Genomic DNA, 57671 nt, shown 5'->3' on the forward strand with positions numbered 1-57671 from the left:
AAGTACAGGTGTTGGTTTGATTACAAGGGTATCGATAAGCCTTGTAAATGCACTGACTCGCCTTATGGCAGGACTGTTTATCTTAAGCCTGGGGATGATTTAAGGCTTTATCCACCTGTACCTCGTAATAGCAAGGCTTTTCGCCAGAGGTATAAAAGGCGTACAACAGCTGAAAGAAACAACAAGAGGCTTTTTATTGATTATGATATTGAAGCGTACAGAAGCAGAAGTTCTAAGATGAGGTTTGCTTTGGCCACCCATGGCTGCAATAAATATTCACTCAGATGCTTGGCTTAAGCACACTGACTTCAATATCATCGACCTGCTGGAAAAAAGATCTACGGCAGCATAAGCGGTATAACGGCATAGAGCTGTAAGACTTAATGCGCTTCCCAAAATCTGCCTATGGAAGGAAAGTTAGCTTTGTTATACCCTTTTTTATTCTCCTTTTGAACCAGTCACACAATTATGCGGTTTTCAATGTGCAATAACTCCAATTTATGTTATATTATGCTATGGTTTAACCCTTTGTTAGGCTCTATTCCGAAAGCTATACAGGTTATGCTGAAAATCTATTGAATTTCCAGTTAGTTTTCGAGAGCCTTCAAGAAGTTATCAATCAATACAACAAAATTTCTATCCAGCTCATACTCAAATAAGCCATTCTTAATTCTGTTTTCAGATTTTATATACAGTTCCTCTTCCCGATCGCCATTGCTAAGTACTATTTTATATTGATAGCCCATACTCGGGAAATCTACGCCACTCAGCTTTCCACACGATGTGTTCAATTCACTTACAAACTTATCTACATCAGTAGAATTTGTGATGGTTAATTCATTTCCTGTTGTTCCATGTGTTATAGTAACAAACGTATACTTTCCATCAGCTAAACTAAAATCCCTTACGGCAATATAACTTACAATTATCATAATCAGAATTATGCAAATAATGAAAACCATCACTACTTTACCCCTTTTTACCATTTCCACCACCATCCAATCAAGTTAAGGAAGCACACGACATATTTCAAATAAAGTTTGCCCCAGTTCTCCTATATGAGTAACATCAACATATTTAGCTGACGTTGACCAGTTGTCGTTAACTTTTAGATACATTTTTTTACTCCGTTCTTCTTATAGTAAGAATATCCATAAAAAGTAACTGTATGATTACCATATATCCCGCTAGTGAAACTTATTGCACCTGGTCTCTTCCCATTAACTTCCTTCTCCAGAATATTCATTATGGAGTTAACATCCCAAAAGAAGAAATCGTTATTTCCCTTTCCACTGTATCCATAATATTTCCATACATCAGTAGCGAGGTTATCAATATACCAAGGATAAGTTCCTTTAGTTGGAGTATAATATCCTTTTTTTGTGTTGCTATTGTTTTTACTCTATTAAATAGAGTATTTATATTGCTGGGAATATTCCTATATCCATTATTTCTATGATAATTAAAAATAGCGGTTATAGTAGTCAATGAACAATGATTACTTGCATTAAAGTTATCCATATCAAGAAGAGTAAAGTTTGGAATTGTAAATCCGGTATCATAACTCCATCCTGCACCATAAGTATCATTTACATGCTTGTATGGATTAGTTATTCCGCCATAATCCATCGTATTTATTTTATCTTTCTCACTTTTTACTTTTTCGATAAAAGGAATATTTTCTTCTGTCAAATCTATATCTGTATATTCATTACTTAAACCTGATGGTACCGATTTTTTAGAGGTTTTTTTAATTGGCAATAAATCAACAAATAAAGGTTTTCCATCATAGGCATATTCTTTTATTAACGTGTCTGATAAATCTCCGGAAACAACGATATAACCATTATTTTTACCGTCTTTTCTTCTAAGAGAAATGATATAATAGTCTTGATTATCCTTCATTTCTCTTACATCTTCAATAACTGTTTCTTCCGACCAGCCATTGTTGTTATTCTCATAAATATCATTTGCAATAAACCACTTAGCTAGTTCAACTGCTTCATCTTTGTTTATATATGTATTTGTAGGTGTGGCCGCATGAATATTAATCTCCGGAATCAAATTCATTACCAATAAAAGTGATACAATAATAAAACACATCTTTTTTCTCATGAGCAAATCTTCCTTTCTACATTGTTTTTACCACAATAGATACACTTTATACAAACATTCCCCTATGAATAGAAATACTCAAAGGAACACACATTGTATGTTGCAAACCAACATTAGATCTACGTATTTCTGTAAGTTAAGACGGACTTCTTATGTATGCCATTGTTACTTACCTATGGCGCACCTCCTATTATGTCGTATTATGCTATGCTTCTTTCTGTTAGGCTCTATTCCGAAAGCTGTATGGACTATGTTGGAAATCTATTGAATTCCCAGTTAGTTTTCGAGAGGCTTCTTTAAGATGATATCATTGTATTTTTATAAATTCAATAAAAATATAACCAATTTTTGTATAGAATTTTTACAATTTTTCACAAAAGTATATCTTAATACTAAAGCTGCTAGCATCGGTTTTCGACACTTAATAGCTAAAAATTTAAGATCTATATGATCAGGAAATGCTTTAAGCAAGCGCTTTTCCGTTTCTGATGGTCTCTTATTTTGATTTTTAGGTAATGATTTAATAGAACCCCCTCTTTTTAGCAACATAAGTCCAACCGTATATTGTTTCAGAAGATAAATTATACCTGCGGACTACCATAGCGACATTGCCAACTTCCTCACTATATCGTTTTTGTGTCATAATTATCTGCGCCTTCCAACGATTATTTGCATGTTAGCATAGTTAAGATATATTGTCTAATTTCGTTAGGACACTGTCCTTATATCAGAATATTTATACAATCGCAAAAATACTATTGACTTCTTAAATGAGTAATAGTATACTAATGGTTAGCTTATTAATTATTAGCTAGTTAAGCAGCATGCTTGCTGAAAGGAGATTTTGCCAGTTGTTTAACGGAGAATCGGATGATATACCATTTTTAAAGTTTGAAGGAATCGATCCAGTGTCGCTCGAAGTGTTTCGGTCTTTCTTTAAGACCATGCGCTTTCACCACCAGCTTGTATTTAAGATGACCTCCGAAAAGGGCATATATCCCGGACAGGCGATGTGCCTGTGGTTTATCAATCAAGAGCCCGGTATAAGTCAACGGGATTTGGCCGAGAAGCTGCATGTGGCTCCGCCTACCGTCACTCATATGCTCCAAAAACTCGAAAAGACAGGCTTTATAGTGCGCAGGGATGACGAGCGCGATCAGCGGTTGAGCCGCATATATTTGACTGATACGGGCACAGATATGTTGAGCGTATTAAGCGGCATTTTCGCCGAAATCATACGCATAAGCCTAAATGGCTTAAACAGCCAACAGCAGCAAGAACTCATGCATATGCTGGATACCATGAGCTCAAATATACTGCGTGAACTATAAAAAAGGAGATGTGTTTGATGAAAGATTTATTGCTTAAATTCTTAAAACCATACTGGAAACAGATAACCTTGGCTATAATATTGCTGGTAATACAGGCCATATCCAACCTATATTTACCCAATTTAAACGCCGATATCATAAATAACGGCGTGGCCAAAGGCGACATAGATTATATAATAAGTACCGGCGGGTTTATGCTTGCTGTTTCACTATTGCTGGCTATCTGTGCCGTGGCTTCGGCATATCTCGGCTCTAAGACAGCCATGGCCTTTGGACGCGATGTCAGAAGGGCTATATTCTACAAAGTGGAGAGTTTCTCGCAAGCCGAAGTAGATAAATTCGGCACACCGTCGCTGATCACACGAAATACAAATGATGTGCAACAGGTGCAGATGCTGGTCCTGCTGGGATTGAACCTCATGATCATGGCCCCTATTATGGCCATAGGCGGCATCATAATGTCCATTCAGCAAGATGTGGTGCTATCGTATTCCATTATCATAATAGTTCCTATTATGGGCGCCGTAGTAGGATTGATGCTGTGGAAAGCCACGCCGCTGTTTCGCTCCATACAGATCAAGATAGACCGCGTAAACCAGGTCATGCGTGAAAAGCTAATGGGGGTAAGGGTTATAAGGGCATTCGTAAAAAATGAACATGAGGCTAAGCGTTTCGATGAGGCTAACCGCGATCTTACAGCAACTACATTGAGAGTGAACAGGATAATGGCATTCGCCATGCCGTCGCTTATGGCTGTCATGAATTTGGCTACTGTTGCCATAGTATGGTTCGGTGCAGGCAGAATAGATAGCGGGGCTATGCCCATAGGTAACCTTACGGCGTTTTTGACATATGTAATGCAAATAATGATATCGGTCATGATGGCCATGGCTATGTTCATAATGGTACCGAGGGCTGAAGCCTCTGCCGAACGTTTATCGGAGGTCCTCCATACCGAACCGTCCATAAAGGATGCACCGACTCCGGCTGCACCAAGCGATGTAAAAGGATACCTCGAATTTCGCAATGTCGAATTCAGCTACCCTGGTGCCGAAGAACCGGTGTTAAAGGACATATCCTTTGAAGCAGCGCCGGGCGAAACTACAGCTATCATAGGCAGCACAGGCTGTGGCAAAACCACGCTGGTAAACCTGATCCCGCGCTTCTATGATGTGACTGGTGGAAGCATATTGATAGATGGTATAGATATACGCGATATGACTCAACAAGACTTAAGGGATAAAATAGGACTGGTGCCGCAAAAGGCCTTTCTTTTCAGCGGAACGGTGGCCGATAACCTGCGTTACGGCAATGAAAGCGCCACCGATGACGAGCTCTGGCACGCGCTGGAAGTTGCCCAAGCCAAAGATTTTGTGATGGAAATGCCCGGCCAATTGGAAGCACCCATTGAGCAAGGCGGCGCCAATGTATCCGGCGGCCAGCGCCAGAGATTGGCCATCGCAAGGGCTCTGGTAAAAAAGCCCGAGATATATGTGTTCGATGATAGTTTTTCGGCCTTGGATTTTAAGACCGATGCCAAGTTGCGTCTGGCACTCAAAAAAGAGACAGCCGGCTCAACGGTAGTAATCGTCGCTCAGCGCGTGAGCACCATCATGGATGCCGACCGCATCATCGCTTTGGATGATAACGGCGTCATAGCCGGAATAGGCACGCATGCACAGCTCATGGAAACATGCGACGTATATCGAGAAACAGTGTATTCTCAGCTCTCAAAGGAGGAGATAGCATGAGCGAAGACAACAAGCCTAAAATACAACCAACAAGGCGACGCGGCGGTTTCGGCGGCGGGCGTGCAGCTATGATGCCGGCTGAAAAAGCCAAGGATTTTAAAGGCACTCTCAAACGCCTTATAAACTACCTTAAGCCACAGGCTGTTAAGATATTGCTGGTTATCATTTTCACTATAGTCAGCGTAGCTTTTACCATATCTGCGCCCAAAATACTGGGCCAGGCTACCAACGAGCTATTCAGTGGTGTGATAAGCAAACAGCTGCCGGCCGGTATGACCAAGGACCAGGTTATTGCCGGACTGGAGGCGCAGGGCCAGGACCAGCTGGCAGAGATGATATCGGGTATGGAGCTGACGCCTGGGGAAGGCGTGGATTTCGACGCTATATTGCGCATACTTATTATCCTCGCCGGCGTATACCTTCTGGCCTCGGCTTTCCAATGGCTGCAGCAGTATATAATGGCCAGTGTGGCACAAGGTACGGTATACAGACTGCGGCGCGACGTTGACAAAAAGTTGGCTAAACTGCCGCTCAAATACTATGACGACCACTCTCACGGCGATATTTTAAGCCGCGTAACCAACGACGTGGATAATATAGCGCATACCCTCCAACAGAGCCTTACTCAGTTGGTACATGCAACGGTTACGGTTATAGGTGTGCTTATCATGATGTTCTCTATCAGCTCGCTACTGGCGTTGATTTCATTGATAGTCATACCGTTGTCATTTATAGTGACCATGCTTATTGCCAAGCAATCTCAGAAACAATTCATAGCTCAATGGGATAGCACTGGCAACCTGAACGGTCATGTAGAGGAGATGTTCACCGGCCATAATATAGTCAAAGCGTTCAACCGTCAGGATGAGGCTATGGAGCGCTTCGACGAGGAGAATGAAAGGCTTTATAAAGCCAGTTTCAAAGCCCAATTCATATCCAGCATAATACATCCGGCCATAAACTTCCTCAACAACCTGAACTATGTGGCGGTATGCGTTATAGGCGGCATACGCGTGGCCAACGGCATCATCACATTAGGCGATGTGCAGGCCTTTATACAATACTCCAGGCAGTTTACGCAGCCTATAGTACAAACGGCCAGCATAATGAACATACTGCAGTCTACTGTAGCCTCCGCTGAGCGCGTGTTCGAGCTGCTGGACGAACAAGAGGAGATACCCGACACCGACCATAGTAGGGCCTACAGGGGCAGGCAAAACGACACTGGTCAATCTGCTTATGCGTTTCTATGAGATAGACAGCGGTCGCATTACCATAGATGGTGTGGATATATATGACATGAGACGCGATGACTTGCGCAAAAATTTCGGTATGGTGTTGCAGGACACATGGCTGTTCAACGGCACCATAAAGGAAAATATAGCCTACGGCAAGGAAGACGCCACAGACGACGAGATAATAGCAGCGGCACGAGCGGCATATGTCGACCATTTTGTGCGGACGCTGCCTGAAGGATACAACACCGTATTAAACGACGACGCCTCAAATATATCGCAAGGCCAAAAGCAGCTTTTGACCATAGCACGCGCGTTTTTAGCCGATCCGCGAATATTGATACTAGATGAGGCGACCAGCTCGGTGGATACGCGCACCGAGATGCTCATACAGAAAGCCATGGCAAAGCTGATGAATAACCGTACCAGTTTCGTCATAGCCCATAGGCTGTCCACCATACGCGATGCCGATACCATACTGGTTATGAATAACGGCCGTATAATAGAACAGGGTAATCATGAAGAACTTATGGAGGCTCATGGTTTCTACTACGATCTGTATAACAGCCAGTTCCTCGGCGCATACGCTGAAATCGGTTAGGATATCCTGTATCACTCCTTATGAGAGGCTATTATAGATAAATTACGGTTGTCCGATGCGATGATATAAAGCCTACCGCACTGGCGTACTCTGGCTTTATATCATTATTGGCAAGCATAATATTTTATGTTATAATAGCCCTAGTTTAATGTAAGGAGATGGTGATAGTGGTAAAATTGATTTCCATCGGCAAACGTTTTAAAGATGTGCAGGCTGTGGATGATTTATCCTTCAGCGTTAAAGGCGGCGAGATTTTCGGCCTTTTAGGCGAAAACGGCGCCGGCAAAACCACCACGCTGCGCATGCTGGCCACCATGCTGAAGCCCACGTCGGGTACCGCCACCATATGCGGCCTCGATATAGTAAAGCAGCCTGCGGAAGTACGCAAGCATATAGGCATATTATTTGGCGGCGAGGCCGGTTTGTACGACAGGCTTACAGCCCGTGAGAATATAGCCTATTTCGGCAAACTAAACGGCATGGACGATAATGCTCTTAAAAAACGCATAGACGAATTATCTCAGACACTGGACATGGAAGAATTCATAGACCGGCGCGTAGGCAAATTCTCAAAAGGTATGAAACAAAAAGTCACAATAGCTAGAGCCATAGTGCACGATCCGGAGGTGATGCTGCTGGATGAGCCCACCGTCGGCCTGGATGTGACGGCCGCACGCACGCTGCAGGATTTTATAGCCCAATGCAGGAATCAAGGCAAAGCCGTCATATTCTCCAGCCATATAATGAGCGAAGTAGAAAGGCTTTGTGACCGCATAGGTATAATACATAAAGGTAAGTTGGTGGATATAGGCACTATAGATGGGTTAAAACAGCAGTATAACAATAGTAATCTGGAGGAAGTGTTTATACAGCTCATAGGGGGTAAAAGCGCATGAAAAGAGCATGGATAGTATTTGCAAAGGAAATGAAGGATGCATTTCGCGACAGGCGTACGCTCATATTCAGCATTCTGCTGCCGGCTTTGATATTCCCCATACTTATGACCCTTATGAATAACGTCATGAGCGATGTAACAGAAGAAGCCACTGAAAACATCGTCATAGCCTATGTAGGCGAGGATTCGCAGCTTAAAGCATATTTAGACAGCCTGCCAAACGTAACCATAATGGATTCACAGGATCCTGAGGCTGATCTTGATGGCAGCAAGGTATCGGTCATCGTTGAGGTAAAAGACGGCTTGGATGAAGCCATGGCATCCGGTGCCAAGGGCAATATAACGCTAAAATATGATGAATCGAAGGCCAAGTCCTCTATGGCTGCCTCTGTCATAAGAGAAACGATAAACGCCTTCGGCACACAAGTAGCCCGTCAGCGTTTACAGGCCAAGGGCATAGACCCTGAATTTATAGAACCATTGGACATAGCATCGATCAACGTAGCTAAGGCACAGGGTGAAGGAGCTATTGTAATGTCATTCTTATTGCCCATGTTCCTGTTGTTGTACCCGGCTACCGGGGCTATGGCCACTGCTATCGACCAGGGGGCAGGCGAAAAGGAACGCGGCACATTGGAACCGCTTTTGGCTACACAGGTCAGCCGTGCGGCATTGGCCATGGGCAAATGGCTTTCGACCTCTGCAGCCTCGATAATAGGCACGATAGCTTTCATGGCAGGTTTTGTCGTAGCGGTAATATATAACCCTACGATGTTCGGTGAGGGCTTTACGGCCTCGCCGTCGGCTATAGCAGCCATAACGGTGCTGGGCATAATGATGGCTTTTATCTATAGTGCCGCCATGCTGGCTCTGAGCGTTTTCGCGCGCAATATAAAGGAGGCGTCCACATACCTGAGCCCCTTTGTCATAGTAGCCATGATACCGGCCTATGCCACCATGTATACCGATATAAAGACTGTGCCAGCGTGGCAGTACAACGTGCCGCTGCTCAACGTAATACTCATCGTAAAAGAAGCTCTGCTTGACACCATAAACTGGGGGCATTTCGCTATAACCATGTTATGGCTGATAGCCCTGACCATCGTATTCCTCACCATGGTGGTGCATATGTTCAATAACGAGTCGGTGGTATTCAGAAGCTAATCATAATCCTGTTGAAATATAATCCGGGCGGCAGGGAATGGCTCTAAAGCGCGCGGCAATATGCCGTTTACATAAGCTATCAACACGCCATAGTTCACCATGGGTACGCCCTGCTGCCTTGCTTTCTCCATGCGGTAAAGCATTTCTCGACGATTCAGCATGCACGCGCCGCAGTGAACTATCAGCTTAAATCTGCTTAAATCCTCCGGCATGGTAAGCCCGCTCGACCACTGAAAATCCAAGTCGCCGCCTACCGTTTGCCTCAACCATCTTGGTATCTTCACAGTACCTATATCATCGGACTGCCGGTGATGCGTGCAGCCCTCGGCTATAAGCACGCGGTCTCCGGGTTTCAGATCAGATATGGCTTTAGCACCCTTGGCCAATTCTATAAGGTCACCTTTATAGCGGGCCATCAATATAGAAAATGACGTAAGAGGTATATCACGAGGCGTATCGGCAGCCACCTTTTGAAATACCTGCGAATCGGTGATAACCATGCGCGGTTTTTTAACGAGGTCAGTCAGCGTTTCCTTTAATCTATCCTCCTTGACGACCACAGCCACGCCATCATGATCCAGCACATCGCGTATAGCCTGCTGCTGCGGCAGTATAATGCGGCCTTTCGGGGCTGCTTTATCAATAGGAACAACCATCACCACAAGATCGCCCGGATCTATCAAGTCTCCTACCAATGTAAGTTTTTCATCGTCATAAGGGGCATGGCGCACTATGGCCATCTTCAGCTCGTCGACGCCCTGCCCGGTAGCCGCCGATACTTCCACAAGCTCGAGTTTGAGTTTTTTCTCCCATTCTATCAGTTGTTCCCGAGTATAAACAGCTTTATCGGCTTTATTGACCGCCCCTACCACAGGTATATTTTTCTCGCGTATACGCCGCAATATATTCTCCTCGAAATCGGTCAGCCCAACCTCACCGTCTATAACCAGCACAGCAAGGTCGGTACGGTTCAATACATCATATGTGCGCTGTATGCGCATCTCTCCCAACGGACCTATGTCGTCCAATCCCGCCGTATCTATGATCACCACCGGCCCTATAGGTAAAAGCTCCATGGCTTTTGATACTGGGTCAGTGGTAGTGCCGGCCACATCGGATACCAAGGCTGCCTTTTGATTGGTTACAGCATTTATAATGCTGGATTTGCCGGCATTGCGCCTGCCGAACATAGCTATATGCAAGCGTGACGATGTCGGCGTAGCATTCATGTCATCCATTATCCTTGTTATTTCTCCCTTCATCGGCTGCTCATTCAAGCAGTATAAAAAATAGATATAACTTTTAGTTATAATTATATCACATACAGAGCATTGAAGATATGCTTTCTGGCCGCCGTCTATATCCGCTGTACCAGCGTTTGTTCAGAAGTTATCATAAATAAGCTGCAATCGCACCATGCGAATGAGGTAAAGCCTGCACATACTCGCGAAATATTGCCGGCATATTTGCAACAAACGCGATTGCGATATTGCTTATACCCTCTCGCTATTATATAATAAGTTAAAGCGGCGAATTCACTTTGAACAAGCTATTAGAAAACATGGAGGAAAAAGGTGCAATATAAACTAATAGTGGCCGATATGGACGGCACGTTGCTAAACGATAAAAAAGAGATATCACCCAAAAACCGCGAATACATAGATAAATACAGGAAAGCCGGAGGCTTATTCACCGTAGCTACAGGGAGAGGCCTTTCTACGGTAGAAAATATAGCAAAGGAAATACTAATAGATATACCGGTGATACTTTATAACGGTGCTCAGGTCTACGATTTTAATAATAAAAAGATCATATATGAAAAATTTCTCAGTGAAGATGCTTATAAGAAAGCTTTAACGCTACTGGACAATCTGAATATCACCTTCTTGGCATATCAAGGACCGCATATGTGGGTGAAAGAGCTTTCAGTCGCGGTAGCCGAACATTTGAGAAAGGAAACTGTAAATATAGAAAATGTAACTGCAGCATCTATAAATGAATTCCCGATCAAGGGCATAAATAAGATACTTACTATAACAGATCGAAACACTTTCGAAAAGTTTCGGGAGGCTTCCTCTCAAATAGGGTTAACAGGCGTACGTTTCGTACAGTCCGAGGTAAACTATTTCGAGATACTGCCCGAAGGCGTATCCAAAGGGCACGCATTGGAAGAATTGGCCGTATATCTTGACATACCGCTGTCACAGACAGCGGCCATAGGCGATCATATGAACGATATAGAGATGGTGCGCGCAGCCGGCCTTGGCGTTGCCATGGCCAACGCGCGCGACGAAGTCAAAAGATATGCCCACTTTATAACCAAATCCAACAACGATGATGGCGTAGCATATTTTATAGAACTATTGCTCAAAAATCAAATTTCCAGTTAAAAGCTTTGCCTTCCATCTTCTTCACCTTATTTGCAAAATCTTCTATTTATATCGGCGGATAGAAAGCTTCAAAGCTCATTATAAAATATTTTCTTGACCGCCTTTTTCGACACCCATTATCTCCCTACTCGAGTATTTAGTGGAACGAAATGTATAAAAGATAACCGAATCTTCATCTTTGTTTATGATTTTGCCCAATTCATATTTCAGCTTTTTATAACCAGCTTCTGTAAGCTCGCCCTCCAAAACTGAATTTTGCACCCAGTAAAGGTATCTTCGACACAACTTCAGTACCTTTGCCACACGGCTTTGGTTTACATCGTAGACCAATATCACAAACATAATTCACCAACGCGATACAAACGGGCTATATTCTTTCTCACCCACAAAATGTTTTTCTAATTTATATAATTCCATGCGTATAATGCTTCTGTAGGATACCTGCCGATGTAAATCCCTGTGATTTATAGTAGTGGCAAAGCGTTTATCCAGTTCGGTTACAAAAGCCTTCTGAGCCTTTTCCTTCAATATAATGCCATCGGCATAAGATTGAAAATCATTGGCCGCAATCATATTCTTGCCAAGTAATGTAAATATAGTTCTATCCACCAATATGGGCTTGAAAATTTCCGCCACATCGAGATTTAATGTAAAACGCCGAAAGTTTGTGGTGTGCAAATAACCTATCCTGGGATCCAGATGGGTTTTATATATTTCGCTCAGTACCAGCGTATATATAATAGAATTACCAAAACTTATGAGCGTATTTATTCTATTCTGAGGCGGCCTGCGGGTACGCTGTTCGAAAGTAAATGCCGGCTTATCAATTATAGTATCAAAGCCTTTATAATATTGATCCCGTATATTGCCCTCTATAGCCATCAATTCTTCTACACCAGTACATTCATATGTGGTAGCATAGAGTTTATCTATTTCATCCGATATCGCCTGCAGAGAATCTTTACCTCTATTTATATAATATTTCAGAACATGCTGTATATTTTCAGCGGCGCCCTGCACAAAATGCCTGGCCAGGCATAGCCTTTTATCGGCATCCATATAATACTCGGCCTGTTTTAAGATCATATACCCCGAATTCAGGTGTTCTCTTGGATAAAAGCTGCCGGCGTAATATCCATAGTGGTTAAAGAAATGCAAAAGTACCTCTTTTTGCGATAAGAATTCGATAAAGCGTTTATTGAAATTCACCTCTCCAAATATCATTATCTCGCTTATATCTTCGATGGGTATATACTTTGAACCGGTTTCTGATTTGAAATAAACGGTGTTGTCTTTGCGCTCAAATTCGCCACTTGAAAAGATATAAAATGACTTTTTCACACTATCCACTCTCCTTATGCCCAGCACATTTCAGCATATGCGCAGTTAGTACACCAATGAATTCTAGCCGGTTGCGGCGGCAATTCAGCGCCAACAATATCGGCTATTGCCACACACGCCCTATCCAACTCGGCCTGCGCTTCCTGGTCCAGGTGTACATCTATGATTTTCTTTTCCTCAGGAAACATCAATTGGCCTTCTGCTTTGATGCCAAGTTTCGATAATTCTGATAAGTAAAATAAAAGCTGCATTCTGGCGCTTTGGAGATATTTTGAACTTTTCTTCACCTCCCCTATCACAAGTCCGCCATCATCTTTCTTCAAAAGGTCTATCTTTATATTACCCACCGCTATTTCTTTTTTATCGCGTTCATAGCTGTGTTCATGCAAAAAGCGGCCCCACTCTATATTCTCATCGTGTTCATCAGGCGTAAGGTGCCGCGCCATAAGCCACGTTTCTCTAGGACATATGTAATAATACCATATTAATGTACCGTTTATTTTAACGTCTTCCATATGCAGCCATCTCCTTATTAATGCTTGAATTCCTCATAGGTAAGCTAAAAACTATTTACTATTTCATCAAGATACCACCACCAATTAGACTTAGGCTTATCCTTTTGTTTTGCTTCCAAAAAACCTTTCAAAGCCTTATAAAACAGTGGGGCCCTTTCAATAAGAATTTTATCAAGCTTTTCAATTTCCTCTTTTTCCGCTTCATTGAAGCTGTTAATATGTTCTTGGATAATATCTCTGCATTCTAACTCATATATATGTTCAAATGGGCTAAGATCCCATTCGCCATTGACAAAAGCATCATAGCCTTTAATTAAACGTTTATTGTCCATCAACTCTCAACTCCTTTACAGTGCTCAAAAGTTGCATACCGTTTTTCTTTATATATTCTTCATAACTTATTCTATCAAATTTAAATGCCATATCGATAACCTTATTCTGCCCAATTTTTGGTTTCAATTCCTCATAGGTAGGCTAAAAACGCGGCACAGGCATTTGTATCTCAATATTGTTGAGAAGTTTCAATTCCTCATAGGTAGGCTAAAAACTATTTTCCTCCTGTTGGAGCGTCCGAACTTCTTTGCGTTTCAATTCCTCATAGGTAGGCTAAAAACGGATATCCTGCCATACGTTATCACTTATTTGAGACAGTTTCAATTCCTCATAGGTAGGCTAAAAACGCGAAAGCGTCTTGTGCCATCCGCACGTTTCCATCGTTTCAATTCCTCATAGGTAGGCTAAAAACAGTAACGGGTACCTCGACTACTGCGACCGCAAATATGTTTCAATTCTAGCGGGCGAGCGTTTCAATTCCTCATAGGTAGGCTAAAAACCATTGACCTGCTTGCTGAGCTCGTCAATCCTGCCCTCGTTTCAATTCCTCATAGGTAGGCTAAAAACGATACTTAAAGAGAGCCTATATATTGCCTCTTTAGGTGTTTCAATTCCTCATAGGTAGGCTAAAAACGCGCTGCGTATGTTTTACCGCTCCCGGTCTGCCCTAGTTTCAATTCCTCATAGGTAGGCTAAAAACCCGACAACTATAATCTGATCACATTTAATGTTGCCGGGTTTCAATTCCTCATAGGTAGGCTAAAAACCAAAGCAGGAAGAGTTAAAGCAACAAACAATTGAGGGGTTTCAATTCCTCATAGGTAGGCTAAAAACTCAGCAGGAATAAGAGGCATAGTAGGATCCTTTATACGTTTCAATTCCTCATAGGTAGGCTAAAAACGCACAAGAAATAACGATGTTGCCATCAGCTGCGCGCGTTTCAATTCCTCATAGGTAGGCTAAAAACTTAACTTGGGATGGAGCTAATTTGTGGGTAGCTGGGAAGTTTCAATTCCTCATAGGTAGGCTAAAAACGGACGGGGACTTTGTGGCAGAAGCCATCGAGGTGAGAGTTTCAATTCCTCATAGGTAGGCTAAAAACGTAATTTATAGGCCGGAGGGCGCAGAGTTGGCAGACTGTTTCAATTCCTCATAGGTAGGCTAAAAACCCAGCACTAGTAAGAAAAAGTATACCATCCTCAAGGTTTCAATTCCTCATAGGTAGGCTAAAAACCAAGTTCGACCAGCAGTCACGGAAAAACCATTGTCAGTTTCAATTCCTCATAGGTAGGCTAAAAACAGAGGAAATGAGATGGGCGAAAGCCCATCCTCATCCCTGTTTCAATTCCTCATAGGTAGGCTAAAAACTTGATTTGGTACTTTGAAAAATCTTTACGGAGTGTTAGTTTCAATTCCTCATAGGTAGGCTAAAAACTGCGTTGGATTTATCCCCTTCCGGCTTTTCTTTTGGGGGTTTCAATTCCTCATAGGTAGGCTAAAAACTGCAGCCGGAAGAATATACACCGGACGCAATCCGCAAGTTTCAATTCCTCATAGGTAGGCTAAAAACCAGTGGCGTCGCTAAGACAACCACTTCAGATGCGCCGTTTCAATTCCTCATAGGTAGGCTAAAAACGCGGTGGCGGCCACGGGATTGCTGTTAACATTTTTGGTTTCAATTCCTCATAGGTAGGCTAAAAACTGGTTGGGCTACCTTGGGCAATAGCGCTTGTCCATAGTTTCAATTCCTCATAGGTAGGCTAAAAACTTCTTCGTTTACCAGTCCGTCGTTGTGCTCGACGAGAGTTTCAATTCCTCATAGGTAGGCTAAAAACAATAACAGAAAACGATAGACAACCTTCTTTCACCCGGTTTCAATTCCTCATAGGTAGGCTAAAAACACTCATATGTGCGATATACGGCGCAAATACATCGGGGGTTTCAATTCCTCATAGGTAGGCTAAAAACCTATGCTCCCATTCATCGCGCGGGAACCATTCGCCCGTTTCAATTCCTCATAGGTAGGCTAAAAACATCGCGGCGTGGTGGTTGCCCACCCTGGGGAACGACGTTTCAATTCCTCATAGGTAGGCTAAAAACTTTCATATACTCAGGCGCAAGCTTTTCCTCTTGCTATGTTTCAATTCCTCATAGGTAGGCTAAAAACATGTCAACACTTTTTTAAAAAAATTTTTTCATAGCAAGTTTCAATTCCTCATAGGTAGGCTAAAAACCAGCCCTGCTGGGGAGGCGTTATATCCCCAGCCCAGTTTCAATTCCTCATAGGTAGGCTAAAAACCCGAATTGGGCGGAGCGCTGGAAGAATTGCGGCACAGGTTTCAATTCCTCATAGGTAGGCTAAAAACGAGATGCGCCAATAGTTGAACAGTATAAAAAAGAGAAGTTTCAATTCCTCATAGGTAGGCTAAAAACTCCAGCAGCATATATGGACACATATTTTCCTCATCCCAGTTTCAATTCCTCATAGGTAGGCTAAAAACGTCATAGGTAGGCTAAAAACGTGCCTCGGCTGGAGCACAACCGTCACACAGTCGAATAGTTTCAATTCCTCATAGGTAGGCTAAAAACGAAGTTACTATTCCTGATGAGTTGGTGCCTGAGGTTGCGTTTCAATTCCTCATAGGTAGGCTAAAAACCAACAATACGGTTGCGGCATGGCGATTTTGTGTTTTTGGTTTCAATTCCTCATAGGTAGGCTAAAAACGAAGGACGTTGTCACTGTCCTCACCGTCCAGCCAAGAAGTTTCAATTCCTCATAGGTAGGCTAAAAACACGCTGCGCAGGATAGTGGCGTGCCAAGAGTATTTTGTTTCAATTCCTCATAGGTAGGCTAAAAACGAGAAAATCGCTGATACATTAGCGCATGTTATATCGTTTCAATTCCTCATAGGTAGGCTAAAAACTCCAGCAGCATATATGGACACATATTTTCCTCATCCCAGTTTCAATTCCTCATAGGTAGGCTAAAAACGCTCATAGGTAGGCTAAAAACTATTAACGGCGTCGCGTTGCCATACGTGACGGAATATGTTTCAATTCCTCATAGGTAGGCTAAAAACTTTTTGACGGGGCTTTGGAACGGCATCGTGACCGTTGGTTTCAATTCCTCATAGGTAGGCTAAAAACGTAACGACAAACATTTTAGAACAAGTTGAAGAACGTTAGTTTCAATTCCTCATAGGTAGGCTAAAAACACATGCATCAACATTAAGACACTCGTATATCAAAAGTTTCAATTCCTCATAGGTAGGCTAAAAACCAGAATATGAGCGAAGGGAGGAGGCCAAGAATGACGAGTTTCAATTCCTCATAGGTAGGCTAAAAACCATATGGGTTGAAGTATTCTTTTAATGTTTCGGTATGTTTCAATTCCTCATAGGTAGGCTAAAAACATATTCGCCGCGGCTTTTCCCATTTTAGCGGCTCCTGGTTTCAATTCCTCATAGGTAGGCTAAAAACTTAGGCACAACCGATACAACCCTGTACACAGTACCAGGTTTCAATTCCTCATAGGTAGGCTAAAAACGGGGAGGTTATCCACTGCGTTCGGTGTTTCTTCTCCGCGTTTCAATTCCTCATAGGTAGGCTAAAAACGCTGGAGCATATAGGATTATGGGGCACAGAACCAACGTGTTTCAATTCCTCATAGGTAGGCTAAAAACCTACCGGCTTTCTTCAGCTTGGCTCACGGTTATCCTAGTTTCAATTCCTCATAGGTAGGCTAAAAACCTCTGGAACTTCGACAGTCTCGCCTCTCTTTATCAGAGTTTCAATTCCTCATAGGTAGGCTAAAAACTATCCTCCGTAGCGGAAAAAAGCAGCTCTTCTACATGTTTCAATTCCTCATAGGTAGGCTAAAAACACAATAAACAATATTACTGACGCGCCGGCATATGAGAGTTTCAATTCCTCATAGGTAGGCTAAAAACTGTTGCTTTTTCTCAACCGACATATTTAATACCCCCAGTTTCAATTCCTCATAGGTAGGCTAAAAACAAGATGACAGATGCAGAATTGGCAGTGCTTAAAGAGGTTTCAATTCCTCATAGGTAGGCTAAAAACGCCCATCTGCTTGCGTTAGGTCGTTCATAATACGCTCGTTTCAATTCCTCATAGGTAGGCTAAAAACCTGAGCAACAAGAAAAATTGGAGAAATTATGTGATGGGTTTCAATTCCTCATAGGTAGGCTAAAAACGCTAAACCATATCGAGTAATCACGGCCGGAGGTGACGTTTCAATTCCTCATAGGTAGGCTAAAAACTGCGAGCGGCTTCAGAAGCACAATGAGCTTGGAGCTAGTTTCAATTCCTCATAGGTAGGCTAAAAACTGGAATAGCATAAAAGAGATTATTTTTAGCCGTCTAAGTTTCAATTCCTCATAGGTAGGCTAAAAACCGTCAACCAAAGCGCGTTTTTTGGCCATTTTAAGAAGTTTCAATTCCTCATAGGTAGGCTAAAAACGAGGTCAACGGTAAATCATATATAGCCATTGACCCGGTTTCAATTCCTCATAGGTAGGCTAAAAACCGCAGCGGATAAACGATAAGCAGAGAACGATACAGAGTTTCAATTCCTCATAGGTAGGCTAAAAACTTTTTTGGCAGCTATATACTGCCTCAACGCCTCGGCGAGTTTCAATTCCTCATAGGTAGGCTAAAAACGGTTCATCCGACTAGTTTTAGAAGATGGCCGCGTTATGGTTTCAATTCCTCATAGGTAGGCTAAAAACAGTAATCGTACAATGCATCAATTGCATCTTTTTTTGGTTTCAATTCCTCATAGGTAGGCTAAAAACCTTCATGATTATATTATAGCCATGCTATGGCCATAGTGGTTTCAATTCCTCATAGGTAGGCTAAAAACTCGTTCAACTCGATATATTCATCAGTACTACGGGTGTTTCAATTCCTCATAGGTAGGCTAAAAACTTTTATCATTCAAAATTCCCCCCTATGCTCGATATAGGTTTCAATTCCTCATAGGTAGGCTAAAAACAAAGTCGATCAGTCCGCTGAACACCTGAGTTAATGAGTGTTTCAATTCCTCATAGGTAGGCTAAAAACTAATTTGAGTGGCTTCAAATGGGCATTTGCTTCTTATTTGCGATGTTTATAAAACTGGTGTCTCCGCTTGCGCCAAAGCCATAGCAAATAGCTATACTAAGGCCTCTCTAAGCCATAACAGTAATGTCGTCGATCTCCATACTTTTTTGCACTATTATCGGTCGACGACATTATTATATCATAATCTGCTCTGTATTGCACAATTATTTTCGGCATAAATTCATGCCATTCACCCCCCGTACTCACTTCGCCAATATTATGCCGGGTTTGTCGCCAGCAATGCTTTTCCCACCCATCAGAAATGTTCGCTCACTGGCCGCAGTGTCTGAAGCGTGTGGAGTTCTCCAGAACGCCTATTTGGTTAATGAAGGCGTTTCGACATAGCATAGCTCGTTCGCATATGGGGGCCTACGAGCTAATGCTAAGCAACCGAGCTTGGGAACAACGGCAGCCAATCTCAATCCTTGAATTGTTACTTTTCTCGTTTCTCTGCCTTTTTAAACGCTTCAGCCATAGCAGTATTGGAGGTATTGCTGACTTTGCTTTATATATCATTCCCGCGGTTCCTTTTGCGCTCCTGATTTGATGCGTTCACGCGATTTCCCTTTTTATTGGAATTCATATCATGCTTTTCTATGTCAAAGGGGCCTGGCAAAACCTTTCTGTCCTTAAACTTATCTATGCTCATATATGACGTTTTGTCTTTATCAGGTCCATGCCATTCCAATATTTTTAAAAGCATTTTTATGCGCTCCAATTGCTCGAAATCACGGGCTTTATTGGCGTCTTCAGCGCTTATATTATCCATGATATATTTCTTAAAAGCTTCTATATACTTTTTAGGTTCGTCTTTGCATATCGGTTGCAGCCATGTATCGCCATCGAAAAGCCCTTCATATCTCTTTTTTATATCTTGTATATAAAGCGTCGGCTCAAGCTTAACTGCTCCCATGCCATATGGTTTACCCATGCCTATTTCATGCCTATAGCTATCCGGCAGCATAAGCACCCATAAGAGACCGCCAATTTCCTCTTCTCTGAGATTTTCAAAGTATATGCGCGAGCGAAATTTTACACCGCTTCTTACGGGTTTTATACGCGTATACTGCGTCTTTTTATCTTTTACATCATTATCGTCTGCTTTTATATAGGTTAAATCGACATTGCCTTTATGCCAGTAGAGTTTATGTCCGCGTATAGCAGCGGCAATCTCGTTACCATCTTTGCTATCATAATGATTCAATATTTTCCTATTGGTCTTTTTATCGTTCGGTTTGTCTTGTATCAAATAATGCTGAAAGGCTGATGGTTTAGGGGATGCCAATATATGAGGTGAAAAAATACCATTCAGCCATATATCACCCTGCCCCGGCAGCAACACGCCATCGGTGAAAGATACACGCCCCGCATATCCCTTTTCGTCTTTTCCTAAAGCATAGCCGAATATCGCATCGGCCAAATCTATGACATCGTTATCCTTTACTTCTGGCGGTATATGATCGAAAGGTGTACTCTCATATACCAATCTAAACATCAGAGTATGCCCAAACATAACGACATCACCATTACCATCCTGTATATAGAATACAGGATAACCGTCTACCAATACCCCATCCCTGCCAATATAATCTTTTTGCCAATCAGTCATCTGAGCTTTATAGGCATCTATCACGCTATCCTGTATTTTTATTGGCTCGGCTTCTTTATCTGGTAAACCTATAACACAATGGTTCTTTTTACCGTTAATATAACCGGTAACAATCAGCATCGCTTGTCTATATCCTTTTTCTTTTATTGCTGACATTTCTGTAATTCTATTATTCCCCTCAGCGGCAACATTACCAACATATATATAGCAAACCCCACAAAATTTCTTTTTCCCATCACTGGTCGTATATTCCTTTTTGCCCCCAAACTTCCAATTCAATTTGCTTACAATATTATTTATATCCTTTGCCCTAACTGTACAAAAATCACGATTCGCAAGCTTTTGAGCCGGTCTTATATACCAGCCGTCGGCTTTCTTCTCCATATAGCCGGCTTTTTGGTTTTTTACCTTTTCCATATAATAGGACCCGATACTGCTTTTATCTACCACAGCTCTATAAGCAATTTTATCGTTTGTAACCCAGCTAACCTTACCATATGATGCTATCTCCAGCAAAGTCCTTGTCATGCCCCTTATGCTGCTTGCCGGTATGACCGGACTATTTTCATCCTTAGTAAAGAAAAAACTGGCCATTTGCTTTTGCTGATCTTCGCTAAGTTCGTCAAACGATTTATAACCATTCTCTCTATAAAACTCGGGTGTCATACCGCACCTTATGTAAGTGGGCGATTCTGTGGTTATAATACAATCTATGTAGCCTGTGCAAAGTTTATCGTCATATTTATCGTGTCCCGGCAAACACTGTCTCGCTTTGACAATTTTATGAGGAAGTTGTACGAAATTATAAGGGGCTTCAGCCCTAGGCTCTTCTTCTGTAAGGCTTCTATGTTCTATCTTCATGGTTGTACCTCGTTTCCATTCAATTTTATACCGCACATCCTGCTCGCACTAATATATGCCTGTCCATATTCGTCATAATCTATATAATGTTTCACGGTTAACGTGCATAGAAATCTATTAGGTTTTTCACCGTTCATATTATCGGAGATACTAAAAGGGAGAGCATGCCTCAAACCCTGTTCGCCAACTGCCAGCAGCGTAAAACCTTCTTTAACGTCTTCAATTTTATTACCGAGCAAGATATAATCCTCGATAAGCTCATTCTCTTCGTTTCCGTCCTCTAAAAGGCAACCCTTAAAAGACAAAGCATCGCGCCAAACATGTATCTCCATATCCCTATTGAAGATCCTAACTTGTTGCAACGTGCAAAGCCTAAACTGTGGCGAAATATTCGGGAATATGCTGCTGGATAATTTAAAACAGCCATCTTTCACGACACCCCAAATAACCCCATCGTCAGCATATGCCAATATCCAACCGACATCTACACCACATCCGGCCAGCCATGTATTGATATTATTTTCAAATCCGCTCATGTCAATGCTCTTGATTAGATAAGTTTTATTGTCCATTATTCTCTCTCCTCCATAAAGCCTGTACAAACGATTCCAGTCGCTTCACACTACCTCGCACATTAATTTTCTCCCCTCTCTGTTCGATCCGCCAGTAATCCCCATTATAATCCAGTTCTGCTTTTAAGCCCTTAAATCTGCCGCGTCCTATAGCTGTTCCTCTTCCTATAGGTAAATTCGATGTCCATAAATCCTTAAGCAGCAAAAGCAGCAATCCAATCTCTCTTTCTTGTGCTCCATCTAACGCTAATTTCACTTCAACTTTTCCAGCAAATATCGGTTGCTCATTGAAGAGCGCTCCCGAATATGCTCCTCCCGTAAATCTGTCAATTTTTATACGGTTTTGGACGAGTTGTTTTGAATCATCTATAGTAGTTTCATAAACCCACAGCCTACTAGCCCTACGATCCTTTTTCTCCTCACGAGGCGTACCGAATATTTCGTTCACTATAGCCACATCAGCACCTATAGTATTGATTATTTTGTATGCCCTTGATCTAAGGCTACCAGCTAAACTCGTACCGCTCAAAATAGGAGTATTACTCCCATCCCTAAATGAGTGAATATGCACGATATCCGGATCATTGCCGTTAACAGCCTGACTTCCTATTAGGATTGAACCATCAATTTCAAAGGAGGCTTTCATTACAAACTTATCTTTATCCCCGCCAATATTTTTAATAGGTAGGTCGTCTATGCCTTTAACATTATGTTCATTTTTATCTTTTTCCAGCCAACCTATAAGACCTTCGGGCTTACTCATGTTGTAACGGTATACCTTAAAATTCTTCGCATGGCATCGGCCCAGGCCTCTTCTTTTTCTCCTGCCAATCGGTATTTCGCCCTCCTCCAAAGCCTTAAGCGTCGATACAAAATAGCCAAGCGTATCAGCATAACAGTCATTTTCCAGAACCATAAACTCAAATGAAAGGGGAAATACTGTGCCCTCCGGCAAAAGCTCCATATCAAACTTCGCTGTATCAATTGCCGTACCGGTATTCAAAGATATTGCCACGCCATCGCGCACCTCAACTTGGACACCATCGGGCAGTCTTCCAAAGCTATCTTCAACAAAAACAATGCTCGGACAACTTTTGCTCTTATCCATGTTTCCAAATATTTTAGAAGCCTCTTCCTTGAAGCCCGCGCGTTCCAGATATGCTCTCAATGCTCCTGCAATCGAACTTCCCATCAACAAAGGCAGATTATCTATCTCATACAGTAACAATTGCATATCAGCCAGATCTTTCCCTTCGCTACATCCTATATGAGTCGGCGTATCAAGTACTAAATCTGCATTTATTAGTATCCTTTCTTTAACGCCGTGACCGTTCTCCCATTGTGGTCTCATTTATTCTCACCAGCTTTCAAGGCTTTTTTCAATAATCCGTCAAGCAATCGAGCGCTATATTCTATCTTTAATCCTTGGACAACTTGTTCAGGCAATTTTATGTCCCCAAGTTTCGGCTCCGGCTCCGGCCTAAGCCATGCATTCCATACTTTATCGCAAAAATCTTCTCTTATCCAATCATATAAGGATGTGGAATCTAATTTGACTTTTTCCAATTGTGATTTAGCAGTATTTTTTAATCCATCGGCATATCTCAAAAGCATATCTTTATCGCCGCTAAAGCACATTCCATGCGCAACATTCCGCAAGCGCGCCATTTGTGTTCTAGTAGCATCAGTACCTTTTATCTGAAGTTTTTGTAGCGTATCTGCTAATTTATCATCCAACATATCTCTCCATAATCTTTCGATCAATCTCTTGGCCATTGAAATGCTGCGTTCGCTCAACTCTGTTTTCTTAACATTCTGTTTTTGTTCGTCCAATCTCATTCCTTTTATAGATGCTCGTCCATGCCAATTCACGGCTATTCGGCCAAAACCTTCGGCACGGCGTTGGCCAATGCCAAACATGCATGCCTGTTTTAATACGGCCTTATCAATATTTGACTCACTATATACGAACACACTGCCAGCTCTAAATCCGTACATTTGCGGTAGCGGCAATCCCCATTTTCTATTAAATCCAGATATAACCTTTGGCTCATAATAAGCACATTCAGGTTCCACATCAAATAAATCGCGAGCATTCACCGTATTCTGACCATACTTGTTAAAAATTATTGTATCGCTCAAAAGTGTAATAATTATTTTATTGCCACGTGCAAAATACTCGCCTGGCTCATATTCTTTCCAGTCTTCCTCAACATGCGTTTCTATATACACTAAACCGTATCCTGCAGTGCGCGACGCACCCATTTTAAAATATTTTTTGTTCAGCAAATCGTTTATAATTTCTAAATCCGTTTCGCCCTTGCATACAACGGCACCTGAAAATACCTGATCGGCAGCAAGCGATTCATATCTATATACGGTACTTTTACCCTCGCTTTTCTCTCTGCGATCCCAGCTGCTATTGTGAACTGCCATATCATACTGAGGCGACGCCATATAAACGCCATCTTCTTCATCAGCGCAATAAGCCAAGTTTGGATGACTAGCACTCTCAAGTTCTTCACTTTTTTCAACGGCAAAATCATATATTTTAGTTTTATTTTTATCCATAGCTACATCGTCTTTAGACGTAAACCACGACAACGGCTTCGGTAAGAAGCGCATGTTGTTCGCTTTGATATAGGCATTCAAAAAACATGTGCTGCCTTCAAAAAATAACCTTCTACACACAGCATCTTCGCTTGCATCCTCGATATTATTGTCTTTTATATAAGCGTTCGCCGCAATGCCCAGTATAGTACTGCCCGGTATGTAGTCCTGACTTATGGCGCTATTCTCCTCACCTGCTCCAGGTGTAGACAATATTAAAGGCTCCAATAAATGTATATCAACCTTCAAAGCTTTCATGCCAGTATCGCCTCCTTAAAAAGGTTAAAATGATCATTTAATATTGATTTTTGGTCATCATCTAGCAAATCAGCCTTTACCCTCCCTCTTCCTCTGCTCACACCACTCCCAGCTCTGTAAAATGCTTTTATACACGCCGATAAAAGCTGTAAATCTTCGCTTAGGGGTTTTTCAGAAAATGCTAGTAACGCCTCAAAGTATATACCTTTTAATATAATTCTTTCAGATCTGAGAGTATTAGCTTCTGCCACCTGCTTAACATCGTCTACGGCAGTTTGATATCGTACCGATGTCATCGTGTTTAATATCTTTGACGGTGAATTTCCATCAGCTGTTACCCACTCACGTATTATTGCCCGTCTCAAATCGTCAGGAAGTTTAGCATGACCTATATGCAAAATAGACTCTTCAGAGGCAGTACTCCCCGCCTTACCAAACAACCTTGCAGCAGACTTCTGCCATGGTACTTCTTTCCCCATCATCTTTAGCGATTCCATAATATCGGCACAAGCTTCCACAAGTAGACCTTTTAGAGTTCTCCCCGATATATATGGAAATCCGTAGTTATCATGCTGTACCTCCTGATTCAGTATGCTAGCCACCCCATCGCCCCTACTAAATGTCGCATCGGTCTCCAATTCGATTGCTAAATAATACCTATTCACATTATCCCTCCTCATTATAGATCAATCAGAAAATCCATGGCCTCTATGGCATCGAAATAGCCGCAACGCCCGCCTTGCCAGCCGTTCTTACTCATCGTATTGTAATTTTCTATCATCGGTAGCTCCTTTATACCATTTAAAGCCATAAAATTGGCCACGCTATTTTCTCCCTTTCTAAGTGCCCTTTGCAAAGCAATAATCTTGCTTCTTTTATCCCGCCATTCATCGCTTTTAAATTCATCAACGATATTTTTGAAGACATTCCAAGTTCGCCAGTCGTCATCGTCCATTACTGAAATAGGCCTCATATATAACTTTTTATTCCCTTCTATACTATATTCTTTTTCCCTTATAGCATTTATGCTATTATATACCGTACCATTTACAGCAAAATGCCAATCCATCGCGCTTATATCAGGACAATTAGCGCTTTTTTTGTCTAATATGAATTGCTTGGCAGAAGCGCATAACCCTTCGGCCAGATCATATGCCCTTGCAAATGGATAATGGGATTTTACAATAGCTATACCAGCTCTACCGTAGAAAGGCTTTCCATCGCTCAAAGTTTGGTTTTGTAAGCTAAAAAGATAATTATGGGCTAGCGACAACGCTATGCTACCATGGCATACAAAGGTAACATCGTCACCGTTAAAGACTATCGGCCTGAAAGGAAGCATATTTCCAGTAATCTTAATCTCGCCTTTTATAAGATTATCGTTTATAGCTGCTACCAGTTTGTCGACGGTACTTTGCAACGATTTTTTTACGGCATGCTGTATGCTGCTAGAAAATTCCCTCATGTCTTTTATGAAGTTTCTATTCCCGGAAGGATCTGTATGACGTTGCCGTATCGCATCTATACGCTTTGACATCCCATTGCCATCCGTATGTACTATGCCTATGTAACTTGAACCTTCTATGCCAGACGCTATATCATTAAACTCACGCGCAAAAGTATATCCTTTAGTTTCGAAAGCTCCCTTCAAGCTTTCCCATGCTTCATCTTTTTCAATACAATATTTCGAATGCGCTTGCGATGACAAAAAGCAACCATCGGATTCGTCAAAGTGAGTAGCGGGCAAACCGGAAAATATACACTCTGCGGTAACGCCGGCTCCTAACATCGGCGTTGAGAAATTCCTATTCAGTTTTTTGGCAGCACCTTCCTTTTGAAGAAATGTTAACATATCGGAAAGAGAATCATTACACCAGTCAAACTCTTTATACACCACAGTCACATCAAGCCCCGGCGCTTTTTGGATAATGTAACTTGTATATTTTCGAGTAAATGAATTAGCAATACTTTTATTTTTAAATATAATTACAGCATTGCCACCGCCACAGTATATGACTTCGGCATCAATATCCCCATCTTCTATTTTTTCATTATTGTAGCTACCCTCTGTTATATCTATAACATTATTAGGTTTTGGCAGCATATCAGCTACCCACTCTCTGGTCGTACACCCCACTAAATATGATGCTCCTGCATTCTGGCGCAGATTATTGGTCGCAAAGACATATTTCTGTATATTACGTGTATCTATAACCATCAATGCCAACTTATCCAATTCATTTCCCTCCCACTGTCGATATCCATTCTTTAAGTTCCTCTTCTAGCTCGGGCACGTCGTCTTTACCAAAAACTTCGATTCTACCCTTCTCAAATATTTCATTTTCAATTTCTTTTTTAAGATCGTCGGGGTTATTATAATAACAGACACAGGCAATACGCGCTTCATCACCACCCATTTGTTGGGCGCGTATATATGCTTCAAAAATCTTTTTTTTACACATTTCTTCTCTGCGCGACGTAGTGCATGAAATGCCGAATAACTGATATCCCATCATGAAAGCAACATCAAATTCAAAATCTCGTGGGTTCTTAACATCAATATTCATACCATAATCCGTAATATTATATTCTTTTGCTATGGAAATAACACAGCCTAATGTATAGTCTTCTAACCAGCCACCGCTTAACCATTTTGCTAAATTGGCAATTTCCTCGCCGGATAGCAATGTGTTAACATCCTCCAACGTTTTTATATCATCTCTATTTGTCAAATAAATGAAAGGATTTTTGAGGCTGTATTCGGGTATCAAGACATCTTTTAGCTGATCTTCTTCCTTACCTTCGTCCCCATTTTTTAGGTTCTTTCTACACCATTCACTCCATTTGTTCAAGTGATTAACACTTTTCATGAATTCCATCATTTTCTTAGAAGCCTCAAAATATTTTGGCTTTGATTTCATATGTTTCTCAACCTTTTCCGGGTCGAAGCCATGTAACGCCAAAAGCTCTGGAATTTTTATCTTTACCAATTCCAATACCTTTTGTGATTTTAATGAATCATTATTTTTATGCATAAGCATATTAAATTTTCTGGAATCGAGATAAGAAAAAACAGCATATGGTATGTTGCCCTTCACCCAATCATATGTATGCACAGCCATCGTTTTCGTTCCGCCTGTATAATTTAAACCTATCAATTTGTTGTTAGTTCTTCCTATTTGGGGTAGCAGCCCACTATTCAACGAATTGTATATTTTATCTTTATCAGACGGATCAACCTCTATGTAGTTAAATGTTAACCCTTGCTTATGATCTTTTAATACATTTTTGATATTTTCAGCATAATCAAATGTCTTTGATGTATGTACCAAATCAACAGTTCCCCCATCCCTGACCAAAAGAAATGCCGCTACATAATTTGGCAAAGGGTTGCTACCTACTAGGACGATAAGCTCGTCCACTGCTTCATAGCCACAAATTAAACTCATAAAGTCCGCTCCTTCCTTTCATTTGCTATTTCCCAGTTTCAATCCCTCATAGGTAGGCTAAAAACATGTTAGCTGGTACAGCTGGCGGCGCAAAAAGTGGGTGTTTCAATTCCTCATAGGTAGGCTAAAAACATAGGTCGTTTATAAAGTCTCGGGTGGATAATAGTGAGTTTCAATCCCTCATAGGTAGGCTAAAAACTAATAAGCTTGATACTGCCTTAGACATTTCAGATGGTTTCAATCCCTCATAGGTAGGCTAAAAACAGCTGAAGGCGATCTTTGGGTAGACACGAGCATCAGCCGTTTCAATCCCTCATAGGTAGGCTAAAAACGGCCAATCATACATAAGCCCATTTGTTTCCGCTGTGGTTTCAATCCCTCATAGGTAGGCTAAAAACCCACTAGGAGACAAGTGGCCATTGCACAGATGATGCAGGTTTCAATCCCTCATAGGTAGGCTAAAAACAATAGTGCGGCCAAACGAGGAGGTATATCATGAATAGTTTCAATCCCTCATAGGTAGGCTAAAAACTTGAAAGCCCTTATCCTCCTACGATTGCCGATATTCGGTTTCAATCCCTCATAGGTAGGCTAAAAACTCGTCCTCAGAAACTTTTACATATTGCTTAGCAATATGGTTTCAATCCCTCATAGGTAGGCTAAAAACAAACATAGAAAATATCTGGATACCTGAACAGGCGGCGTTTCAATCCCTCATAGGTAGGCTAAAAACGGGTTGATGATAGCCGGTACTGGTGGGCTGCATAGCTCTGTTTCAATCCCTCATAGGTAGGCTAAAAACGTTTATCTATATGAATGCCGCGCAGATTCGCCTTGCAGTTTCAATCCCTCATAGGTAGGCTAAAAACCTATTTAGAGATAGGCAAGCAGCATCTTGGAGATTTGTTTCAATCCCTCATAGGTAGGCTAAAAACTGATGTGCCGGACGAATTTATATATCGTGTGTTTAGTTTCAATCCCTCATAGGTAGGCTAAAAACGCTGCTCATGCTATAACTGCTGATGAATTGTCGGTATGTTTCAATCCCTCATAGGTAGGCTAAAAACAATATTCCAAGGGCTATTTCAAGGCATTGCTGGATGGTTTCAATCCCTCATAGGTAGGCTAAAAACTGGGGTTCAGCTTCGAAGAAAGCGCCGCTCTCATGGGGTTTCAATCCCTCATAGGTAGGCTAAAAACCGTCAAGCCGGCTAAAAAGGCAAGCAAGCCAAAAAAGTTTCAATCCCTCATAGGTAGGCTAAAAACTGGGTGGCAAGCATGAAAGAAATATTAATGGTTTTTGGTTTCAATCCCTCATAGGTAGGCTAAAAACCGAAAGCGCAGCAGAAATAATTCAAGATTTTTATATAGAAGTTTCAATCCCTCATAGGTAGGCTAAAAACAATATCGCTCGCGCTTGCCATTGAACTGGTCGACCAGGGTTTCAATCCCTCATAGGTAGGCTAAAAACATTTATGCTGGTAATTATATCGTTAAATTTGGTTTCTTGTTTCAATCCCTCATAGGTAGGCTAAAAACTGTCTGAAGAGACTGGGTTTCAATCCCTCATAGGTAGGCTAAAAACCATGGGGCTTTGAGGAAGTCTTCAGGGAAGTTCGCATGTTTCAATCCCTCATAGGTAGGCTAAAAACAAGCAATTTTATCAAGCACAATGCTGTACATATGCGGTTTCAATCCCTCATAGGTAGGCTAAAAACGTCTGGAATTAACGAAGGGTATATGTTTGTGGCCGGTTTCAATCCCTCATAGGTAGGCTAAAAACGTATTCACGGATTACGATATTATAACAATATTTTGGTTTCAATCCCTCATAGGTAGGCTAAAAACAAAAGCGCCAGCCGTGCTTGTGGAAGTTGCCTTTCATGAGTTTCAATCCCTCATAGGTAGGCTAAAAACAAAGCGGCGACATAGAAGCCGCAGCCGACAAAGTAAGTTTCAATCCCTCATAGGTAGGCTAAAAACTTTTGCCCTTGGAGTACGACACCTATTGCCAGTATAGTTTCAATCCCTCATAGGTAGGCTAAAAACATTTATGCTGGTAATTATATCGTTAAATTTGGTTTCTTGTTTCAATCCCTCATAGGTAGGCTAAAAACTTGAAGCTTTAGGGGATAACAAACGTTTCAATCCCTCATAGGTAGGCTAAAAACTATAACGGCAAATGGCTTTTTGGATGTCGATAACATGGTTTCAATCCCTCATAGGTAGGCTAAAAACATGATATTGAAATAGTGAAGATATATCCTGATGAGGCGTTTCAATCCCTCATAGGTAGGCTAAAAACCGTAGCATAAAGCTACCGCATGGCACAATCCGGCTGCGGTTTCAATCCCTCATAGGTAGGCTAAAAACCCATAACAACAGGCAGCAAATACAAACTAAATTCAGGGTTTCAATCCCTCATAGGTAGGCTAAAAACGAAGCAGGATAGCGTTCGTGTACCTGTGCTGGGGTGTTTCAATCCCTCATAGGTAGGCTAAAAACGATGGATGCAAGTAAATTATTCGAGAGGTATTTAGCGTTTCAATCCCTCATAGGTAGGCTAAAAACTCATCTAAATAACTTTCCAATTTGGCAGTAACGCTTGAGTTTCAATCCCTCATAGGTAGGCTAAAAACGTATCTCTGCTGCGGTAAATGCCGTATACCAATAAGGTTTCAATCCCTCATAGGTAGGCTAAAAACTAGGTTCTATATTGTGGGGGAAGGAGGAGAAAAATGAGTTTCAATCCCTCATAGGTAGGCTAAAAACTGTGCACGGGAAAAATGCTTATAAACAGCGGTATATGTTTCAATCCCTCATAGGTAGGCTAAAAACACAAATAGGAATCACGATGGATTTATATTCGCATGTGCGTTTCAATCCCTCATAGGTAGGCTAAAAACATGGAAGATGTGGAGATATACGTGAAGCATATCGCTGGTTTCAATCCCTCATAGGTAGGCTAAAAACCGTAACCGTATATGAAGACAAGATCGACATGGATATTTGTTTCAATCCCTCATAGGTAGGCTAAAAACATAGGTGTGATGACCATGCCCACGACCCCGCGCAGGGTTTCAATCCCTCATAGGTAGGCTAAAAACTCATAACAAATCGAGGAAAATAATATGGGAGAAACTTGGTTTCAATCCCTCATAGGTAGGCTAAAAACCAGATGCTTCCCCGCGTGGTCTTGCGTGGGACGGTAGTTTCAATCCCTCATAGGTAGGCTAAAAACCTTGGAGTCGCTTACGCCTACGGCCGATAGGGATATGTTTCAATCCCTCATAGGTAGGCTAAAAACATACGAGTGCTGGTATCTGTCTTTGGCTCTTTGAATATGTTTCAATCCCTCATAGGTAGGCTAAAAACAAATTTGAGCAGCTATAAATGGGCATTTACATATTATTTACATTGTTTGTTTTAACTAATCATAAGTAGGGTAAAAATCATAGCAAACAGCGATATTAAGCCCCTATATAGCATAACAGTAATGTCGTCGATCTCCAGGCTTTTATGCACTATTACCGGTCGACGACATTATTATATCATAATCTGCTCTGTGTTGTACAATTATTTTTGGCATAAATTTATGCCATCCAAACCTCCGTATCCAGTGAACGTTTGAAACCGGTTTCGATATCATAGAATAGGTCCAGGCCTTCTAATGGCAACTGCCAGAATGTCTTATCTTTGGATACTGCCATATTAGGTTGTAACCCCATGGCCAGTTTATCGGGTACTGATATTATGTAGGCATCAAGTTTGCCCTTGAATCTTAATCGTGCTTCTCTTCTTTTCGCTTCATCCTTTTGGGCTAAAACGTTCTCCGCATATGCTTCCCAAATGTCTCTGGCTTCATCATCTATCTCGACAAACACATCGGCATAATTCGGCCTATTGTCTATAAGAGAAAACGAAGATACCGTCACTATATCGTTTTCGTATTTAGAAAATCTTAAATGCTCAAATGCCTCCCATATATCCTCCGATGCCTGTTGGCTTTCGGAAAACGTCAATTCGTTGAAATATTCATTGATCATGTCATAAAATGCATGTTCGGATACGTTGCCGTGCTCGAGCATTTTTAAAGCCAGCATGCAATGGATAGAACCGTATATTCTCTTGGCCAGCAACGTTCCTTCCCCATCTTCATCTTTTTTATCTACCAGTTTATATACATAAACCTTGCCATCGTCATCCATGCTATTGCGCTTACACCGGCCGGCAACTTGAATTATGGAGTCCACAGGGCCTATGTCGCGCATTACCACATCCATATCTATATCCACACCGGCTTCAACCACCTGCGTAGATATCACCACGACTGGATCGTGTCTATCGGTATGGCCTTTTATTTCTTTGATGCGCTGGGCCCGATGTTTCGGTATTATATTCGTCGATAAATAAAAAATCGGAACGTCTATTCTCTCTTTTATCAGATTATATAGTTCAATAGAAGATTTTATGGTATTCATAACCACCAGATAGGAATGCTCGCCATCATATATATCCATGAATTTATCGGCCATTTCATCTACTGTCATAATGGCGGGAATCGGCAAAAGCGATACGCGATTCAATTTTTTAAAATGCCTCTCGGGGTCCTCAACCAGCTCCATGCTGCTGCCATCTTCGAATATCAGCGGCTTTGTGGCAGTCATGAGTATGACACGACAACCCATTTGGCTGGCCATTATATTCATGACCTTATTAATAAGCGGCCAGTATTCCACGCCAACATTCTGGATCTCATCCAATACTATTATTGAGCCTATTATATTGTGGTATTTTTTCAGAAATTTGTTCCTATATCCTATTAAAGTATAAAATAATTGTATGAAGGTAGTAACCACTATCTCGGCCTGCCAGCTTTCTATAAGCATAAGCGCTTTATCCAGAGGCTCTTCTTCTCCTTGCCGCGTATAGGACAGTTCGCTTAAATGATGATGTTTTATGAGGTACAAGCTTTCGTTGCCATTGAAATCGTCCAACTGGCTCAGCACATCTTTTATAACACCATAGTTTTGATCTATTATGCTGGTAAACGGCAATGAATAGATGATTCTCGGGCTATAACCAAGCTCCTGCTCCACACGCGCCCTTAATTTTAGGGCGGCAGACAGGCCGGTAAGCGTTTTCCCCGACCCGGTCGGTGCTGTTATTGTGAAAAGATGCTGCGATAGCGGCACATTCTCAACGCTCGACATTACAGATTGGTATATGCTGTTGCGCATCTCATCCAGCGGTTTTGCAGGCCCTTTGAACTTTTTTATTCTGTATGTGTCTATGATATCCGCAGGCAAGGCTTTACGTTGAGATATCTCCACCTGAGCAGCATCCATTTTGTCGTTGTCTATGAGCGCGGAATACAGCATAAGCCCCAGCATAACCACTCTTATGCGCACATCAGCGCTTTCTTTATTAATCAGTTTATAGCGCTGCGAATCCAGCTTTTGGAGTATATCCTCCCAATTCGCTATAAATTCATCAATGCTTACATCCGCTCCCAAATTGCGATAACGCTGTTCTATATCATGGACGTGGAGTTTTACATCTTCCAGTTGGGTTTTAAATATATTGATTTTATCTGACCAACGTTTATCAGCAGCATATGCACCACCTTTAAGCAGGCTTTTGGTCACAACATCGTCTTCAAGGTCCCCGAGGTTACCGTGGTGATGCAGCACGAAAAAATAGGATATGAGAGGCATATATGTCTCATGCGGTTTGTCGCTATGCCAGAGCTTCTGCATTACATATCCGGCAAATACCGCCGATATAAAGCCGTGAAAATGGAGTGAACCATCTTTTGAGCCATATAATAAATATTTCTGAAAATACGTCGTAAATTTGCCAAAGTCATGGCTTATACCGATAAGATACGCGGCTTTTGCCATGTCATCAGCAGCATCTATGGGCATATCACCTATAGAGCGTTTCATCTGTGTCGCCACTTCTCGCAAGTGATCTTCCAGTGGCTTTTTCCTGCTTATATTGCCTTGCTCATCTCTGGTTACATGTGAATAAAACTCCATTGCCTCTCATACCTTTCTTCTTACATAAACATTATATTCTCATACTGTCCGTCATAATTGATGCGGTAACAAGGAATTTTTAATTTGGCCCGTATGATGCGGCGATTTTTTTCAAACAGAAAAGAACCGAAGGATTTAAGCTGGCGGTTACTGCCGAAGCTTATAGGCATTCTTTCTTTTATGTATTGCATAACTTGCCCGTCGGGGCTCTCGAATGCCAACCCTCCATCGGCTATGCTTTCAACATTGCACACCGTAGCCAAATCTATCTCCTCATCGGGTTCTATTTCGCTTATATCGCTGCTCGGCACGTATGCCACCGGCTGCGAAAATGCTATAAATTCGCTTATACCCATATACAGCGGGTAATCGGTACGCTCGTCCCAAATCAGCTCCCTCAACTCGTTCATCACTGCCGGATCGTCGTGCCAGAAATATACACGGTACACAAGCTCGGATTCGTTTACAGCCGGCAGGATAATATCCAGCGGCACTTGCGTCGGTCCGAAACTACCGTTTAGCTCCCTCACAGCCTTGGTACGCACATAGTTTACCGTTTGCGTCATATGCCTTATACCGCTTCTAACCGATATACCTATGCCGCATCTTGCCGTGTCAAACAGTTCATAATACGAATCGCGCTCATAGCCGAGCACTGCCGCTATCATTCCCACAGCCGTGGTACGCGGCGGGAAGGCATAGCTCAGCGATGATGAGTTTGTATAATACTTTCTAAAATGAGCCATATGGCCTTTGATGTCAAATACCAGCAAACCATCTTCTGTCACTGCGGCACCGCCTCCTTTCTAACATATTACATGCAGGCATAGTGCTACAGCTTTACCAGCTTATCTTTGATACCCTCTCCAAAAAGACCGCTTATCGTACCATCAGGGCTATCCGATATTGTAAGCTCCTCATCCTGCCACCAGTATATCCGCGCGACACGCGAAGCGTTTGCAGATAACTTACGAGCCAAAGCAGATGCCTTCAGCCGGGCCTCCGTAGTATCCCTCAGGCCATCCAGCGTTTCGAGCGATACCATGTCCCTGAAATCGCCTAAAAAAGTCTGACCATCGGTGTATTCCACCCTTAAGTACAGTCGCGGATACTGCCCTATCTTGCTCCTGGTCGCCTGAAGCGGTATGGCCCTGAGCATAGCCTCATCCAATAACGCTATGTCTTCATCTTTAAGGCCTGTCCGTACTGCGCGCTTTGCGCTTATAATCCCCTGAAAGGCCAATAGCGAATAGTATACGCGATAATCCTTGCCCATAGCGCCCTGCTGATTCTCTGTCCTCGAGCTAAAATGCGACGTTATGCCATTGGAATCGACAAGATTGACCTTGTTCAGCGAATACCCCCATGTAAATTGAACAGGTCCTGTCAACGCTATTGACGAACCGCCTCTACCTCCTTCTTCGGCTTTTATGGGCATGGTGGCGCCGAACATACGGACGTCTATAAGCTTATCCAAAATTATAGGCAAATCTTCTCTAGTGACCTTGTTCTTGCCCACCACGCTTTTTAAGCGGGCATTGGCATCCACCACTTTATCATCTTGGCGGGCATCGGCATCCTTCACCTTATCATCTTGCTTGGATACGAATATATCGTAACCCTTATCTTTCAGGTAATCCCGTATATAGCGTTTGAGCCTTACATCGCTTACAAGGTTGCGCTGGCGCTCATAATCCATGCGCGGACGGTTTTCATCGTCAGGATCACCATTCGGATTGCACATCTTGGCATCGTATAAAAACAACAATTCACTATTATTCATTTACAACAACCCCCTCATTATTGTTATTGCGTTCTTTCGCAGCTTTAATGGCTGCCAGTGTGTTATATGCATAGCCTGAAAGTATATAAAATACATTTTCCTGATCTGTGAGCGGCCAATTGGATATATATTTTTCCATGAGCATCCGATGCTGAGCAAATATACCCTCATTGTAGGCAAACCTCTTATACTGCCGCAGTTTCTCAAACACCTCGTCGCTTAAGCGCCATACACGTAATTTGGTCATGCCCTGATAGTTCAGTTTGTCCAGTACCGGCTTGTTATCCATACCGCTGCTACGTTGCCCGTCAGCTACCTGTCCTATGAGATAGCCTAGAAGAAACAGCGCCGTTTTGGGCTCGTCATAGCCCATTTCTTCTATATATCCTTTTATATCATCTTTCAAAATCAGTTTATCGCTATCCATGGAAACACCCCTTTCCAATAATTTTAATTGCCTAAGATATTCCATAAACAGATTGGCTTGCACCATGGCGTATACCATAGCTATATCGGCATCGCCGGATATGCGGATATTGACATTTACAGAGTTCCCGAGGCGGTATATGCGCGCCAGTTTGACGAATGAATCGACTAAGAATTCATATGATACCGGCTTACCGCTGAATATGTCGTCATAAATATCCAATAGCTTTCTGTATTCTACAGAGTCTTTAGAGTCTTTATCAACGTTTATGGGTATAAGGTAATATATCTTGTTCAAGTCTATTTCCCACATCGGCGATGGGCCGAATAGAACATCGCCCAAACGCCCTGTAACTCCGGACGCTGCACGAAGCTGCGTAAATCTTGATGGCGGCACATCTTTTATAAGCTTCAAGACCTTTAATTCGGCCTGATTGCGTTGGTAGAACATAAGATTGAGTATATAGTTGTTCTTCTCATCCTCGTATGCCATATAATCGTCTATAATACTTTTTTCAAAATCTTTTATAGCGGAAGCGGTTTTGGCACTATTAAAAGAATCGTTTATATATTTGGTCCATTCATCCAGTTGATCGGCAGTAAAGGAAACATCGAATATAAAACTCGGTATCAGATAAAGGTTTAAGCCTCCCAATCTGGTATTAAAGCGATTCTTTATATAGGCCTCGCCCTCCAGCAGTGCCATATAGCAATCCCTGCACAGGACAAAGTTTTTATCGAAGCGCCCGCTTACATATGAGGAGAATCCTTTTTTATCGGTATTGTAATACTTGAATGTAAGCTTTGTCGTCTTATCGGTCACCTTGCCGGACTTGCCGCAGGCTGAGCACACGCCGTCTATGGCATTTTGAAATATGACGTCTATTTTTTCCCTTCCCACGGCCTGACGGTAAGCTCTGTCATCGACTACCAGCTTTCCGTCTATCTGCAGCGTCCACAAAGCTATCTCGTCGCTTTTTATAGCACCTGCATTCTTGATTTTGATATAATCGAGCACAGCGCTGGCCACGCGTTCAGGCATTTTCTTTATGTCGTTGATTCCATTTTGTATATACGCCGTATCATAGCCCAAGGCCTCCGCCATACCCATCTTGCCCAAATCCCATACATATCTGTACCGGTTTTTAGCTCCGTTTTGAGGCCCCAAATCATAATACATATTATCCAGCATATCTTGTAATGTGACCTTCAGAGATGTATTGTCCGGTAGTTTTTTTATGAGATTTGGGATAGCCTGTCCCACGATAAATTTTAGATTGTTAGTGGTAGCATACCACTGTGGAGTGTTTGAACCATCGGCATTGCCTACCCAGATATAGCGCTGAGCAGTATAATCGTCTATCTTGACCGGTTGAAAGGCAACTGAGGCATTTTGCGTATCTATTTTTATTATGACGAGGTATTGGTCTTTATCACCTCTTTTGGCTTCCAGCGGCAAAGCCAATGCTTCAAGAAAATTTTGTCCACTGGACATGGCCACATCGCCCAGCTTTTTTATAGCTTCAAGCATCCCTTTCACCCCCTCTCTGCAGATAAAATATCAAAACAGCCAAACCCCATAGAGGTTTTGCTGCCGATTCCGGAATCATATGCAACTTTGATAAGCTCGGGACTGCCGTCCAGCCAGTATATGCCCATCCACCCCTTAATTACCGTCCCTTTGTATTCGATTACCTTCATATATCTGTCGTCAATACGGCCTATCGGTTTTATAGTGAGTTTCGGCTCGGGCAAGCGCCTATTATATATGAGCTGGTATTTCCTATGCAAACCTTGCTCTATTATCTTGGAAAAATTCTCTTCAGCCGGTGAATAGTAGTATGTAATGGTCCTTTCGGTGTTCTTAGCGGTGCTGTACGCCACCACCGGCGAAAGCATTTTTATCTTGGTCCTTCCTTCGATATGCGGCGGCGGTATAACCTTTATGCTGCTCAGCGATAACGGCTGCCCGGCCAGATTCAAGCGATCGCTTTTCATAAATGCCTCGGACAGGTTTTCTATGAATACTTCCATAGCCGATGATAGCGTCAGCTTAAGCGGCGGCTTGAATTCTATTATACCCTTATCCCTGTTCATGTTAAAGGTACCCTCTAGTCTGGAGAAAGTAAACATCTTATAGCGCCTGTTGTTTATATCGAAGCCTTCTTCGTGCAAAAAGTGCTTCAGCGCTGCGTCTGATATATGATCGTATATCAGCCCCTGCAAAATGTGGTTATACTGTATTGGCAACTTAACCGGTTTATCGCTTTCAAACTCATAGCATACGCGCATTTGACTCATCTCCCGTAATTTATATTTTAATTATATCACTTAAGGATGATATAACGGTTGCAATACTTAAATTTTTTATGCCTCCGGCTTTTCGTATATATAGCCTAATACGCTGTTGCGGCCGGTTATCCTGCCCTGCTGCGCCAGCCTGTCCAGCAGGTCTTTTAACTGATCGACGGTAAAGGTGTATCTGCCTTCGCTGTCGTGCTCTATCTCGGCGGCCTTTTGCACCATGTCAGCGTCATATATAGGCAGCTTGTCCTCTATGTAACGCAGCAGCTCCTGTTCTTGCCTGTCGAAATTATCCTTCAGCTCATCAAACGGGTTCTCATTATGTGGGCTGGCCGTTCTTGCCATGCGCACGCGTATGGGCACCGTACGGCCGATGATGGCCGATGATACGAAGGCATCGCCCGATGGCAGATACGGCAGACGGCGTGCCTCTTCCGGGGTTATATCGGTTTCTTCTTTTATGGTCGCTATGTCTATGCTTCTTACTGTGCGAAATACCAGCTTGGTATTGAGCTGTGCCGTTATGTTCTCATCCAACGATGTGGGCCGTTGGGTGGCCAATATGAGGAAAGTGCCATATTTGCGCCCTTCCTGTGCTATCTCTTTTAAGACGGTCTTGGCCGGCGTGTCATAACCCTTCGGGGCAAAGTTGTGGGCCTCATCGGCCACCACTATGAAAGGCGGGAAATAGTCGGCGCCCGTTCCTCTGGCCTGAGCATCTTTATAATCTCGTCGTTTATGGTAAAGATTGTTTAACAGATATGTGCCGAAAACGTTTATCATCTGGCTTGAACCCTGTATTACCATGAGCTTGCCCTGTCTCAAGCCTTCCTCCACCGGCTGTATGTCATGGCTGAACAGACCGTCGTTAAATAAACGGCGCAGACGCCATGATATGGCGCGTACCGACGCCAGCGGCAGATCCCTGTAAGTACGTCTCAATTCTATGCACTGCTCATAACGCTGGCGCTGATACTGATTGTCTGCGCTTTCCAGCTTGGCCCGCAGCCCTGCCTCAGTATCCTCCAACGCTTCGTCCAGCATATCCAGCCTATCGCTGAATGTCTGGTAGCTGTCGCTGCGTTTGTGCAGTGTTTCGACTGCATTGGCCATCGACTCGCTCAATGGGCTGGACGCGCCCAAAAGATTTTTCAAGTCGGCATTGGACAGCTTGTCAAAAGCTACGCCTATATCCTGCCCTATATTCAAGCGACGGAAGTTGGCGCTGTAATCGACCTCCCATCCATCGGGTAAACCGCTGGCACGCGTCGAAAAATCCATCTCCAGATGTGGATCCAGCACCAATACCGGTATGCGCAACTTCATCAATTCCTCCAACATAACGCGCATGCCGAAGGATTTACCCGAGCCAGAGCCTCCAAATACGCCTATATGCGGATATTGTTGCATGGCTTTTATATCGAATATAAACGGAACGCCGTTTTGGGGTCTGGCTTCACCGCCTTCATACAGGAGGGCTATATCCTTCAGTTGCTGCGGCATATCTTCAGCCACCTCGTCGCTGCTCTTTATAACTCCCAATATCAGCCCTTCCTTAGGCGACACCGTTACCATGAGGTCACTGACCTCCTCGAACCTCGGCGTGCGCGCCGTACTTCCGGTTTGTATGGGATACTGGGCTTCGGTTACAAGGCGCACTTTGGCCAAATGTATGGTATCCTGCCCTATATTGTATCCGAGCTGCTTAAGCGACTCCAGTATGGAGGCATCCACCATGCCGCCCCCGTTTATATTGAGCGGTATAAAGCGGTTATAGGAATTGGTTTCCACCACCTCGCCGCGCTGCGGCCCTTGAAATTGGTCTTCTATTATAAGCATCTGATTTATCCTGAATGGTTTGTCCTTAGCTGCCACCCATACTTCATGCTGGGTGGTAAGCCCTACTACTTGGATCATAAAAGCCTCACCTCATATATCCCTATTTTGCCGCTTGGCCACCAGCAAACGGTGGCGCAGATCGGCATCTATATATTCGTCTATCAACGCTTCCATCATCTGATTGGTTATACGGACCTGATTATCCACCATATCCAACCATAGCGGTATGCCTCGGCCGTCTTGCGGCGCCAGCGCATAAACCAGCGCGGCCATATCCTCCATATGGTCGGATTGCTCGGCGGGCATATCCATGGCTATCGGATGCGGGTCCATAGACGTGCGCATGAAACAGGCCGCAAGGCCTAGTTTACCTTGCCCCAAACAATCCTCATTTATAGCCAGCATTTGACCCGGCGATAATATACCGAACATCAGCTCGCGGTCGTACATATCTTTCATGTCATCGGGCAGATAGTCCTTAAGCGCCTGCTTTATTATAGCGGTCTTTATCTCCTCCACCACCCCTATAAGCAGCACATGGCGTTCCAGCGCCAAATGGTACAATTTATCCCATGTATCGCGGCATTTTATCCTGAATTGCGCGAGCGACCCGTCCATCATGAGCACCGATGGCGCCATGCATTCTATCGCCTCTATAGCCGCCTCCACTTCCAAGCATGCCATATGCGCCGAGCGCCTGTTCTCGTCTTGAACAGCCGCCGGTACGGCATCGGCTACGGCATTTATATTTGCATCTTTATCCTCAAACAAAGGGGAGTATATCTCATATTTATATATGGGATCATAGCAGGCAAACGTGCTCTGCGCCATGGAGCGCATGACAGCCACATAATGCGGATAGGACGAACCGGCGGTATTTATGGACCCGTCTACAGCCACAATCCCTTCAGGCGCCATAGCGGCTACCTGCTGCGGAGCAAGCTTGGGCATCTCTGTCAGCCGGCCTACGTGTCGCTCGAGGAGATTGAGCAGGGTTATATTGAAACCGCTGCCGTTTTTGTATCGTTTCTTCAATGTATCGTTGAACCTGAGCAATTTATCTTTTAATTCTTTTTCTATATCCAACATCTTCTAAACACCTCGGCTATATATTACCATTATATCATATCTCAGTTATCATGGAATAAAAAGATATGGAATTTTGATGGTTAATAATGTTATGGTTTGCGAATCCTACAAAACCATATATTGATTTTATTAGCGCTATATGTTATACTTTAGTTATCATCTTTGGTACATACATCTATCAGTTGAAGAATAAAGAAAAATTTATGTTTTTTTTCTGCAAACATATTGACTTTTAATGTCACGTTTGATAAGATAGAAACGTAAATTTTGTCGAAATATGTTGAAGGAGGAGATATCATGAAATCTACGGGAATCGTAAGGAAAGTCGACGAGCTGGGTAGGGTAGTAATACCTATAGAGCTGAGGAGAACGCTCAACATATCCCAGAGGGATGCACTGGAGATTTATGTGGATGGCGAGCACATCATATTGAAAAAGTATGAACCCGCCTGCATATTCTGCGGTGATGCCGACGGCGTACAACTTTACAAAGGCAAAAATATATGCAAAAACTGTTTAGCTGAAATAGCCGATGAATTCGGTGATAAAAAAGAGGCTGCCGACGAGAGCAAATAATAGTTTTTCACCCTGCGCCTAAGGGCGCAGGGCTTTTTTATATACCTCGTTTTTAGGCAGGCCGGTATCGGCAGCCACCTGTTTGATCGCATCCTTCTTGCTCATGCCACGCTGCATATAATCTGATATGCGCTGCTCCACAGTAATACCATCATCGGCATCTTGCACCGCAGCCCCTTCATAACCCTTCAGCACCAACACGAACTCGCCCCGAGGCTGTGCGTCCTCGAAATGCGCTATCATCTCGCCTATTGTCCCCCTGATCACTTGTTCATGTATTTTGGTAATCTCCCTGGCCACCGCCATGGGCCTGTCGCCAAGCCATGCCAAAAGGTCGCCCAGCGTTGTCAGCAAACGATGCGGCGCCTCATACAGCACCACTGTCCGACGTTCGTATCTCAGCGCCTCCAAATGCGACCGCCGCTCTTTTTTACCCCGAGGCAAAAACCCCTCGAATACATACCTGTCTCCGCTGAACCCCGATACGGCCAGAGCGGCCGATACCGCCGTAGGCCCCGGCACGACGCTTACAGGCAATCCCGCTTCATGCACCGCTTCGACCACGACGCTGCCCGGATCCGATGTAACCGGCATGCCGGCATCGGTAACCAGAGCAACGCTGCATCCTTTGCTTATCAAATCCACTATCTCGCCGGCCCGCTGTCTTTCATTGTGCTCATGACAGCTTATAAGCGTCTTATGAATGTCATAATGATTTAGCAGCTTCAATGTCTGGCGCGTGTCCTCGGCAGCTATGTAATCGACATTTTGCAGCACCTTCAGCGCTCTGAGCGTTATATCCTCGAGATTACCTATAGGCGTACCGCATATATATAAGCAGCCGGGCTTTGCATCTTTTTGCTCATCCGCCATGTTCTGGCACCTCCATGCCATATATTCCGTATATCTCGTCCGTATACATCCCTTCAGCACCGTATATGATCAAAGCCGGCATAATGTCCATATGGGGCTGTGCACCTTTAATGCCTTCAATCAGAAACATAACGGGCTTTTTATCAGCAAAAGGCTGTACCATGCGCAACCTTTTGGGTTCTATGCCAGCCTTGCGCATACCGCATATGGCATCAGCCAAGCGGGCCGGGCGATGTATCATATAAAAACGGCCTTTATTTTTCAAAAGCGCCGATGCAGCGTTTACAACATCATCCAGCGTGCATTTGAGCTCATATGTAGCTATAGCCCTTGCGTCCGACGGGCTTACATGGCCGCTGCCTGCTTTGCGGTAAGGTGGATTGGATATTACAGCATCGGCTAAGCTTATACCCAATATGCCGTCGGCCTTTCTTATATCCCCTTCTATTATATCCACGCGCCCTTCAAGGTCATTCAGCATAACACTGCGTCGGGCCATATCGGCCATTTCACGCTGTATCTCCAAGCCGTATATCTTGCTTGCCGCCGTCTTACACGCCAAAAGCAGCGGTATAACACCGCTGCCCGTGCCAAGATCCACGACTGTATCACCCGGCTTTATGCGAGCAAAGTTTGCAAGCAACACCGCATCTATGCCAAAGCTGAAAAGCCGTGGACTTTGGATGATCTTAAGCCCGCCACACTGAAGATCATCCAATCTCTCTTCTTCTTTTAATTCAACATCCATGTCATCAATCGGCCTCAAGCTTGCCGGCTATGAGATCCTCGAGATCCTGCAGCATCTTATCGACCTGCTGTTTAGATAGAACAAATTCTGCCTTGCCTCCGCGGAACACCGCATAAAAGTCCCGGTTGTACGGCACATAGTTTACATGTACCTCGCGCTCGCTCCCCTTATTCAGGAAAAAGGTGGTTTTAACCTCGGGCACTTCTTCCAATTGTTCATCGATTTCGGCATCGACCGTCATGCCTATAAGGCTTTGGTAATATTGCTTAAACGGATCTTCTTCGACGACCTTACCATCCACTTTATAGGTGGTGATCACCTCATCCTCTTCGCCCTCTTCTTCGGCCTTCTTGGTCGTCCGGCTCAGCGTTATATCGTGCGTCTTGCCATTAGCCTCTACTATAATCCTGTCGACATCATCTATATTTACTATATACGCGAATTTCTCCATTATATCATAAGGCTCGGTATCCATAAACGTCAGTTTATCCTTGCTCATGACATACACTGAAGGCGAATCGGCCGTCTTAAAGTAAACCTGTGTATCATCTTTATCGTCACCGATGAGTAGATGAAGCGTATTTTGCTTATCTTTGACAATCAGCTCGCCTTTGGGCTTATCCAAGCCGTATTGCGCCAGATCCTTCGGATTATCCTCCACAAACCCGTCTATAGCGATATTGGGCAGGGCATCAAGCACCGGCTGAAAATATTGCGTATCCACACCGACGGGCTCGCTATAAGGCTGCGTCATTTGCCACAACCCCAGTCCGAATTGAGCTTGATCCTCGGTCTGACTTTCGTTGGTCTTAATCTCTATGGTACGGCCACCCTCTTTCCACATCTTCAAATACGTGAGTTCTTGTGTATTTATTTGAGGCAGCGTTGTATCCCGCACATCGTTTAGGGTATAGCTCAAATGCTCACCATGATTCATCCATACCTCATATACTTTCGGATCACCCTCTGCCATAAGGTAATAGGTACCGGTAGGCGTCTTATTGCCCAAATAGAGCGTCTTGACCGTATTATCTTTGAGCGTGGCCATCGCCGTAACCACAGGCTCCTTAAGGCCATACTGGGCCAAATCTTGCGGATCCTCTTCGACCACCTGCTCGGCATACAGGCTGGCAAAGGTATAGGCTAAGTCATCAACCGCAGTTTGATTCAATGCTATGGATTCGTTGCCCTCAGCCACCCATTTGTCGTCTTTTTTGACAAAGGTTAAGCTCCCATCTTTACGTTCAAGCGTCATTTTGACTATATCGTCTTTATTGAGCTTGGAAATCTCCACGCTCTCGCTATCCTGTTCGGCTTGCTGGGGACGTCTTGTGAGATACGCGTATGTTCCGGCAAGCAATGCCAACACTACAACCAGTATAATGACATTGCGCGTTCTTCTCATAGGTGCCTCCTTACCAGCCATACCCTAAGGCCCATACCCAATATTACAAGCGGTATTATTATAACCACTATAGCTGCCAGTATAATGACCTGTAAAGATGTCATATTAAGGTAATCCGGGGTTAAGCTCTTAGGGGTTATGGATATACTCTCGGTTTGATCCCGCAACCAATTTATGCTGTTTATCACCACGTCTATATTAGCCGGAAATTGTGTCGTAATCTGCGAATCCACTATAGCCGAAGAACCCATCACTATTATTTTGGTGTCTTTTACATCAACATCGGAAGATTTATCGGTTATAGCAACGGCCACATCAAACGGTCCTTCCAAATCGCCGGTTTCTTTTTCCGGTGTCGTAGATTCCAAGTTAACCTTGCCCCATGAATCGGAAGACGTCGTGAGGAGTGGCTGTATCTCTATCGATCTCTTCTTTATCTCCGCTTCTTTTATAGGCTGCGCTACCGGCATAATAACTGTAAGTTTATTGGATTTAAGCGGGCTGACTATATCGTGATCGCCGAAAGAGGGTATCAGCAACACCGGATCACCGGCGTTATGGCTGCGATCACCGTCCATTACCACCGCGCGTTCAAGTTCTACGCCATAGCTGTTGAATAATGCCTGGAAGTTTGGCAATTCACTGTTTAATAAATCCATCATAAATATCGCTCGGCCGCCTTTGGACAGATAATCCCGCAGTTTTTCATCTTCCTCGGCGGATATATCCATCTTGGGCGACAAGATCAATACCGCCTCAGCATCATCGGGCACTTTATCCGACGTAACCAAATTCAGCTCTTTTAACTCGAAGTTCTGATTTTCAAGCTGTTTGGAAAGGTCCGGCGGGACGGCTTCCTCGTTATGCCCCTGCAGAGCATACAGCACGCTGCTTTTCTCCGATGTCACGTATATAAGCGCGCCGGTGACCTGTTGTTCTATGGCCAGCGAATCGGCTTGCTGTTGGCCGGTATATTGATCATAGCTATAATTTACTAGGTCATATGAGTCTATGACCTTATATTTATCTCCGGCGTCGACTATCAGCGAGCCTTCGCTCAAGTTTGTGCCGTCTTGGCTGTACTTTTGCGCAAAAGTCGGATTCTTGACCGGATCGATGAATTTTATATTTATTTTATCGGAGTAATTAGCATATTGATCGAGTATCTCCTTTACGGTTATATTTTCTTGTCCGGTTTTGTATAAACCGTATATAGTTATATCTTTTTTTATGGTATCCATGGTCTTATAGCTCTGATCCGACAATGAGAAATACCTGTTCTTAGTCAAATCTACTTTCCATGGTATCTGATCCACAACGAGATTTACTGCTATCAATATGGCTATGACCACTACTGTGATCAAAGCCGAATAACCGCCATATCGGAATTTTTTATTGCGGAAAGAGGCTGCTATATTAAGCTTCATTATAATACTTTCCCCCTAACTCCATCTTTTCTTCTCTATGTTTCTTATAGTCAGAAACACAAATGCCGCCGAAAACGTAATATAATATACAATAGGGCTCAGGCTTAAAATACCCAGGCTGAATTCATTATACCTGTTCAACAACGAGAACCAAGCCAATACCTTACCTATGAAACCCGTATAAATGTCCTTATTGGCTATATACAACCCGGCTATCACCGCGCCACCGGCTATAGCTGCAACGAGGCTGACATATATATTCCGCGCCGCTGAATAAAGCCATATGGCGACAGCAGCTACCAGAGCTGATGCAAATACTACGCCGGATACTATATCCGTAGGCACCACGCTCTGCAACGCGTCCATAACCCATAAAAGCAACAGCACGCTAAATGTTACCACGGCCGCTATAACCTGATTATCGGTAAGCGATGATATGAACAACCCAATCGCTATAAATGTGGAACCCAGCAAGAAGAATCCCACATAGCCGCCTATGATCTCCCATACCGCTATGTCGCCGAAAAAGCTCATCATGACCGGATACATGCATGTTATAAGGAGCGTTATAAGAAATACCGTTACAGCCGCAAAGTATTTGCCTATTATCATCTCGCCAACGCTCAAAGGCGACGTTAAAAGAAGAACATCGGTCTTTTGGCGCATCTCTTCAGCCAACAGCCTCATAGTCAATATAGGCACCACTATAAGGAATATAAATGTCAAATTGCCCAACATGCCGTTGTAATTAGCCACCATAGGAAATAGGTTGGATATAGCGAAGAAAAATCCGGCTATCAATAAGAAGAAACCCATGAAGACATAACCGGTAGGGGTTGAAAAATATGCTTTTAACTCTTTTTTATATACACCGATCATCGTATATTATGAAACCTCGCTTTCCTGTGTCGTAACCTGCATAAAGATCTCCTCCAGGCTGAGATCCAAAGGCCGCATCATAAGAATTGGGCAATCAGCGCGGCTCAATGCATTGAATACAGGACGGCGAATATCCACCTCTTGGTCTGGGTCTACCACGACGTCTACAGTGCCCGGTTCAAAAGTACCCCTCGGCTCTACTCTGGCAATCCCAGGCACCTGTTCCAGCGCCGCCACGACCTGTTTCTCCGGCGCCGCTACCCTGAGCGACAAACGCCCTCCGCCCAAATGCTTGGATAAGTTATCAGGCGTGCCGGCTGCCACGATCTTGCCTTTATTTATGATGATTATACGATCGCATACGGCGCTGACCTCAGGCAATATATGTGAGCTCAGTATTATAGTATGGGATTTGCCCAGCCTTTTTATAAGATCGCGCATCTCTATGATCTGTCTCGGATCCAAGCCTACGGTCGGCTCGTCCAGCACAAGTACCTGCGGATTTCCTATCATGGCCTGTGCCACGCCGACGCGCTGCTTATAGCCCTTTGAAAGGTTTTTTATCAAGCGGCCTTTTACATCGTCTATCTTAACGATATCCATTATCCTCTCCAGGCTTTGCTTGCGTTCGGCGCTCGACACCTTTCTTATATCACATACAAAGTCAAGGTACTCCGCTACTGTCATATCCATATACAGCGGCGGAAACTCCGGTAAATAACCTATCCTCTTTTTTGCTTCTTCCGGTTGATCCAGAATATCTATGCCGTCTATCTTCACCGTGCCTTCAGTGGCCGATATATACCCGGTTATGATATTCATAGTGGTAGACTTGCCGGCGCCGTTCGGGCCAAGAAAGCCCAGGATCTCGCCATCGTTTACTGTAAAGCTTACATGATCTACAGCAACATGCTGACCATAGCGCTTGGTAACATTTTGGACTTCGATCAAGTAACACCCTCCTCAAATACATATTTGCATGATAATAATATCAAAACATTTTAAACAAACGGTCAACAAATTATAAATTTACCATTCAGCCACCGTGCCGTCGCTGTTTCTCCATACGGGATTTTTCCATTCATAACCCTCGGCATCGGCTGCCATAACCCTCTATCGAAAGGCGTTTATAAAAATAAAAACGGCTTTAATTTGTTTGAGCTGGCAAATGAATCGTTGTATTTTAAATCGGCTCACTGTCATTTTTCCATCTTGTTTGACACTACCTCATTATATTTATATATCCTCGGCACCGTATCGTCGAGATATACGGGATCTATAGCCACCAATACCTCGTCGCCCGGGTGGGCGTCAACGTCGCTTAAATCCACGACTGCCAACTGCAAGCCTATCCTGCCAAGGATACGCAAAGGCCTGCCGTCTTTGAATACGATTGGTACCGGCCTAAGATAATCCATAATATCGTGATACAATATTCTTAATAAATCCAAAAAGCGAAATGCATAGTTGCGGCGCTGTACCTTCAGCCCCTCGAAATAGCCAAAGGGTATTACGCCTATGCGCATAGGCTTCGGCGTACGATATGTGCAGCCATAACCTATATATGCACCTTTGGGCATATCCCTCACATCTATTAATATTGCTTTTAACAAAGCTGCTTTTTTAAGCTTAACCGATTTATTTTTAAACATAGCAGTACCAAAAAGCGCCCCTCCCACACGCACCATATCCAACCGTGCCTGCGGAAAATCCATGGCCGCAACCGAATTGGCCGCATGGCGTATCTGCACTTTTATCCCGCCTGCTCCCAGCTTGTCCAAACATTTATTAAAACGCTCCAACTGCGACAGCGTATAATCCGGCTTTTGGGCAAACGCCGCCGCGAAATGAGTAAACGCCCCTTCGTACTCCAAATGTTCAAATGCCTTTAACCTGTCAATGACTCCATCCAATTCATCGTATGTAAAACCGAAACGTCCCATACCCGTATCGAATTTCAAATGCACCTTAAACATAATATCCTCTTGAGCAGCTATGTCGTTGAGCATAGCCGCGGCATTGAGATTATATATGGCAGGCGTTATATCATATTTTATGAATTTTCGGCAGTCATCTCTATCCACCGGACCGGTAAAACACAATATCCTTACTTCTATACCGCTTTCTCTAATCTGCACACCCTCATCCAAAAATTCCACTCCAAACCACTCTACACCGGCATCGGCCAATGCTGTCGATACCTCTACGGCGCCATGCCCATAAGCATTGCCTTTCACCACCGCCATGACGGGCACATCTACCTCCTTTTGTATAGCTTCCAGATTATTGATAATAGCCCTTTTATCTACCTCCAAATACCTTGCAAGCACCTATTCCATTCCTCCTACCGCATCATGTTCGTGCTTCTCCATATCCTCCTTTGAGCGTTTCAACATAAGCGTCACCTTGCGGCGCGCCTTTCGGAATGCAGGTACAGCCTTTTGCCATATGGAATACCACATAGAGCTCAATACCATATCGAATTCGCCTATAAACTCAGTAAATTCTCCATTAAAGCCTTTCTTAAATCTATAAAGGCCGTACAAAGGGTTGTCTGGATTTATATCGCCGGAAACGCCACGAAAATCATACATTGTACAACCCCGCTCTTTGGCGCGCTTTATCATCTCCCATTGCAGGAGATAATTCGGCATGACATTCCTGTGCTCATTGCTGCTGGCCCCGTATAGATACCAGCATTTATCACCGCAAAAAAGACAAATAATACCCGAAACAATTTGGCCTTGATACTCTGCCAAAGCCAACTCCATATATCCTTTATCGTACAGGCAGTCATACATTTTCTCAAAATATGAAAGCGGCCGGACCACAAAATTATCCCTTAAACCTGTGACCTCCATAATCTGATGAAATGCTGGCAAATCTTGGCGTGTACCCATGCGAACCGTTACGCCCTTTCTTTCGGCCAGTCGTATATTATAGCGCGTCTTACTGTGGAAATTGGCCATAAGCTCATCTAAATCAGGCCTTATATCAAGGCGAAATACAAAGCGCGGCTGTATACCCTCGAAATTTAAGGCCTCTTCATTTCTCATAAAGCCTAAATCTTCAAGGTTTTTGATAACCTCGCTGTCATCGGCTTTTATATCCGGATCTATCTTGAGCATAATGGCGTTGTACTGTTTGGCCAGCTTTTTCACCTCAGTAATAAGGAATGTCAACACCGTTTTATCGTGCATATCGCATACAGGGCCTCTCGGCGAATATATCATATTCTTACCTATTATCGGCAGCTTTCTTATGAGCAGCAGCATAGATGCCTTGATATTCCCCTGGTCTTCCAACATCACATATACGTGTTCCCAATTATCGTCTTTAACCGCAGCCCATTCCAGTGTTTGAAGTATGTGCCCCTTAGGATGATTTTCCACAAACTTTGTGTATAAATCCTTATCTCCGTTTATTATTACTCTCATCGAAACGCGTTTCTCCTTTTGTTAGTGAACCATATATATTATCCCTCATAGTCAGTACACCGTCAATATATAAAAAAAATTAACATCAGTTTAACGCAAAGAAATGAAATATGCAGTATAATATAGTTAGACGAAGTAGCTTTTGTAAAGGAGGCTTGCAATGCAACATTGCACAAATATAGCAAAAAACATAGAGGCCATGACCTTCTATTTTATAAACCATAAACTAAAATGCCGGACGCTGGACGCAGCGATGCCGCGTATAACGCATATGGGAAATGCTTTTTTCACTATAGGATTAGCGCTTGCTATAATACTTTTCGGAAAAAGCGATACTAAAATCGTCGGCTGGCAGGCTTTAGCGGCTTTAGTATCGAGCCACTGTCTGGTGCAATTGCTTAAGCTGTTGCTGCGCAGGATGAGGCCTTTTGTCACGCTTAAAGACGTAAACATACTGGGTAAGCTACCAAAGGACCCCTCTTTCCCATCCGGTCATTCCACAGCAAGCTTTGCCCTTGCTACATCATTGACTTTATACTGGCCGGCTATCGCCGCCATAAGTATGTCAGCCGCAGTCTTGGTGGCCCTATCGCGCGTGTACCTCGGTTATCATTATCCATCTGATATAATGGCCGGCACGCTTCTTGGCATCATATCTGCACTAGGCATAGGCTGGATAATATAAGAAATCGGGTGCGCCCCCCATTATTTTACCGAGCGCATATACCGCTCAAGATTGCTTCTGCCCACGCTTATGCCCAATATCGCATCCTCCATCCCCTCAAATTCTATAGATATAACACCGTCATAACCGTATGTCTTGAGCATTTTAAGGCACTGTATAACGGGCACATCGCCATGACCTATAATAGCCCCTCTGAGATAATTTCCGGCACGCGATTTAAACCATCCGTCGCCCGGATCGGGCAGCATGCCGCTTTTTACATGAAAATCCTTAACGTGCACGTGAAACACATACGGTAACAGTTTGCCCACCGCAATGGCCGGGTCCTCATCAGCACAGAGAAAGTTGCCTATATCCAGCAGAAGCCCAAAATTCGTGTGATTTACACCGTTTATCAGTTTCTCTACCCTGTCGCTGTCCTGACAAAAGAATCCATGATTTTCTACCATGGTCTTTATGCCTAGTCCCTCAGCATATTCGGTCACAGCTCGGTAACCCTTCACCAAAACCGGCAGCGCATCATCAAATCCTCTCGGTCCATGATAATCCGGCGAAAAGCCATAAGTAGCATCGTGGCGCATGAAGGACGCCCCTAACTCAAAGGCTATCTTCACTTCTTGTTTCAGGCGTTCTATTTCGTTATCCAGACCATTGTTTATAAAATCGGCACCTACAGCGTAATTTACCACTTCGATGCCGGCCTCGTCACATGCCTGTTTCACTTCCGCAGCATAAACCAATGGATCCATGTCGTCGGGCATTAGCGGCAAACCGGAGAATTCGATGTGCTTAAAACCCATTTCGGCCGCCTTATGTACTATCTGTAAGGCATCCATTCGGCATTTGCTATAACTATACGAGCTAACGCCTATCCCCATAAATATAACCCCCTATACGTAATCTTTCTTTCATTATACATTTCCCGCAATGCGTTTGCAAGCCTATCGATTCCTTCAATGCTCTTGTTTTTACCCTATAAAAGCAGCAAAGCCTTCTTCACCAGCCCGCGTCAGATCGTTTGTTTGTTCTTGGTTAATATAAGGGCAAACTGCTGCCATACTTTGGGCCAAAATATTATTGCCAACAACCTTGATATTGTGATATACTCCCATTAAACGGTTCCTCTTCATTTAATTTTCTCATAGGTATGAACTGCTACTCCAAATTCCACAGATTTTGGGACATCTTCGATTTGCAATATGCTTTATCTTAAGGATAATTGGGAAGGTTGATGCTATGACACACAAAGGTACAGTTACGCTTGAAACAGAGAGGCTTATACTTCGGCGGTTCACGATGGACGATGCAGAACCAATGTTCCGCAATTGGGCGAGCGACCCGGAAGTGACAAAATACTTAACATGGCCTACGCACAAAAATGTTGATATTTCGCGTGAGGTCATAAAGAATTGGCTCTCCGCCTACGAGTCTGAAAGAAAATACGAGTGGGCGATCGAGCTTAAAAGTCTTCATGAGCCGATTGGCAGCATTTCAGCAGTAAAAGTAGAAGACAACACGAATTTAGTACATATCGGTTATTGTATCGGCAGACCTTGGTGGCATAAAGGCTATACAAGTGAAGCGCTGACCCGTCTTGTCCGATTTTTCTTTGAAGAAGTCGGTGCAAATAGGATTGAAGCGTGCTTTGACCCGCGAAACCGTAATTCCGGTAAGGTTATGGCAAAAGCAGGTCTTAAATACGAAGGAACCATGCGACAAGCCAACCGAAACAATCAAGGGATATGCGATGCAGCATATTACGCAATCCTCGCTGATGATTATTTCGGAAAAGGGCAAAAAAGAGGTATCTCCATCGGCGACATTTCCATCGACTGCGCCGACCCCGCTCGAACACGCGATTTTTACGCCGCTTTAACCGGCTGGGAAAAGCGCGAGGCTTATGGCTGTCCTGCCCTTGTTGGAGATAATGGTTTATTGATTCTCTTTACAGTGCCCGAAGTAAAGCATGTCCCTCCTGTCTGGCCGGAGGAAGCTGGCAAGCAACAGAAACAAATGCACTTCAACTTTCAAGTTGACGATTTGCCCGCCGTTGCTAATGAAGCCATCCGACTCGGTGCAACCAAAGCCGCAAAGCAATTTGGCGGCGAACATTTCGTGACGATGCTCGACCCAGAGGGACATCCGTTTTGTCTGTGCGCCAAGTGAGAAACGCCATGCAGATACCCGAAGAAATAATAAAACCTAAGGAGTGCCTTTGGCACTCCTTATTATGTTATCTTGCAAAGGCCAATTCTCTGTCCACCGCTACCGGAGATTTCCTCTTTATAGAATCCAGTATCGCGAATATCGTTATAGCATCCCCGTACTCCATTTCCGGCGTCGTATACAGAGGCTCTTGTCCCATAACAGCATTGTAGAAATTGGCCAGCTCGTTATAGTAACCGCGCCCCGGCGTATATGGTATCTGCCGGCTAGTACCGTCGTTATACGCAATGTTTATCGTGCCGCACGAGCGCTCTTCCAAATACACTTCACCTTTTGTGCCAAATATGCGCAGTCCTATAAGCGGCCGCTGCATCTCCATGCCTTCATCGAAGAAACTAAACTGGCCCAATACGCCGCTCTTAAACTGCATGTTGGCCTGAATTACAGAATAAGGGGAGAATTCATCTTCCTCCATATCCCTTTGCTTACGGCCGAAAGCATGCACGCTGTCTATGGCACCGAATATATGGCGTAAACCCGCTATATCATGGACACAGTAATCCATGAATATGCCGCCGGGAAATTCCGGATGCTGGCGCCATTCGCGTGCCGCAAAATCATCTTTGAGCATTTCGTCCGGAAAGTTCGCGACACGGTTTTCTATAAAATAATAAACCTCACCTATATCCTGTGTGCGGATAAGGTCCCTGATTATATTATTCTCTTCATTATACCGGTAATTTTCAGCTATCATTATCGGTATATTATACCGCTTTGGCAGCTCCCTTGCGGCCTCGGCTTCCTGGCGTGTGGGTGCCAGCGGTTTCTCGCATATTATAGGCTTACCGGCCTTGGCGACATCTTCAGTAACCTGAAAGTTAAGCTCTATAGGCACCATTATATCGAAAACATCTATATCGGTGCGCTTTATAATATCCCTATGGTGGATAATGGAGCTTTTCAAACGCCATACCCACACCTATAATGCCTACTCGCAGCTTTTTCATAATATTTCCTCCTGCATAACAATTTTAAATTATAAACATATAATATTCTTTGTAGTATTCTTAATTATTATGCCGCTGCGCTATATTTTAATTTACATAAATCTCTCAAATTTTTCTTTTTTTGCTTTACATATAGGGCATGCTTCGGGCGGTTGTTGACGAGCGCACAGATATCCGCAAACCTTGCATCGCCATACCGGCAACGGAAGTGAACCGCTGAAGGAAGAATCCACACCCTCGTGTTGCTCATTTTTTCCCCTTCTCTCCGGAATAGGCTGTATTTGCACATCGCCGTTCGCAATCTCTTGCGATACATATAAACCGCAATAGCAAGAACCATACTGCGCTACATCAGCATCCCTGTAATCGCATGGGCATATGATGTCGCGATCGTCTTCAATCCGGCCCGATGCCAGTCTGCATGGACAAGATTGATAACCATACCGTTTTTCATTTATAAGCAGGCCTTCCATCAAGCCAAGCGTAAAATCCGCATCCGGATTCAACCTATAGCCTGAGCTTTCGGCTTCGGCTTTTTTCTCTTTATACAACCTATCTATATCCTCTTTATTTATCTCCATATCCGAGCGCCTCCTTAAGCTCTTGTTCCCTATAACCGATAATCACTTTGTCATCATCTATAATAATAGTAGGAAATGAAAGCATAGGATTCCACCTGCCCATCTCGTCCCTCACCTTATCGACATCATCCCCGGTGACCAGATCGACATCGATGTAATAATAATCCACACCCAATCTGTTCAAAAGCGCTTTGGTCTTTCTGCACCAAATGCATGTGCTCAAAGCAAAGAAATTGATCTTGCCTCTATTTTCCCCATCGACGTGTTTCCATTCCATAAATATCGCCCTTTCTTCAGCAAATACTGTGGAAATCTTTCCGTCATTATTATACCATGCAAAAAGTTGTTATGATATACTTATAATATCCGATATAAAATATATAGCGTCTATTATAGGAGGACTAGATGAAACATCGTTTCATATGGATAATAATAATATTATTGCTAACAGTATCAGGCTGTGCTATGTTGTTGCCGGCACGCCCATCGCCCACGCCACCTGCGTCGCAAACCAGCGACGCGGTGCAGCAGCAGGAACCGGCAGATGATACAGTACCCGAACTAAATCGGCCGCGATATGAAATGAGCCTTGTATTGAATACTGAAAAGAATACCATATCCGGCCATGAAATCATATTCTTTAAAAATACAGGCGATGAACCTCTAAATGATATATATTTACAGCTTTATCAGAATACCGATGAACGCCTTACTGATATACAAAAAATCATGCTGGACGAGGCGGAGGTTGAGTTCGAATATTCCGCCAATACGGTGGTAATACGGCCTCCTAAACCCATATATCCGTGGAAAAAGGTAAAGCTCGACGTCTTCTTTACCGGCGATATACCGGTCGTTACTGATAAGCTCGGCGACTATGGATACAAAAACGGCATTTATGCATTGTCGCGCTTTTATCCGTCATTAGCCGCGCGTAGCGACAGTGGTTGGATAATCTCTCCATATTATTACAACGGCGATCCGTACATAAGCGATGCTGCCGATTACGACATAAAGCTATCCATGCCGGCTAATCAGAAAGCGGTGTTCGGCGGCCACGTGGAATACGATACGGTAGAAGGCAATCGCCGCCTAGTCCACGTCACAGCATCCCCAGCCCGTACCTTTTGTTTCGCTTCATCGGCAAACTATAAAACGATCAGCAAAAAGGCGGGAGGTATCACCGTTACTGCAGCATATGCCAGTGGATCTCCTGATGTGGCGCAGTCTATGCTAGACTACGCCGAACACGCTTTATCGATCTTCCAACAGCGATTTGGGCCATACCCGTACGACTATATGGTATTGGCTGAGGCCCCTCTGCGCTCCGGCGGCATGGAATACTCCGGCATAGCATTATATACACCGGCTGTATTCAAAGGTAAAGATGTTGAACGCGAGGTAGTGCATGAGGTAGCTCACCAATGGTGGTTCAATATGGTGGGCAATGATGAATTCCGCGAGCCATGGCTGGACGAAGGGTTAACGCGCTACTCCGAAGTGATATACTATGAATCGCGTTATGGGATACAACGCAAGCAACAGGCCCTCGATAAAATAAGCCAGCGTCTCAAAACAACCTCGGACGGTGTATTATACAGCCCTATATCAGGTTTTTCTAAGTCACAATATTATATAGTAGTATACGACAAAGGGGCACTGTTCCACGATGCCCTGAGGCAGCAAATGGGCGATGACAGTTACTTTAAGCTGCTGCAGGAATATCTGCTCCGATACAAGTGGAAAATAGCCACCACCCAAGACTTTCAGACGTTAGCAGCCGAGATATATGGCGATGCCGATGCTATAGACAAATTGTTCGAGCAATGGATATACCGATAATTAAGCCATCTTTACTGTGTCCTCAGTATTGAACTGCATTGAACACAAATAGCTGTATAGGCCGCCGCGTTTTATCAGCTCCTCATGGGTACCCTGCTCGGCTATGCGGCCCTCATCGAGCACGATGATATTATCAGCCTTTTTTACGGTAGATAGCCTATGGGCTATTATAAGTATGGTACGGCTATTGGCCAGATTATTTATTGCATTCTGTATCTGGCGCTCGGTCTCGGCATCCACAGATGAAGTGGCCTCATCCAGTATCAGTATAGGCGTATCGCGCAGCACGGCACGGGCTATGGCTAACCGCTGTTTTTGCCCGCCGGATAAATTTACGCCGCGTTCTCCTATATAGGTATCGTAACCATCCGGAAAAGTCATTATAAAGTCGTGAGCACATGCTATTTTA

The 57671-nt window shown here is 43.5% G+C and carries 44 protein-coding genes, 2 pseudogenes and 3 CRISPR repeat arrays (1 of these 49 running past the window's edge); of the genes and pseudogenes, 11 read left to right on the top strand and 35 right to left on the bottom strand.

What is annotated here, in order from left to right:
• Positions 1 to 587: 587 nt before the first annotated feature.
• Together JG770_RS01365 and JG770_RS01370 are read right to left on the bottom strand one after the other, a co-directional pair.
• Positions 588 to 986 carry a hypothetical protein gene (locus tag JG770_RS01365; protein WP_291954194.1) on the bottom strand — a complete coding sequence of 133 codons (399 nt, stop codon included), beginning with the start codon at positions 984 to 986 and terminating at the stop codon, positions 588 to 590.
• A 259-nt stretch (positions 987 to 1245) separates the two neighbouring features.
• Complete coding sequence (locus tag JG770_RS01370; RefSeq protein WP_291954195.1) at positions 1246 to 2115, bottom strand: hypothetical protein; 870 nt, start codon at positions 2113 to 2115, stop codon at positions 1246 to 1248.
• A gap of 851 nt (positions 2116 to 2966) precedes the next feature.
• Between JG770_RS01370 and JG770_RS01375 the strand changes: the two genes are divergently transcribed.
• From JG770_RS01375 to JG770_RS01400, 5 genes and pseudogenes are all read left to right on the top strand, one after another.
• Positions 2967 to 3446, top strand: coding sequence for a MarR family transcriptional regulator (locus tag JG770_RS01375; RefSeq protein WP_291954198.1), 480 nt, complete (start codon positions 2967 to 2969; stop codon positions 3444 to 3446).
• 17 nt (positions 3447 to 3463) lie between these two features.
• Positions 3464 to 5197: an ABC transporter ATP-binding protein gene (locus JG770_RS01380; RefSeq protein WP_291954201.1), complete on the top strand. Its 1734-nt coding sequence runs from the start codon at positions 3464 to 3466 to the stop codon at positions 5195 to 5197.
• Positions 5194 to 7033, top strand: a pseudogene (locus JG770_RS01385) (ABC transporter ATP-binding protein). Before JG770_RS01380 ends, JG770_RS01385 begins: the two are co-directional and overlap by 4 nt.
• A gap of 167 nt (positions 7034 to 7200) precedes the next feature.
• Positions 7201 to 7929 carry an ATP-binding cassette domain-containing protein gene (locus tag JG770_RS01395; RefSeq protein WP_291954207.1) on the top strand — a complete coding sequence of 243 codons (729 nt, stop codon included), beginning with the start codon at positions 7201 to 7203 and terminating at the stop codon, positions 7927 to 7929.
• Positions 7926 to 9092 carry an ABC transporter permease gene (locus JG770_RS01400; RefSeq protein ID WP_291954209.1) on the top strand — a complete coding sequence of 389 codons (1167 nt, stop codon included), beginning with the start codon at positions 7926 to 7928 and terminating at the stop codon, positions 9090 to 9092. The genes JG770_RS01395 and JG770_RS01400 overlap by 4 nt, the downstream gene beginning before the upstream one ends.
• On the opposite strand, the gene hydF is transcribed toward JG770_RS01400, so the two are convergent.
• Entirely contained in the window at positions 9089 to 10321 is a 1233-nt protein-coding gene (gene hydF, locus JG770_RS01405; RefSeq protein WP_291954487.1) for a [FeFe] hydrogenase H-cluster maturation GTPase HydF, read from the bottom strand. The genes JG770_RS01400 and hydF overlap by 4 nt on opposite strands.
• A gap of 345 nt (positions 10322 to 10666) precedes the next feature.
• On the opposite strand from hydF, the gene JG770_RS01410 reads away from it, so the two are divergent.
• Positions 10667 to 11482 carry an HAD family hydrolase gene (locus JG770_RS01410; protein ID WP_291954211.1) on the top strand — a complete coding sequence of 272 codons (816 nt, stop codon included), beginning with the start codon at positions 10667 to 10669 and terminating at the stop codon, positions 11480 to 11482.
• Between the two features lie 78 nt (positions 11483 to 11560).
• Here the strand turns inward: JG770_RS01410 and cas2 are convergent, their stop codons facing one another.
• The 18 genes from cas2 to JG770_RS01500 all read right to left on the bottom strand — a co-directional run bounded on the left by cas2 (position 11561) and on the right by JG770_RS01500 (position 41636).
• Positions 11561 to 11824, bottom strand: coding sequence for a CRISPR-associated endonuclease Cas2 (cas2, locus tag JG770_RS01415; RefSeq protein ID WP_291954213.1), 264 nt, complete (start codon positions 11822 to 11824; stop codon positions 11561 to 11563).
• Positions 11825 to 11827: 3 nt separating this feature from the next.
• Complete coding sequence (cas1b, locus tag JG770_RS01420) at positions 11828 to 12823, bottom strand: type I-B CRISPR-associated endonuclease Cas1b (RefSeq protein ID WP_291954216.1); 996 nt, start codon at positions 12821 to 12823, stop codon at positions 11828 to 11830.
• A gap of 14 nt (positions 12824 to 12837) precedes the next feature.
• Positions 12838 to 13338 carry a CRISPR-associated protein Cas4 gene (gene cas4 / locus JG770_RS01425; protein ID WP_291954218.1) on the bottom strand — a complete coding sequence of 167 codons (501 nt, stop codon included), beginning with the start codon at positions 13336 to 13338 and terminating at the stop codon, positions 12838 to 12840.
• Between the two features lie 44 nt (positions 13339 to 13382).
• Positions 13383 to 13670, bottom strand: coding sequence for a hypothetical protein (locus JG770_RS01430; protein WP_291954220.1), 288 nt, complete (start codon positions 13668 to 13670; stop codon positions 13383 to 13385).
• A 120-nt stretch (positions 13671 to 13790) separates the two neighbouring features.
• Positions 13791 to 18756: direct repeats of the CRISPR family, unit length 30 nt; unit sequence GTTTCAATTCCTCATAGGTAGGCTAAAAAC.
• Between the two features lie 544 nt (positions 18757 to 19300).
• On the bottom strand, positions 19301 to 21265 hold the full coding sequence (locus tag JG770_RS01435; RefSeq protein ID WP_291954222.1) for a TIGR03986 family CRISPR-associated RAMP protein: 1965 nt from the start codon (positions 21263 to 21265) through the stop codon (positions 19301 to 19303).
• On the bottom strand, positions 21262 to 21837 hold the full coding sequence (csx19, locus tag JG770_RS01440) for a CRISPR-associated protein Csx19 (protein ID WP_291954223.1): 576 nt from the start codon (positions 21835 to 21837) through the stop codon (positions 21262 to 21264). Before csx19 ends, JG770_RS01435 begins: the two co-directional genes overlap by 4 nt.
• Positions 21827 to 23188 carry an RAMP superfamily CRISPR-associated protein gene (locus JG770_RS01445; protein ID WP_291954225.1) on the bottom strand — a complete coding sequence of 454 codons (1362 nt, stop codon included), beginning with the start codon at positions 23186 to 23188 and terminating at the stop codon, positions 21827 to 21829. The genes csx19 and JG770_RS01445 overlap by 11 nt, the downstream gene beginning before the upstream one ends.
• Positions 23185 to 24705: a hypothetical protein gene (locus tag JG770_RS01450; protein WP_291954227.1), complete on the bottom strand. Its 1521-nt coding sequence runs from the start codon at positions 24703 to 24705 to the stop codon at positions 23185 to 23187. Before JG770_RS01450 ends, JG770_RS01445 begins: the two co-directional genes overlap by 4 nt.
• Positions 24702 to 25370, bottom strand: coding sequence for an RAMP superfamily CRISPR-associated protein (locus JG770_RS01455; protein ID WP_291954230.1), 669 nt, complete (start codon positions 25368 to 25370; stop codon positions 24702 to 24704). Before JG770_RS01455 ends, JG770_RS01450 begins: the two co-directional genes overlap by 4 nt.
• A 14-nt stretch (positions 25371 to 25384) precedes the next feature.
• The gene (locus JG770_RS01460; protein ID WP_291954232.1) at positions 25385 to 26941 is read right to left on the bottom strand and encodes a hypothetical protein; all 1557 of its coding nucleotides are present in this window, start codon (positions 26939 to 26941) and stop codon (positions 25385 to 25387) included.
• Position 26942: 1 nt separating this feature from the next.
• Positions 26943 to 28154, bottom strand: coding sequence for a DUF1887 family CARF protein (locus tag JG770_RS01465; RefSeq protein WP_291954234.1), 1212 nt, complete (start codon positions 28152 to 28154; stop codon positions 26943 to 26945).
• A gap of 35 nt (positions 28155 to 28189) precedes the next feature.
• Positions 28190 to 29625: a CRISPR direct-repeat array (repeat unit 30 nt; unit sequence GTTTCAATCCCTCATAGGTAGGCTAAAAAC).
• Positions 29626 to 29709: 84 nt separating this feature from the next.
• Positions 29710 to 31607: direct repeats of the CRISPR family, unit length 30 nt; unit sequence GTTTCAATCCCTCATAGGTAGGCTAAAAAC.
• Between the two features lie 140 nt (positions 31608 to 31747).
• Positions 31748 to 34195 (bottom strand): CRISPR-associated helicase Cas3', encoded by a 2448-nt coding sequence (gene cas3 / locus JG770_RS01470; protein ID WP_291954237.1) that lies wholly within the window; start codon positions 34193 to 34195, stop codon positions 31748 to 31750.
• 20 nt (positions 34196 to 34215) lie between these two features.
• On the bottom strand, positions 34216 to 34983 hold the full coding sequence (gene cas5 / locus JG770_RS01475; RefSeq protein WP_291954240.1) for a CRISPR-associated protein Cas5: 768 nt from the start codon (positions 34981 to 34983) through the stop codon (positions 34216 to 34218).
• A 44-nt stretch (positions 34984 to 35027) separates the two neighbouring features.
• On the bottom strand, positions 35028 to 35978 hold the full coding sequence (gene cas7b / locus JG770_RS01480; protein WP_291954243.1) for a type I-B CRISPR-associated protein Cas7/Csh2: 951 nt from the start codon (positions 35976 to 35978) through the stop codon (positions 35028 to 35030).
• Positions 35971 to 37935, bottom strand: coding sequence for a TIGR02556 family CRISPR-associated protein (locus JG770_RS01485; protein WP_291954246.1), 1965 nt, complete (start codon positions 37933 to 37935; stop codon positions 35971 to 35973). Before JG770_RS01485 ends, cas7b begins: the two co-directional genes overlap by 8 nt.
• Before the next feature lie 5 nt (positions 37936 to 37940).
• On the bottom strand, positions 37941 to 38696 hold the full coding sequence (cas6, locus tag JG770_RS01490) for a CRISPR-associated endoribonuclease Cas6 (protein ID WP_291954249.1): 756 nt from the start codon (positions 38694 to 38696) through the stop codon (positions 37941 to 37943).
• Between the two features lie 75 nt (positions 38697 to 38771).
• Positions 38772 to 40625 (bottom strand): ATP-binding protein, encoded by a 1854-nt coding sequence (locus JG770_RS01495; RefSeq protein WP_291954251.1) that lies wholly within the window; start codon positions 40623 to 40625, stop codon positions 38772 to 38774.
• Positions 40626 to 40637: 12 nt separating this feature from the next.
• On the bottom strand, positions 40638 to 41636 hold the full coding sequence (locus JG770_RS01500) for a DNA double-strand break repair nuclease NurA (RefSeq protein WP_291954254.1): 999 nt from the start codon (positions 41634 to 41636) through the stop codon (positions 40638 to 40640).
• A 297-nt stretch (positions 41637 to 41933) separates the two neighbouring features.
• On the opposite strand from JG770_RS01500, the gene JG770_RS01505 reads away from it, so the two are divergent.
• On the top strand, positions 41934 to 42212 hold the full coding sequence (locus JG770_RS01505) for an AbrB/MazE/SpoVT family DNA-binding domain-containing protein (RefSeq protein WP_291954256.1): 279 nt from the start codon (positions 41934 to 41936) through the stop codon (positions 42210 to 42212).
• Positions 42213 to 42230: 18 nt separating this feature from the next.
• Here JG770_RS01505 and rsmI read toward each other — a convergent pair whose 3' ends face one another.
• The 8 genes from rsmI to JG770_RS01545 all read right to left on the bottom strand — a co-directional run bounded on the left by rsmI (position 42231) and on the right by JG770_RS01545 (position 50981).
• Positions 42231 to 43085, bottom strand: coding sequence for a 16S rRNA (cytidine(1402)-2'-O)-methyltransferase (gene rsmI / locus JG770_RS01510; RefSeq protein WP_291954258.1), 855 nt, complete (start codon positions 43083 to 43085; stop codon positions 42231 to 42233).
• Entirely contained in the window at positions 43075 to 43833 is a 759-nt protein-coding gene (locus JG770_RS01515; protein ID WP_291954261.1) for a tRNA1(Val) (adenine(37)-N6)-methyltransferase, read from the bottom strand. The genes rsmI and JG770_RS01515 overlap by 11 nt, the downstream gene beginning before the upstream one ends.
• A 4-nt stretch (positions 43834 to 43837) precedes the next feature.
• On the bottom strand, positions 43838 to 45238 hold the full coding sequence (locus JG770_RS01520) for a DUF4340 domain-containing protein (RefSeq protein WP_291954263.1): 1401 nt from the start codon (positions 45236 to 45238) through the stop codon (positions 43838 to 43840).
• Complete coding sequence (locus tag JG770_RS01525; protein ID WP_291954265.1) at positions 45235 to 46665, bottom strand: GldG family protein; 1431 nt, start codon at positions 46663 to 46665, stop codon at positions 45235 to 45237. The genes JG770_RS01520 and JG770_RS01525 overlap by 4 nt, the downstream gene beginning before the upstream one ends.
• A 15-nt stretch (positions 46666 to 46680) precedes the next feature.
• Positions 46681 to 47544 carry an ABC transporter permease gene (locus tag JG770_RS01530; protein ID WP_291954267.1) on the bottom strand — a complete coding sequence of 288 codons (864 nt, stop codon included), beginning with the start codon at positions 47542 to 47544 and terminating at the stop codon, positions 46681 to 46683.
• A 6-nt stretch (positions 47545 to 47550) separates the two neighbouring features.
• On the bottom strand, positions 47551 to 48495 hold the full coding sequence (locus JG770_RS01535) for an ABC transporter ATP-binding protein (RefSeq protein ID WP_291954269.1): 945 nt from the start codon (positions 48493 to 48495) through the stop codon (positions 47551 to 47553).
• A gap of 248 nt (positions 48496 to 48743) precedes the next feature.
• On the bottom strand, positions 48744 to 49874 hold the full coding sequence (gene alr / locus JG770_RS01540; RefSeq protein ID WP_291954271.1) for an alanine racemase: 1131 nt from the start codon (positions 49872 to 49874) through the stop codon (positions 48744 to 48746).
• On the bottom strand, positions 49875 to 50981 hold the full coding sequence (locus JG770_RS01545; protein WP_291954273.1) for a peptidoglycan bridge formation glycyltransferase FemA/FemB family protein: 1107 nt from the start codon (positions 50979 to 50981) through the stop codon (positions 49875 to 49877).
• A 160-nt stretch (positions 50982 to 51141) separates the two neighbouring features.
• Here JG770_RS01545 and JG770_RS01550 point away from each other — a divergent pair, with 160 nt between their 5' ends.
• On the top strand, positions 51142 to 51666 hold the full coding sequence (locus JG770_RS01550; protein ID WP_291954276.1) for a phosphatase PAP2 family protein: 525 nt from the start codon (positions 51142 to 51144) through the stop codon (positions 51664 to 51666).
• Between the two features lie 20 nt (positions 51667 to 51686).
• Here JG770_RS01550 and JG770_RS01555 read toward each other — a convergent pair whose 3' ends face one another.
• Together JG770_RS01555 and JG770_RS01560 are read right to left on the bottom strand one after the other, a co-directional pair.
• Positions 51687 to 52544, bottom strand: a complete 858-nt coding sequence (locus JG770_RS01555; protein ID WP_291954279.1) for a sugar phosphate isomerase/epimerase family protein — start codon at positions 52542 to 52544, stop codon at positions 51687 to 51689.
• 90 nt (positions 52545 to 52634) lie between these two features.
• Positions 52635 to 52796 carry a hypothetical protein gene (locus JG770_RS01560; RefSeq protein ID WP_291954281.1) on the bottom strand — a complete coding sequence of 54 codons (162 nt, stop codon included), beginning with the start codon at positions 52794 to 52796 and terminating at the stop codon, positions 52635 to 52637.
• Positions 52797 to 52902: 106 nt separating this feature from the next.
• On the opposite strand from JG770_RS01560, the pseudogene JG770_RS10620 reads away from it, so the two are divergent.
• A pseudogene (locus tag JG770_RS10620) lies at positions 52903 to 53463 on the top strand (GNAT family N-acetyltransferase); the annotation flags it as partial.
• 30 nt (positions 53464 to 53493) lie between these two features.
• Positions 53494 to 53832 carry a VOC family protein gene (locus JG770_RS10625; protein WP_363320876.1) on the top strand — a complete coding sequence of 113 codons (339 nt, stop codon included), beginning with the start codon at positions 53494 to 53496 and terminating at the stop codon, positions 53830 to 53832.
• Between the two features lie 67 nt (positions 53833 to 53899).
• Here JG770_RS10625 and JG770_RS01570 read toward each other — a convergent pair whose 3' ends face one another.
• From JG770_RS01570 to JG770_RS01580, 3 genes are all read right to left on the bottom strand, one after another.
• Entirely contained in the window at positions 53900 to 54811 is a 912-nt protein-coding gene (locus JG770_RS01570; protein ID WP_291954287.1) for a Gfo/Idh/MocA family oxidoreductase, read from the bottom strand.
• 120 nt (positions 54812 to 54931) lie between these two features.
• Positions 54932 to 55420, bottom strand: coding sequence for a ferredoxin-thioredoxin reductase catalytic domain-containing protein (locus JG770_RS01575; protein ID WP_291954289.1), 489 nt, complete (start codon positions 55418 to 55420; stop codon positions 54932 to 54934).
• A complete protein-coding gene (locus JG770_RS01580; protein ID WP_291954292.1) occupies positions 55407 to 55697 on the bottom strand; it encodes a glutaredoxin family protein in 291 nt (96 codons plus the stop codon). The genes JG770_RS01575 and JG770_RS01580 overlap by 14 nt, the downstream gene beginning before the upstream one ends.
• 128 nt (positions 55698 to 55825) lie before the next feature.
• Between JG770_RS01580 and JG770_RS01585 the strand changes: the two genes are divergently transcribed.
• A complete protein-coding gene (locus JG770_RS01585) occupies positions 55826 to 57262 on the top strand; it encodes a M1 family metallopeptidase (RefSeq protein ID WP_291954294.1) in 1437 nt (478 codons plus the stop codon).
• On the opposite strand, the gene JG770_RS01590 is transcribed toward JG770_RS01585, so the two are convergent.
• Positions 57263 to 57671, bottom strand: the end of a protein-coding gene (locus JG770_RS01590; RefSeq protein WP_291954297.1) for an ABC transporter ATP-binding protein. Its footprint extends 1346 nt past the window's final position; only the last 409 of its 1755 coding nucleotides appear in the window; its start codon lies beyond the right edge, outside the window — the gene reads right to left on this strand; its stop codon occupies positions 57263 to 57265.

The sequence above is a fragment of the Mahella sp. genome (assembly GCF_020054945.1).
Lineage (GTDB): Bacteria > Bacillota > Clostridia > Mahellales > Mahellaceae > Mahella.

What these genes read in the sequence shown, in the direction of transcription:
- JG770_RS01365 (WP_291954194.1), bottom strand. Translation starts at nt 986, where the DNA reads ATGGTAAAAAGGGGTAAAGTAGTGATGGTTTTCATTATTTGCATAATT.
- JG770_RS01370 (WP_291954195.1), bottom strand. Translation starts at nt 2,115, where the DNA reads ATGAGAAAAAAGATGTGTTTTATTATTGTATCACTTTTATTGGTAATG.
- JG770_RS01380 (WP_291954201.1), top strand. Translation starts at nt 3,464, where the DNA reads ATGAAAGATTTATTGCTTAAATTCTTAAAACCATACTGGAAACAGATA.
- JG770_RS01400 (WP_291954209.1), top strand. Translation starts at nt 7,926, where the DNA reads ATGAAAAGAGCATGGATAGTATTTGCAAAGGAAATGAAGGATGCATTT.
- hydF (WP_291954487.1), bottom strand. Translation starts at nt 10,321, where the DNA reads ATGAATGCTACGCCGACATCGTCACGCTTGCATATAGCTATGTTCGGC.
- cas2 (WP_291954213.1), bottom strand. Translation starts at nt 11,824, where the DNA reads ATGTTTGTGATATTGGTCTACGATGTAAACCAAAGCCGTGTGGCAAAG.
- cas4 (WP_291954218.1), bottom strand. Translation starts at nt 13,338, where the DNA reads ATGGAAGACGTTAAAATAAACGGTACATTAATATGGTATTATTACATA.
- JG770_RS01430 (WP_291954220.1), bottom strand. Translation starts at nt 13,670, where the DNA reads ATGGACAATAAACGTTTAATTAAAGGCTATGATGCTTTTGTCAATGGC.
- JG770_RS01435 (WP_291954222.1), bottom strand. Translation starts at nt 21,265, where the DNA reads ATGAAGATAGAACATAGAAGCCTTACAGAAGAAGAGCCTAGGGCTGAA.
- csx19 (WP_291954223.1), bottom strand. Translation starts at nt 21,837, where the DNA reads ATGGACAATAAAACTTATCTAATCAAGAGCATTGACATGAGCGGATTT.
- JG770_RS01445 (WP_291954225.1), bottom strand. Translation starts at nt 23,188, where the DNA reads ATGAGACCACAATGGGAGAACGGTCACGGCGTTAAAGAAAGGATACTA.
- JG770_RS01450 (WP_291954227.1), bottom strand. Translation starts at nt 24,705, where the DNA reads ATGAAAGCTTTGAAGGTTGATATACATTTATTGGAGCCTTTAATATTG.
- JG770_RS01465 (WP_291954234.1), bottom strand. Translation starts at nt 28,154, where the DNA reads ATGAGTTTAATTTGTGGCTATGAAGCAGTGGACGAGCTTATCGTCCTA.
- cas3 (WP_291954237.1), bottom strand. Translation starts at nt 34,195, where the DNA reads ATGGAGTTTTATTCACATGTAACCAGAGATGAGCAAGGCAATATAAGC.
- cas7b (WP_291954243.1), bottom strand. Translation starts at nt 35,978, where the DNA reads ATGAATAATAGTGAATTGTTGTTTTTATACGATGCCAAGATGTGCAAT.
- JG770_RS01485 (WP_291954246.1), bottom strand. Translation starts at nt 37,935, where the DNA reads ATGCTTGAAGCTATAAAAAAGCTGGGCGATGTGGCCATGTCCAGTGGA.
- cas6 (WP_291954249.1), bottom strand. Translation starts at nt 38,696, where the DNA reads ATGCGCGTATGCTATGAGTTTGAAAGCGATAAACCGGTTAAGTTGCCA.
- JG770_RS01495 (WP_291954251.1), bottom strand. Translation starts at nt 40,625, where the DNA reads ATGATCCAAGTAGTAGGGCTTACCACCCAGCATGAAGTATGGGTGGCA.
- JG770_RS01500 (WP_291954254.1), bottom strand. Translation starts at nt 41,636, where the DNA reads ATGTTGGATATAGAAAAAGAATTAAAAGATAAATTGCTCAGGTTCAAC.
- JG770_RS01505 (WP_291954256.1), top strand. Translation starts at nt 41,934, where the DNA reads ATGAAATCTACGGGAATCGTAAGGAAAGTCGACGAGCTGGGTAGGGTA.
- rsmI (WP_291954258.1), bottom strand. Translation starts at nt 43,085, where the DNA reads ATGGCGGATGAGCAAAAAGATGCAAAGCCCGGCTGCTTATATATATGC.
- JG770_RS01515 (WP_291954261.1), bottom strand. Translation starts at nt 43,833, where the DNA reads ATGGATGTTGAATTAAAAGAAGAAGAGAGATTGGATGATCTTCAGTGT.
- JG770_RS01520 (WP_291954263.1), bottom strand. Translation starts at nt 45,238, where the DNA reads ATGAGAAGAACGCGCAATGTCATTATACTGGTTGTAGTGTTGGCATTG.
- JG770_RS01525 (WP_291954265.1), bottom strand. Translation starts at nt 46,665, where the DNA reads ATGAAGCTTAATATAGCAGCCTCTTTCCGCAATAAAAAATTCCGATAT.
- JG770_RS01530 (WP_291954267.1), bottom strand. Translation starts at nt 47,544, where the DNA reads ATGATCGGTGTATATAAAAAAGAGTTAAAAGCATATTTTTCAACCCCT.
- JG770_RS01545 (WP_291954273.1), bottom strand. Translation starts at nt 50,981, where the DNA reads ATGAGAGTAATAATAAACGGAGATAAGGATTTATACACAAAGTTTGTG.
- JG770_RS01550 (WP_291954276.1), top strand. Translation starts at nt 51,142, where the DNA reads ATGCAACATTGCACAAATATAGCAAAAAACATAGAGGCCATGACCTTC.
- JG770_RS01555 (WP_291954279.1), bottom strand. Translation starts at nt 52,544, where the DNA reads ATGGGGATAGGCGTTAGCTCGTATAGTTATAGCAAATGCCGAATGGAT.
- JG770_RS01560 (WP_291954281.1), bottom strand. Translation starts at nt 52,796, where the DNA reads ATGAAGAGGAACCGTTTAATGGGAGTATATCACAATATCAAGGTTGTT.
- JG770_RS01575 (WP_291954289.1), bottom strand. Translation starts at nt 55,420, where the DNA reads ATGGAGATAAATAAAGAGGATATAGATAGGTTGTATAAAGAGAAAAAA.
- JG770_RS01580 (WP_291954292.1), bottom strand. Translation starts at nt 55,697, where the DNA reads ATGGAATGGAAACACGTCGATGGGGAAAATAGAGGCAAGATCAATTTC.
- JG770_RS01585 (WP_291954294.1), top strand. Translation starts at nt 55,826, where the DNA reads ATGAAACATCGTTTCATATGGATAATAATAATATTATTGCTAACAGTA.